45 protein-coding genes (2 of these 45 running past the window's edge) are annotated in these 57,671 nt (G+C 52.8%); 13 read left to right on the forward strand and 32 right to left on the reverse strand.

Annotated elements, in window-relative coordinates:
* Window positions 1-1,354, reverse strand: partial view of a glutamate synthase large subunit gene (gene gltB / locus KJW29_RS16535; protein WP_214630590.1) — the 5' portion only. The gene continues 3,251 nt to the left of window position 1, outside the view; only the first 1,354 of its 4,605 coding nucleotides appear in the window; it begins with the start codon at window positions 1,352-1,354; its stop codon lies beyond the left edge, outside the window.
* Window positions 1,355-1,708: 354 nt separating this feature from the next.
* Between gltB and KJW29_RS16540 the strand changes: the two genes are divergently transcribed.
* Window positions 1,709-3,040 carry an SGNH/GDSL hydrolase family protein gene (locus tag KJW29_RS16540; RefSeq protein ID WP_214630591.1) on the forward strand — a complete coding sequence of 444 codons (1,332 nt, stop codon included), beginning with the start codon at window positions 1,709-1,711 and terminating at the stop codon, window positions 3,038-3,040.
* Between the two features lie 372 nt (window positions 3,041-3,412).
* Here the strand turns inward: KJW29_RS16540 and kapB are convergent, their stop codons facing one another.
* Window positions 3,413-3,808 (reverse strand): kinase-associated lipoprotein B, encoded by a 396-nt coding sequence (kapB, locus tag KJW29_RS16545; protein WP_246608745.1) that lies wholly within the window; start codon window positions 3,806-3,808, stop codon window positions 3,413-3,415.
* Between the two features lie 122 nt (window positions 3,809-3,930).
* Between kapB and KJW29_RS16550 the strand changes: the two genes are divergently transcribed.
* On the forward strand, window positions 3,931-5,046 hold the full coding sequence (locus KJW29_RS16550) for an MGDG synthase family glycosyltransferase (protein WP_214630592.1): 1,116 nt from the start codon (window positions 3,931-3,933) through the stop codon (window positions 5,044-5,046).
* Window positions 5,047-5,117: 71 nt separating this feature from the next.
* On the forward strand, window positions 5,118-6,533 hold the full coding sequence (locus tag KJW29_RS16555) for an NAD-dependent malic enzyme (RefSeq protein WP_246608746.1): 1,416 nt from the start codon (window positions 5,118-5,120) through the stop codon (window positions 6,531-6,533).
* A gap of 169 nt (window positions 6,534-6,702) precedes the next feature.
* Here the strand turns inward: KJW29_RS16555 and ltrA are convergent, their stop codons facing one another.
* The gene (gene ltrA, locus KJW29_RS16560) at window positions 6,703-8,031 is read right to left on the reverse strand and encodes a group II intron reverse transcriptase/maturase (RefSeq protein WP_214625909.1); all 1,329 of its coding nucleotides are present in this window, start codon (window positions 8,029-8,031) and stop codon (window positions 6,703-6,705) included.
* A 1,399-nt stretch (window positions 8,032-9,430) separates the two neighbouring features.
* A complete protein-coding gene (locus tag KJW29_RS16565; RefSeq protein ID WP_108994523.1) occupies window positions 9,431-10,657 on the reverse strand; it encodes an MFS transporter in 1,227 nt (408 codons plus the stop codon).
* 313 nt (window positions 10,658-10,970) lie between these two features.
* On the opposite strand from KJW29_RS16565, the gene KJW29_RS16570 reads away from it, so the two are divergent.
* On the forward strand, window positions 10,971-11,633 hold the full coding sequence (locus KJW29_RS16570) for a YqaA family protein (protein ID WP_214630593.1): 663 nt from the start codon (window positions 10,971-10,973) through the stop codon (window positions 11,631-11,633).
* Between the two features lie 107 nt (window positions 11,634-11,740).
* Here KJW29_RS16570 and KJW29_RS16575 read toward each other — a convergent pair whose 3' ends face one another.
* From KJW29_RS16575 to KJW29_RS16590, 4 genes are all read right to left on the reverse strand, one after another.
* Window positions 11,741-12,820: a C40 family peptidase gene (locus KJW29_RS16575; protein WP_214630594.1), complete on the reverse strand. Its 1,080-nt coding sequence runs from the start codon at window positions 12,818-12,820 to the stop codon at window positions 11,741-11,743.
* A gap of 337 nt (window positions 12,821-13,157) precedes the next feature.
* Complete coding sequence (locus KJW29_RS16580; protein WP_108994520.1) at window positions 13,158-14,039, reverse strand: cation diffusion facilitator family transporter; 882 nt, start codon at window positions 14,037-14,039, stop codon at window positions 13,158-13,160.
* 225 nt (window positions 14,040-14,264) lie between these two features.
* On the reverse strand, window positions 14,265-15,884 hold the full coding sequence (locus tag KJW29_RS16585) for an ABC-F family ATP-binding cassette domain-containing protein (protein ID WP_214630595.1): 1,620 nt from the start codon (window positions 15,882-15,884) through the stop codon (window positions 14,265-14,267).
* 102 nt (window positions 15,885-15,986) lie between these two features.
* The gene (locus tag KJW29_RS16590) at window positions 15,987-17,102 is read right to left on the reverse strand and encodes an MBL fold metallo-hydrolase (protein WP_214630596.1); all 1,116 of its coding nucleotides are present in this window, start codon (window positions 17,100-17,102) and stop codon (window positions 15,987-15,989) included.
* 170 nt (window positions 17,103-17,272) lie between these two features.
* Here KJW29_RS16590 and KJW29_RS16595 point away from each other — a divergent pair, with 170 nt between their 5' ends.
* Window positions 17,273-18,424 (forward strand): conserved virulence factor C family protein, encoded by a 1,152-nt coding sequence (locus tag KJW29_RS16595; protein ID WP_087566123.1) that lies wholly within the window; start codon window positions 17,273-17,275, stop codon window positions 18,422-18,424.
* 71 nt (window positions 18,425-18,495) lie between these two features.
* On the opposite strand, the gene KJW29_RS16600 is transcribed toward KJW29_RS16595, so the two are convergent.
* From KJW29_RS16600 to mutY, 4 genes are all read right to left on the reverse strand, one after another.
* The gene (locus KJW29_RS16600; protein ID WP_214630597.1) at window positions 18,496-18,756 is read right to left on the reverse strand and encodes a DUF6953 family protein; all 261 of its coding nucleotides are present in this window, start codon (window positions 18,754-18,756) and stop codon (window positions 18,496-18,498) included.
* Between the two features lie 15 nt (window positions 18,757-18,771).
* A complete protein-coding gene (locus KJW29_RS16605; RefSeq protein WP_214630598.1) occupies window positions 18,772-19,974 on the reverse strand; it encodes a transglutaminase domain-containing protein in 1,203 nt (400 codons plus the stop codon).
* A gap of 121 nt (window positions 19,975-20,095) precedes the next feature.
* On the reverse strand, window positions 20,096-20,749 hold the full coding sequence (locus KJW29_RS16610; RefSeq protein WP_246608747.1) for a bifunctional 4-hydroxy-2-oxoglutarate aldolase/2-dehydro-3-deoxy-phosphogluconate aldolase: 654 nt from the start codon (window positions 20,747-20,749) through the stop codon (window positions 20,096-20,098).
* Window positions 20,750-20,774: 25 nt separating this feature from the next.
* Window positions 20,775-22,013 carry an A/G-specific adenine glycosylase gene (mutY, locus tag KJW29_RS16615; RefSeq protein WP_214630599.1) on the reverse strand — a complete coding sequence of 413 codons (1,239 nt, stop codon included), beginning with the start codon at window positions 22,011-22,013 and terminating at the stop codon, window positions 20,775-20,777.
* 138 nt (window positions 22,014-22,151) lie between these two features.
* Between mutY and KJW29_RS16620 the strand changes: the two genes are divergently transcribed.
* Window positions 22,152-22,514: a c-type cytochrome gene (locus tag KJW29_RS16620; protein WP_214630600.1), complete on the forward strand. Its 363-nt coding sequence runs from the start codon at window positions 22,152-22,154 to the stop codon at window positions 22,512-22,514.
* Window positions 22,515-22,606: 92 nt separating this feature from the next.
* Here the strand turns inward: KJW29_RS16620 and KJW29_RS16625 are convergent, their stop codons facing one another.
* The 6 genes from KJW29_RS16625 to KJW29_RS16650 form a co-directional block, all read right to left on the reverse strand.
* On the reverse strand, window positions 22,607-22,876 hold the full coding sequence (locus tag KJW29_RS16625; RefSeq protein ID WP_143810216.1) for a hypothetical protein: 270 nt from the start codon (window positions 22,874-22,876) through the stop codon (window positions 22,607-22,609).
* 62 nt (window positions 22,877-22,938) lie between these two features.
* Window positions 22,939-23,337: a holo-ACP synthase gene (acpS, locus tag KJW29_RS16630; RefSeq protein ID WP_087566116.1), complete on the reverse strand. Its 399-nt coding sequence runs from the start codon at window positions 23,335-23,337 to the stop codon at window positions 22,939-22,941.
* A gap of 26 nt (window positions 23,338-23,363) precedes the next feature.
* Entirely contained in the window at window positions 23,364-24,173 is an 810-nt protein-coding gene (gene nadE / locus KJW29_RS16635) for an NAD(+) synthase (RefSeq protein WP_214630601.1), read from the reverse strand.
* A gap of 10 nt (window positions 24,174-24,183) precedes the next feature.
* Window positions 24,184-24,621 carry a BrxA/BrxB family bacilliredoxin gene (locus tag KJW29_RS16640; RefSeq protein WP_087566114.1) on the reverse strand — a complete coding sequence of 146 codons (438 nt, stop codon included), beginning with the start codon at window positions 24,619-24,621 and terminating at the stop codon, window positions 24,184-24,186.
* Between the two features lie 149 nt (window positions 24,622-24,770).
* Window positions 24,771-26,447, reverse strand: a complete 1,677-nt coding sequence (locus KJW29_RS16645) for an ATP-binding protein (RefSeq protein WP_214630602.1) — start codon at window positions 26,445-26,447, stop codon at window positions 24,771-24,773.
* 38 nt (window positions 26,448-26,485) lie between these two features.
* Complete coding sequence (locus KJW29_RS16650) at window positions 26,486-27,412, reverse strand: alpha/beta hydrolase (protein WP_214630603.1); 927 nt, start codon at window positions 27,410-27,412, stop codon at window positions 26,486-26,488.
* Between the two features lie 108 nt (window positions 27,413-27,520).
* Here KJW29_RS16650 and KJW29_RS16655 point away from each other — a divergent pair, with 108 nt between their 5' ends.
* Complete coding sequence (locus tag KJW29_RS16655; RefSeq protein ID WP_214630604.1) at window positions 27,521-28,795, forward strand: BaiN/RdsA family NAD(P)/FAD-dependent oxidoreductase; 1,275 nt, start codon at window positions 27,521-27,523, stop codon at window positions 28,793-28,795.
* 98 nt (window positions 28,796-28,893) lie between these two features.
* Here KJW29_RS16655 and KJW29_RS16660 read toward each other — a convergent pair whose 3' ends face one another.
* From KJW29_RS16660 to xylA, 3 genes are all read right to left on the reverse strand, one after another.
* Window positions 28,894-29,286 carry a hypothetical protein gene (locus KJW29_RS16660; protein ID WP_246608748.1) on the reverse strand — a complete coding sequence of 131 codons (393 nt, stop codon included), beginning with the start codon at window positions 29,284-29,286 and terminating at the stop codon, window positions 28,894-28,896.
* Window positions 29,287-29,463: 177 nt separating this feature from the next.
* The gene (xylB, locus tag KJW29_RS16665; RefSeq protein WP_214630605.1) at window positions 29,464-30,960 is read right to left on the reverse strand and encodes a xylulokinase; all 1,497 of its coding nucleotides are present in this window, start codon (window positions 30,958-30,960) and stop codon (window positions 29,464-29,466) included.
* Window positions 30,961-30,976: 16 nt separating this feature from the next.
* Window positions 30,977-32,290 carry a xylose isomerase gene (gene xylA, locus KJW29_RS16670; protein WP_214630606.1) on the reverse strand — a complete coding sequence of 438 codons (1,314 nt, stop codon included), beginning with the start codon at window positions 32,288-32,290 and terminating at the stop codon, window positions 30,977-30,979.
* A gap of 200 nt (window positions 32,291-32,490) precedes the next feature.
* Here xylA and KJW29_RS16675 point away from each other — a divergent pair, with 200 nt between their 5' ends.
* The 3 genes from KJW29_RS16675 to KJW29_RS16685 all read left to right on the forward strand — a co-directional run bounded on the left by KJW29_RS16675 (window position 32,491) and on the right by KJW29_RS16685 (window position 35,499).
* The gene (locus KJW29_RS16675) at window positions 32,491-33,612 is read left to right on the forward strand and encodes an ROK family transcriptional regulator (RefSeq protein ID WP_246608853.1); all 1,122 of its coding nucleotides are present in this window, start codon (window positions 32,491-32,493) and stop codon (window positions 33,610-33,612) included.
* A gap of 97 nt (window positions 33,613-33,709) precedes the next feature.
* Window positions 33,710-34,390 carry a response regulator transcription factor gene (locus KJW29_RS16680; protein WP_214630608.1) on the forward strand — a complete coding sequence of 227 codons (681 nt, stop codon included), beginning with the start codon at window positions 33,710-33,712 and terminating at the stop codon, window positions 34,388-34,390.
* The gene (locus KJW29_RS16685) at window positions 34,387-35,499 is read left to right on the forward strand and encodes a sensor histidine kinase (protein WP_214630609.1); all 1,113 of its coding nucleotides are present in this window, start codon (window positions 34,387-34,389) and stop codon (window positions 35,497-35,499) included. Before KJW29_RS16680 ends, KJW29_RS16685 begins: the two co-directional genes overlap by 4 nt.
* Here the strand turns inward: KJW29_RS16685 and KJW29_RS16690 are convergent.
* From KJW29_RS16690 to KJW29_RS16710, 5 genes are all read right to left on the reverse strand, one after another.
* The gene (locus KJW29_RS16690) at window positions 35,492-41,134 is read right to left on the reverse strand and encodes an Athe_2463 domain-containing protein (protein WP_425517560.1); all 5,643 of its coding nucleotides are present in this window, start codon (window positions 41,132-41,134) and stop codon (window positions 35,492-35,494) included. The genes KJW29_RS16685 and KJW29_RS16690 overlap by 8 nt on opposite strands.
* 51 nt (window positions 41,135-41,185) lie before the next feature.
* Entirely contained in the window at window positions 41,186-42,469 is a 1,284-nt protein-coding gene (locus KJW29_RS16695) for an S-layer homology domain-containing protein (RefSeq protein ID WP_214630611.1), read from the reverse strand.
* A 15-nt stretch (window positions 42,470-42,484) separates the two neighbouring features.
* The gene (locus tag KJW29_RS16700; protein ID WP_214630612.1) at window positions 42,485-43,453 is read right to left on the reverse strand and encodes an S-layer homology domain-containing protein; all 969 of its coding nucleotides are present in this window, start codon (window positions 43,451-43,453) and stop codon (window positions 42,485-42,487) included.
* Window positions 43,454-43,650: 197 nt separating this feature from the next.
* Window positions 43,651-44,868, reverse strand: coding sequence for an MFS transporter (locus KJW29_RS16705; protein ID WP_214631176.1), 1,218 nt, complete (start codon window positions 44,866-44,868; stop codon window positions 43,651-43,653).
* A 62-nt stretch (window positions 44,869-44,930) separates the two neighbouring features.
* Window positions 44,931-46,022 (reverse strand): lactonase family protein, encoded by a 1,092-nt coding sequence (locus KJW29_RS16710; protein ID WP_214630613.1) that lies wholly within the window; start codon window positions 46,020-46,022, stop codon window positions 44,931-44,933.
* A 176-nt stretch (window positions 46,023-46,198) separates the two neighbouring features.
* Here KJW29_RS16710 and KJW29_RS16715 point away from each other — a divergent pair, with 176 nt between their 5' ends.
* Both KJW29_RS16715 and KJW29_RS16720 read left to right on the forward strand, forming a co-directional pair.
* A complete protein-coding gene (locus tag KJW29_RS16715; RefSeq protein ID WP_087566099.1) occupies window positions 46,199-46,540 on the forward strand; it encodes a hypothetical protein in 342 nt (113 codons plus the stop codon).
* Window positions 46,541-46,699: 159 nt separating this feature from the next.
* A complete protein-coding gene (locus KJW29_RS16720; protein ID WP_214630614.1) occupies window positions 46,700-47,695 on the forward strand; it encodes an aldose 1-epimerase in 996 nt (331 codons plus the stop codon).
* A gap of 303 nt (window positions 47,696-47,998) precedes the next feature.
* Here the strand turns inward: KJW29_RS16720 and KJW29_RS16725 are convergent, their stop codons facing one another.
* The gene (locus KJW29_RS16725; protein WP_214630615.1) at window positions 47,999-50,245 is read right to left on the reverse strand and encodes an FAD-dependent oxidoreductase; all 2,247 of its coding nucleotides are present in this window, start codon (window positions 50,243-50,245) and stop codon (window positions 47,999-48,001) included.
* Between the two features lie 118 nt (window positions 50,246-50,363).
* Between KJW29_RS16725 and KJW29_RS16730 the strand changes: the two genes are divergently transcribed.
* Window positions 50,364-51,179: an AraC family transcriptional regulator gene (locus tag KJW29_RS16730; RefSeq protein WP_214630616.1), complete on the forward strand. Its 816-nt coding sequence runs from the start codon at window positions 50,364-50,366 to the stop codon at window positions 51,177-51,179.
* Window positions 51,180-51,183: 4 nt separating this feature from the next.
* Here KJW29_RS16730 and KJW29_RS16735 read toward each other — a convergent pair whose 3' ends face one another.
* The 5 genes from KJW29_RS16735 to KJW29_RS16755 form a co-directional block, all read right to left on the reverse strand.
* Window positions 51,184-52,077: an ABC transporter ATP-binding protein gene (locus KJW29_RS16735; protein ID WP_214630617.1), complete on the reverse strand. Its 894-nt coding sequence runs from the start codon at window positions 52,075-52,077 to the stop codon at window positions 51,184-51,186.
* Between the two features lie 3 nt (window positions 52,078-52,080).
* Complete coding sequence (locus tag KJW29_RS16740) at window positions 52,081-54,960, reverse strand: ABC transporter permease (protein ID WP_246608749.1); 2,880 nt, start codon at window positions 54,958-54,960, stop codon at window positions 52,081-52,083.
* Between the two features lie 75 nt (window positions 54,961-55,035).
* Window positions 55,036-56,073 (reverse strand): efflux RND transporter periplasmic adaptor subunit, encoded by a 1,038-nt coding sequence (locus KJW29_RS16745; RefSeq protein ID WP_214630618.1) that lies wholly within the window; start codon window positions 56,071-56,073, stop codon window positions 55,036-55,038.
* The gene (locus tag KJW29_RS16750) at window positions 56,057-56,707 is read right to left on the reverse strand and encodes an ABC transporter ATP-binding protein (protein WP_214630619.1); all 651 of its coding nucleotides are present in this window, start codon (window positions 56,705-56,707) and stop codon (window positions 56,057-56,059) included. The genes KJW29_RS16745 and KJW29_RS16750 overlap by 17 nt, the downstream gene beginning before the upstream one ends.
* Before the next feature lie 363 nt (window positions 56,708-57,070).
* On the reverse strand, window positions 57,071-57,671 hold the 3' portion of the coding sequence (locus KJW29_RS16755) for an AEC family transporter (protein WP_214630620.1). The gene runs 353 nt beyond the window's last position; only the last 601 of its 954 coding nucleotides appear in the window; the start codon falls outside the window, past its right edge; it ends in the stop codon at window positions 57,071-57,073.

Consider the following 57,671-nt stretch of genomic DNA (forward strand, 5'->3'; position numbering starts at 1 on the left):
CAAGATGCTCATCCAGCCATTCGCGATAGGGATGCTCCGCCACGATGGATGCCTTGACTTCTTCGTCGGAAATAATGCGGCCTTGCTCCGTGTCGACAAGCAGCATCCGGCCCGGGCGCAAGCGATCCTTGTAAAGGATATCCTCCGCCGGAATTTCGACGACTCCGGCTTCGGAGCCCAAAATGATATGGTCGTCCTTCGTTACGTAATAACGCGCAGGACGAAGACCGTTGCGGTCGAGTACGGCGCCGATTTGCGTGCCATCCGTGAATCCCATCGCCGCCGGCCCGTCCCATGGCTCCATAAGCGTGCTGTGGTATTCGTAGAACGCCTTGCGGTCAGGGTCCATGCTGTCGTTGCCGGACCAAGGCTCCGGCACCATCATCATCGCGACATGCGGCAGCGAGCGGCCGGACAGATGCAGGAATTCCAGCGTATTGTCGAACATGGCCGTGTCGGATCCGTCCGGGTTGATGATTGGTTTGATCTTCTCCAGATCGTCGCCGAATAGCTCGCTCGCGAACAGCGTCTGGCGGGCATGCATCCAGTTGACGTTGCCGCGAAGCGTATTGATCTCGCCGTTATGGATGAGGTAATGGAACGGATGCGCCCGCTCCCAGCTCGGAAATGTATTCGTACTAAAACGGGAATGTACTAAAGCCATGGCGGAAACAACCGATTCGTCATTTAATTCCATGTAGAACGAACGGACCTGCTCCGTTGTCAACATCCCTTTGTATACGATCTTCTTGGAAGAGAGGCTGGAGAAATAGAACATGTTGCCCCCGTCCTTGCCCGCATAACGGATGGCGAGCTCAGCCCGCTTACGGATCACGTAGAGCTTGCGCTCGAAAGCAAGCGTCTCGGAGAGAGAAGCATTTTTGCCGATGAACAGTTGACGGACAAACGGCTTGACGGCCAGCGCGGATTCGCCCAGCTTTTCGTCATTTGTAGGAACCGTGCGCCATCCGATCAACGTCTGGCCTTCCTCGGCGATAATGCCTTCCACTTCTCTCTCGATAGCGGCGCGTTCCCTCTCGTCATGCGGCATAAAGATCATGCCTACGGCATAGTCGCCTTCCGCTGGAAGGGCGACGCCCTGCTTCTCAAGCTCGGCGGAGAAGAATGCATGCGGGATTTGAAGCAGGATGCCCGCTCCGTCCCCCGTGTTCGGTTCGCTTCCCTGACCTCCGCGATGCTCCATGTTCTCGAGCAGATGCAGCGCCTGGCGAATGACCCTATGCGATTTGACCCCTTTGATGCTGGCTACGAAGCCCATTCCGCATGCGTCTTTCTCGAATTGCGGGTCATATAATCCTTGCTTAGGCGGCAATCCCAAAGTACTTTCTTTCATTGTAGTCTGCAACCTCTCTATCAGAAGATTTTTGGATAAGCGTAATAATGGAGAGAGAAAAAACGCGGTTCGATCACTTATTAGCTTCATTTTTGGCTTGGATTATCATAGAATGGTAGGGGACGAGGCTCAGGCCGCCTGCTCCTTTCCATCCGGTTGCCATATACCGTTACTAAGCGATTATTCTATGATTTTAACATCAGGGCAAATGGGAAGCAATTTAATAATTCTATTAGTACAAAGAAGTTGTCAGTTAGTGCAAGTTCAAAAAAAGTCCGGTTTTCAGACCTTTTGAACAAGCTCGGTCAAGACGGCTTTCGTCGAATTCCATTTTATCAAAAGGACGTGGACAGATTGTATAGTAAATTCAGGAACAAGCTCAAAATGACCGCGCTTGGCGCGGCATCGGCAGCATTGCTGGTGCAGGCGGGTTCGGCGTTCGCCGCTCCTGCATCGGCAGGAAGCGCAGCTTCGTACGACATCGTCGTGCTCGGGGATTCCATCGCCGCAGGATACCAGGCGGGCTTCACGGAGCAGTCCGTGCCTTACGGCTTTGCCGAGCATGTTTTCGAACAGGCGCTGTTTCAAGGCTTGCGGGCCGAGTATGTCAATTACGGCGTTTTGGGTCTGAGGACGGAGGGATTGGCCAATTGGCTGGAAGCCGCTATCGCGGGAGAGAAAGTAACGGAATCGGATGTGCAGGCGGGTTTGAGCGACAAGGACCCTAGGGCCAAACAGATGTTAGCCGAAATGACGGACACGCTTGCCGGGGATATTCGGGATGCCGAGACGGTGCTGATCTCGATTGGCGGGAACGATTTTCTTGGTTTTGTTAACGAGCTTGGATTGACGACGAACGTCGACGCGCTTTCGGCAGGAGACAAAACCGCGTTGCAGGACAAGCTGGATGCGCTCATAAATAATTACACGGCACAACTGGATGACATCCTCGGCATGATCGGCGAGCTGCAGCCGAAAGCAGAGGTCGTTATCGCGAACCAATATTTGCCGCTCCCCGTTCTTAAGCTGCCGAATGGAGAAACGACTTACCCCAAGGTGGCAAAGTCCGCAGCTTTGTTCCTGAAGGACGGACAATCCACTCTGAACGCGCGGTTAGGCGAGGTGGTCAAAGCTCACGGGAACAAGGGGCTTTCCATTAAAATAAGCGATGCCGCGGCAGTGATCGAAAAAAGCATTCTTACCCTGACGTCAATTAGCGATGGCGACATCCATCCCAAAGCGGCTGGTTATGCCGCGCTCGGCAAGGCTTATTCCGAACAGCTTTGGGGCGAATACAAGACGGTGCTCCCTCGCGCTGCCGGCGTCCCGATATCGGTCGTCGTAAACGGCGAGGAAATCGTCTCGAAATACGCTCCGGTTATCCAAAAAGGACGGACCTATCTTGCGGTCCGCGACATTACGGACGCCATGGGCGCCGAGCTCAAGTGGGACGCCGCTACAGCGACTGCAACCGTATCGCTGGACGGACGCACAGTCGATATTACGGTCGGCGCCGCGACAATCCGCGTAAACGGGGAAACCGTTCCGCTAAATGCCGAGCCCGCCTATCTGCAGCAATTTCCGGGCGAGAAGAAGACGTATCTCCCGCTCGCCGCGCTGTCCGAAGGACTCGGCTTCCAGGTCGAATACCGCCACGAACAGAAAATCGCATTTATCAACAAATAAAAATAAGCGTTCTGGGCAATAAAAAGTTCGAAAACAATGGTCGGAACTCAGTGATCTTATTTCTGCGATTCGTAGCCTCCTCGGGAGGCTAACGGAACTCAGCGCCGCTATTCAACCAAATTGAATCCCGTTTCATGTGAAATGACGGCAATAGGGTCTCTTAGTTCCGTTACCGTCCAAAAATGGCGATATTTCGGCGAATAGCGTCTCGCAGTTCCGTTAAGCGCTGAATATGAAGCCAACGCATCAGTCCAGCCTGGGAGTGTTGCCTCACCTAAGCAGTTTGGAGCAACCCCGATCCGGTCCAAGCAAGCACCCATCTACTCCACGCAGGATTCGCCTTTGCCGAAGAGGTATTGGCCCCCTGTATCATTAAAGCTTGTAATCCTTTTCGAGCTGCCGGATCGATTCCAGCGCCTTGGCCGTCCAGCGATTAAGACGGTCAAGGCGCTGGATCGACTGCGCTACCGCCGCTTTCAACGATTCGGTATAATCCGGCACATCGCCGGAGAACGGCTCGAGATCGCGAAGCAGCACCTTTGTTTTCTCCGTGTAACTTAGAGCGCGGCGCTCGTGAAACATGGCGACGTCGGGATTATACGGCTGGTGCAGATCTCCCTGATCGGGATGCTCCAATACCGCCAGTACCTTAACCAGCGCTCGCGGACCGTCCAGCTCCAACAGCTCGGCCGCGTAACGCCCGGATCTAACCTCCGCCTTTACGATATCTCCAATCCGATATTCCTTTGCTTCTTTGTTCATCATCATGTTCTCCCCACTCCTTTCACCTTGTATGGTAAAATAACTTGTATTTTTAAACAAGCTTCATATCCATGCTTGTATTAACCTGACACCAGAAGTAATATGGAAATAGAAAAGTGGGTGAGGATATGCGCAAGAAGAGAGTGCTTCTGCTTTCGGAAGGCTTTGGGTCAGGCCATACGCAAGCAGCATACGCGCTCGCTGTTGGGCTAAAACAGCTATGCCCTAGCATCTCCGCCAGGGTAATCGAATTAGGGAAATTTTTAAATCCCGTCATAGGGCCATGGATCGTTTCCGCCTATCGCAAGACGGTAAGCAGCCAGCCCAAGATGGTTGGGCTCATGTATCGCAGCAATTACAAGAAGCCGACGAACCGCTTCGCTCAGCTTGCTCTGCATCGCATGTTTTATACGCAGACCTCGCAAGTCATCGCACAGTTGAAGCCCGACTTGATTATATGCACCCATCCCGTGCCGAACACTGTCGTAGCTAGACTTAAGCGCTTAGGGCTCGACATGCCACTATATACGCTCATTACGGATTACGATGCCCACGGCTCCTGGGTCAACCGGGAAGTGAACCAGTACCTCGTATCCACTTCCCAAGTGAAGCAAAGGTTGATCGAGAAAGGGGTCGAGCCGGAGCGTGTCAACGTAACGGGAATACCGGTGCACCCGAGCTTTTGGAAGCAGCATGACCGAGCGGAGGTCAGACTCGAATTCGACCTGCGCGACATGCCGACCGTACTGATCATGGGCGGAGGCTGGGGTATTCTCTACGAAGACAACGCCCTCTCCTATATGACCAAGTGGCGCGAAACGACACAGCTTATTTTCTGCGTCGGCTCCAACGAGAAGATGAAGGAGAAAATGCTTGCGGACCCTATGTTCCAGCATCCCAACATCCGGATTACGGGCTTCACGCGCGAAGTGAGCAAGCTGATGGACGCAGCCGATCTGCTGGTCACCAAGCCGGGAGGCATGACATGCACCGAAGGAATGAGCAAGGCGCTGCCGATGCTTTTCTACGAGCCGATCCCGGGACAGGAAGAGGAAAACTGCGAATATTTCATTAATAACGGATTCGGCGAAATGCTGGACTCCAACGATACCGTCGACAGATGGTTCAAGCTGATCCACGACCGCGAGCAATCCAGCCGCTTCCGCAAGCTTCTGATCGAGAAGCGCGATGAACATTACGATGCTATAAAATGTCCAAATGCCGTTCTGCAACAGATGCAGTAACGGCATTATTTTTCCATAAGCAAGGGCAGATTAAGATGCAAGAGACCAATTCGACGAGGAGTTGATGGAACATGCATACGCCAATGACAGACGGGAAAACCATTATACTAAGACTGGAAATCGATACGGACGTCGCGCAGTTCGGCAAAGCCGCTACCGCGATCGAGCAAGTCAACGGCGACATCGTCGCAATCGACGTCATACATACCGACAGGAACAAAAGCGTGCGCGACCTCACAGTAAAAATAACGGAGCAAGGCGCATCCGAACGGCTGACGGAGGCTCTTCAGCATGTAAAAGGAGTACGCCTGCTCCATGTCTCCGACCGTACGTTCCTGCTACATCTGGGCGGCAAAATAACGATACAGCCCAAGACGCCGATTCAGAACCGCGACGATCTGTCCCGCGTCTATACGCCGGATGTTGCCCGCGTATGCGAAGCGATCCGGCAGGAGCCTGCCAAGGCGCATACGCTAACGATAAAGCGCAATACGGTAGCCGTCGTCTCCGACGGGAGCGCCGTTCTGGGGCTGGGCAATATCGGTCCCTACGCGGCGATGCCGGTCATGGAAGGCAAGGCGATGCTGTTCAAGCAGTTCGCCGATGTGGACGCCTTTCCCATCTGCCTTGACACGCAGGATACGGAAGCTGTCATCGCCGCGGTCAAGGCGCTTGCCCCGGCTTTTGGCGGCATTAATCTGGAGGATATCTCCGCTCCGCGCTGCTTTGAGATTGAACAGAGGCTGCGCGATGAGCTGGATATTCCGGTCTTTCACGACGATCAGCACGGCACCGCCGTTGTCTTGTACGCGGGACTGCTGAATGCGCTCAAGCTGACAGGCCGCTCGTTGTCCGAGGCGAGGATCGTTGTCTGCGGCATCGGCGCGGCGGGCACCGCCTGCACAAAGATGCTGCTGGCCGGCGGCGCCCGTCATGTCGTCGGGGTTGACCGGGCTGGCATTTTGAATGCGGACGAGCAATATGACAATGCGACATGGCAATGGTATGCGGAGAACACCAATGCCGAACGCTGCAAAGGCGGGCTGGCAGAAGCGCTTTCGGGAGCGGACGTGTTTATCGGCGTCTCCGCAGGCAAGCTTTTGAGCAGGGAGCATATTTTGAGCATGGCGCCGGAGCCTATCGTCTTTGCCATGGCCAATCCGGAGCCCGAGATCAGACCGGAGCTAGTCGAAGATATCGTTGGCGTATTCGCGACGGGTAGATCGGATTATCCAAACCAGATCAACAACGTGCTTTGCTTTCCCGGCATCTTCCGCGGAGCGCTGGACAGCCGCTCGACGGTCATCAACGAAGAGATGAAGCTCGCTGCCGCGGAAGCGATTGCCTCCGTCATCGGCGAAGACGAGCTTAACCGGCTATATATCATTCCGAGCGTATTCAACAACAAGGTCGTCGAAGAGGTTCGGCGCCGGGTAAGCGCAGCGGCCCGGAAGAGCGGCGTCTCGCGACGCAATCTCCGCGACTAGCTCGCCGAGCTCGGCGCGTAGTTGGTCTTCCATTCACCTTTATGGGCGAATGGCAGCTCCTAAAGCATACGGTCTCCCGTCCCGTCTGTAGAGTAAAGGGCTGGGACTACCAGCCCCTCCTCATCAAACCGTACGTGCGGTTTTCCCGCATACGGCTTTCCGACGTTCTTCACCTTGCGCAGTACGTACTCTTCCAGGTTGTGACGGATTGTAACCCTGCTTCCTTTAGCATCTTGAAGAATCCGGATTGACGCAGCCTCCACCTTTTAAACTTCTTCCGGCAGAAGATCATCAGCCTCTTACGGATATACCAGTCGATCTTGGCCAAGAAGCCATTGGCTAGGCCTTTGTCCGCTTTGGCATAATAGTTTCTCCACCCCACTATTTTCGGGTTGAGTACTGCGATGATCTCGCTGGTCATTTGCTTCAGTAGCGTTCGCGACGACGTGCATGCCTTTACTTTCGTCTTCATCTTCTTCATCGCTTTCTGCGACGGGAAGCACCGGAGAATTCGTGCCACTTTTCCCCCTTTGCGCATGACCGGCAGTCGACGAAAATGATGGCCGAGAAAGTCGAAGCCTTGATCGTCCTCCCACACATTCACCAGCTTGCTTTTCTCCGTATTCATGCTCAGCTCCAGTTTTGCGAATACAGCTTTCAATACCTGTATCGCTTCCAGCGCTTCTGCTTTTCGATGACATAGGATGACCAGATCGTCAGCGTAACGGACCAGCGTTCCGAGCTGCGTGTAGTTCCTCTCCCAGATCGTGTCCAGGTAGTTCAAGTAAATGTTAGCCAATAGCGGAGAAATGACGCCTCCTTGCGGGCTTCCGATGTCCGAAGCATAGAACTCGCCTTCTTTCATCACGCCTGCCGTCAGCCATCCGCGGAGAAGTTTCAGTACTTTCCGGTCGTTGACTCGTTGTTCGACGAGTGCCATCAGCTTCTCATGTGAGATGTTGTCAAAGTAGCCCCGAATGTCGACATCCACGACCCAATATACTCTCCCCTCGTTCGCCGTTGTCAGGATCTTTTGCAGCGCATCGTGCGCGCTGCGTTTCGGACGAAACCCATAGGAGAAGTCTTTGAAGTCGGCCTCGAAGATGCCTTCCAGTACGAGCTTTGTCGCCATCTGTACCAGTCGGTCTCTCACCGTCGGAATGCCGAGTGGTCTTGTCTTTCCATCATCTTTTGGAATATCTACTCGGCGTACCGGCGTTGGTCGATAGGTACCGTTTCTCAGTTGACCGCATGTCTCCGCGATAAACCGCTTCTCGCCATAGTCTTCGTTGATCGACTGGATCGTGATTTTGTCGACCCCGGCACTCCCTTTATTGGCCTTTACTCGCATCCACGCATAGGTCATGATGTCCTCGCGACTGATCTTGTCATACAGAGCATGGAACCGCCGTCCTGGCTTTTCCTTAGCTGCAAGGTAGAGGGTTCTTTGAAGTTCTCGAGCTTTTTCTTTGGCGTTGTTAGCCTTTGCGGCATTCACTCACTCTTACCTCCTTGGTTCCCATGAACGAAGTGGGGTATTGTCTTTCGACGCCCTTCCCTCCACAAGGTTATGTTGTCCTTGCTTCCTCGGTACTACGGCCCCCTCCGACTCCCTTCCCACCGCTAGCCACTTCACCTTTCAAGGCTTATAGGTTTGCTCGTTACGGCCCCTTGCTGCCGTGTGGGGGAGGGTCTCCCTAGTTCCGAACATAACTGTCTCCACATGCCGATCCCCATACACCGGAGGGTTCTTCCGTGCTGCTCCAAGTTCTGTGCACGTTCCATGGCCTTCGCCCGTCCGCTCAAGGCTCGGCTCCCTCTTGTCCCTTGCGGGTTCCTTTTGACGATGCGGCAGGATTCACTCGGATGTTACGGCCTGAGGGCTTGCTTCGCATGATTTTTTTTTTTTTCATGCTTTTCGTAGGGCTTCAACCCATGAATTTCTCCATGACCTGCCTACTAGCTACGGGGCAGCTTGGCCTTTACCCCGGCTGAACTTTCATCAGCTAGTTATGCCCAGCTTGGCTAGGCGCACAACGGACAAACAAGTCGCTATTCTTCGATTTCTGAAGGTTTCTACAATCTAACGGACACAGGCGACTTTATTTGCATCCTCCCAACGCCAATTTGACTGATAGCGACCAAATAACGTCTCTCCTGTCTGTTAAAGTTTGTTTGGGACAAAAAACGGACAAATAGCGTCGCTGGTGTCTGTTAGATTTTTCGAAAAACCTAAAGTGTCGCTCATCGTGCCTGTCTGTTCTATCACCTTACTCTCGATTAAGTGGAAAAACGCCCACTATTGCCTCTGTCTACGTCCTTGCTTGCGCTTTAGAGGGAAATCCTACCTCTAATCCAGGTCGAATCGCTGGATTCGGGCAGAATTCACTAAATGAAAGGGAGTTTTTCCCTCTAAATCGAGCGGATAGCCCGTTTTATCCAGTTTAAAGGGAGCTTTTCCCTCTATTTTCCGATACAGGTATATGACTGACCACTCCTCACACTTGCTGCGACAGTGCGGATAACCCGATCGAATTCTCTCGTGGATGAGCAATCGCGCTGTGATAAAACCTCTAACCATGTTTTTCAAGGATGAGCGACCTCCAGCTTTGCAAAGCAAAGCCGCTTCGGAAGCATGAGGCAGGTTTAATCGCCAATAAAAATCGGCAATAAGAAATCCGTTTTCGAGAACCGAAAACTTTTACTTTATTATGTGGTGGAAAAAGGGGCTCCCCCAAAAGCCAATTTGTGATTTTTCGAGCTCCACGTCAAATCGGATTTTTTCAAGAAAAAAACCTCATCCTCCACTGAGTGGAATTCGAGGTCCTTTTCGTATATATCGCAACGTTCCCCTATCATTCTAACACTTTCTGGGACAACCCCTTAATAATCGCTCACTAGCTGCTGCGTATAGGCGACTTGATGCCCTCCGTTCTTCTGCGGCTTAACATGACGGTCAGACCGGCAAACATCATAATCACGCCTGTAGCGACGAAGATCCAGTTCAATCCCAGGAATAACCCCAGCAGACCTCCCAACAGCGGCCCAAGCATGGAACCGAATTGGTTCGCGCTCGCCGTCAGTCCGAAGGAACGACCGCGGAATTGTTCGTCGGTGTTCTGCACCATAAGCGTATTGACGATAGGCACGACGCCCGCCATAAAAAGGCCGAACAGGAATTGCACAGCGGCGAATACCCAAAGCACTTCCACGAAATACTGCATGCAGACGACCGTGCCCGCTGTAAGCAAACAGAACACGAGAATGCGATAATAGCCCTTTCTCTCGCCTAATCTGCCCCATACGGGAGAAGCGATAATACCCGCTACACCGATCAAGGACAAGACCAGACCGGCAGACAACATCGCTCCCTTTTCTCCGCCAAGATCCGCGATATGAAGGGCCAGCTGAGGCTGTATCATATTGATGGACAACTGGAACACGACAAGCACGAGCAGCATGCCCATAAGTCCCTTGTTCCGGAACGCCATCCGATAAGTGTAAGGCTCCAGTTTCTTAACCCCCGAGCCCTCCGAAGGTTTAGCCGCAGGCGAGTTGCCTTCCTTAACCCAAAAGATGACCGCGACGCTCGCCGCCAAAATAATGAGGGATGCCGCGATAAAAGAGTGGCGAATGCCGAACAACTCCGCCAGCGTACCGCCGAACAGCGGCCCTAAAATGCCGCCTGTCATCGTCCCTGCCTGCATCAGGCCAAGGCTTGAGCCAAGTTTCTCCTTTGGCGCGATCGATGCGACAATCGACATGGACGCCGGCACGAAACCGCCCACGAAACCTTGCATCATCCGAACGCCGACCAATTGCCATGGCGTCTCCACAAAGGCGAACAACGCATAAATGGCCGCCAGACTGACGCCCGCCCGAATAACCATTTTGCGCTTGCCGTATTTGTCGGCCATCATGCCCCACAGCGGAGCCATCACGGCGCCCATCAGGAAGGCCGAGGAGTGAACGATTCCCGCCCACAAGTTGACCGAGCTCTTGTCTACTCCGAGATCGAAGAGGAACAACGGCAAAAAAGGGATCGACATCGTATAGCTGGAGCTGCAGAACAACACGCCAAACCACAAAATCCACATTGTACGTTTCCACGGTTCTAAAGTCATAAGCTGTTATTGTTCTCCTCTCTCCACACGTGAAATCAAATAAAACTTGTCCGCAGCCGATTTACAATACTTCAACTATACGCGTGTCGACGCCTTACTTCAAAACCGAATTAAGCAGGAATTGCAAGAAAAACCCGCTTCCATAGCCGAAGAAGGCTGATTATCGAAGTATTCGCATAAAATAAATTGAAACCAACTGCCAGTGTTCCACGTATCACCGAAGTGTTCCTGTGTGTTATACTGAACAGGCAGCCCAAGGTGAAACGACGTCGCCGAAGCGATGCGTTTCAATCCATACAAAGGAGCCTACTTCATGTTTCAAGCCGTCATTGATTTTCTGGAAGACTACGGCCCCTGGGGATTATTCGTTCATTCCTTTCTGGATGCGGTGATCTTTCCGATCCCTGCCTTTTTCCTTCAAGTATCTTTAAGCATTCTTAATCCTTCCAACGCATTGTGGCTCGCTACCTTCGGATACATCGCATGTCTGCTCGGTACGCCGGTAGGTTATCTTATCGGCAAGGTCATGGGCAAATCCGTTCTGTATCGCTTCCTGAAAACGGAGTGGATCGATGCTGCAACTTCCCGATTTCAAAAAAACGGAGAAGCTGCCATCCTTATCGGTTCATTTACCCCTATTCCGTTCAAAGTATTCACGATTCTATCGGGATGCCTGAACTTCCCGTTATGGCGTCTGATCGGATATGCTGCCCTGGGAAGAGCCGTCAAGTTCTATGCCGTTGGCGCGTTGTTCTACTTTTACGGCCGTGCCGCGGAATCAATGGTTAAGGATGTATCGTTGTATATCTTCATCGGCGGCGTTCCGCTGATTGCTCTCTTTTTGTTCATTCGAAGCCGTATCCGCAAGCGGAAGGAAGCAGCAACTGCTGCCGCGGAACCATCCGAGCAAGCAACCGCGAACACCAAGACCGTTGCAAGCACATCCGACAGTACCGATCTGGGAAGCCAATTGTAATGGCAAAAAGCTATCCGAATTCCGCTCTCAATATCGAGCGGAATCGCGGATAGCTTTTTTTTAAGCAAATCTATAATTACTAATTCTGCTTGCGGAAGCTTGTCCCTTTACAGTGCGCTTCCGCCATACAAGAACCGATATTCCCAATGCGTGCCCATGATATCGTTCGTTCTGACGCCGCCGCTTTCTTTGGAATAGGTATGCAGAACTTTACCGTTGCCGAGGTAGATGGCTACGTGCGTGATCCTCTGACTCGACTTGTTTACGCCGCTGTACGACGATTTGCTGCTGCCCTTGTAGGACATGAAGAACATAAGATCTCCGCGCTTCAGCTGGCTGATGCTGGTGACGGCATTGCCTTTGTTTTTCACGTACGTGCCTTGCTGACGCGAATCGGCTGGAAGCGTTACGCCGAGAGCCTGCTTGAAAATATGCTTCGTGAAGTCCGAGCAGTCGAACGTTGCCGTCGTATTGCGATTAGAGCCGAATTCATACGGCGTTCCCAGATATTTCATTCCCGTCGCAATCATCTTCTCGACGGAAGTATTCGTTGCTCCTTCCTGGGAAACCGAATCGCCTCCCGTAGAGCCTCCGCTGCTGCCGGTTTCCTTGTCGGCACCCGAACCCGTGCTTGGCTTGCCATTAACCGTAATATATTGCGACTGCGAGGAGACATATCCTCTCACGCCATTAGAGTCCATAACCTCGTACCAGCCGCTGCTTGGCTGGGAGATCACCTTCACTTCCTCGCCAGTCTTTAGATAACGGACTCGCGTATACGAGGTTCCCGGTCCTTTGCGGAACGATACCGATTTTTGGATAACGCCTGTCAGCGTAGCTAGCGCCGGAGTATCCGTCCCCGTTCCCGATTCTGTACCGCCGCTCGGCGCATTCGAGCCAAGTTCCGTATATTTCGAAGATGATGAAATATAACCCGTCTTGCCATTCGTATCGCTGACTTTGTACCAGCTGCCCGACTTCTCCAGAATGGATACTTGTTCGCCTTTCTTAAGCATCCGAATGACCGAAGCCGTGCTGGATGGGCCGGACCGCATGTTTACTCCCCATATAACTTCTGCAGATTGCGCTGCATGCGCGACCGGTGCCGGCAACGCAGCCACAGACCCGAATAACAACGCGGCGGACAATGTTGCAGTAACGACTTTATATTTGACTGATGTGTTCAAAATTGTTACGCCTCCTCTGGTTTCTTGGATGAACAATGCCTTGTTTGGCGCCCACAATCATTGTAAGTTGGCACTCGCAGGACAAGCATCGTCCCAAGTTCCTAAAAGGCGGGGTCCCGGCATGGGTGCAGCGCATTACCCTTTTTTGCTAAGAAAAAATTAATAAAAGGCATCCCCGCCCATGGGGATGCCTTCCTTGGAAATGGATGTATAACGTCTCGCCCTTACAGCCGCTTCAAGGGCGGCACTGTGAATAACCTCATAAAACATTAGGACCTTCTCATAAGGTTGCTAGGACTTTAGAATCATTTTTCGTCGATTGACCAGAGACATGGTCTTAATTACCAATAGGACTCTCAAGCGGCTCGACATGGACATGCACGCTTAAAATGTTGTGCTTTCGTCCCAATCTGTGCTCGATCTCGTCGCAAATACGGTGGCTTTCGATGAGCGTCAGCTCCGGATCCACCTGTACAATGACGTCGACAAGCACGTTGCTGCCATGAATGCGCGCTTTGATGTCCTTAATGGTCTGGACGCCCTTCGTGCGGGCTATCGTCGTCCGCAAGGTATGCAGCTCCTTCTCGTCGAAGCCGTCCGTCAGCGCATGCGTAGAGCTATAGAAGATGCTCCAGGCCGTCTTGCAAATGATGAGTCCCACGGCAATCGCAGCGACCGGATCCATCCAAGGCATGCCGAACTGCGATGCAATGATGCCTACGGCCGCACCGATACTTACGAGAGCATCGGACAAGTTATCCTTGGCGGCAGCCAGCAGCGCCATATTGTTGATCCGCTTCGCGAGCCTGCTGTTGTACATGTAAACCGCGCCCATGCATACGGCAGAGAACAAGGCTACCCATGCCGTTATCAGATTAGGCGTCTCCTCATGCCCTTCGAACAACGATTGGCCCGCCGTGATAAGCACCTGCAAACCTACGCTTGCCATAATAAACGAGGCGACCAGCGCCGCGATCGTCTCCGCCCGGAAGTGTCCGTATGGATGATCTTTGTCCGGCGGCTTCTGCGAGATCCGCAGGCCGATCAGGACCGCCACCGATGCCACGATGTCCGTCAGGTTGTTAAACCCGTCCGCGACAAGGGCCCCGGATATGTACCAATAACCCGCTCCAAGCTTCAATGCCGTCAGAGCAAGATAAGCGCCGATACTGACCCAGGCACCTTTCTCGCCTTGTTTGATTTCATCATACTGATTCAACTTTCAAGCCCTCCTGCCACTCTGCTATCGCTTGTTACCATTATCTCTCTAATATCTAACGGTTATCATACCCGACGTATATCGTGTGGGTCTAGAGAAACAGTGTTGACCAGATGCGCGCTTTTATGCACGAGGGCAACACACTTGGCTTGGACCACATGGCTTTTGACAAACAACAAGCCGCCCGGAGATCGCTCCGAAGCGGCTTGGTCGAAACCTATTTTTTTAGACCGAATACATACGCTCGCGCAGTTCTTTGATTTCCGCGCTCTCGAGATACTCGTCATACGTCGTCATTCTGTCAATTATGCCGTTAGGCGTAATCTCGATAATGCGGTTGGCTACCGTCTGAACGAACTGATGGTCATGGGACGTGAACAGAATCGTGCAGTCCGTATCGATCAGGCCGTTATTGAGCGCGGTGATGGATTCCAAGTCCAAGTGGTTGGTAGGCTCGTCGAGAATAAAGACGTTGGCGCCTTCCAGCATCATCTTGGACAACATGCAGCGGACCTTCTCTCCTCCGGACAATACGCTGGCTTTCTTCATGGCTTCGTCGCCGGAAAACAGCATGCGGCCCAGGAAGCCGCGGAGGAACGTCTCGTCCGGATCCTTGGAATATTGGCGAAGCCATTCGACCAGGTTCATGTCCACGCCCTCGAAATACTTCGAGTTGTCCTTAGGGAAGTAGGCGCGGGTCGTCGTTACGCCCCACGAGTAAGAGCCTGCATCAGGCTCCAGTTCGCCCGCGATCAATTGGAAGAACGTAGTCTTCGGCGTGCCGTTTGGCCCTACGAATGCGATTTTGTCGCCTTTGTTGATTGCAATCGTCATGTTGTTGATGACCTTTTCGCCTTCGATCGTTTTGGTCAAGCCGTCCACGAGCAGCAGTTGCTTGCCTGCTTCGCGCTCGCCCTTGAACAGGATGAACGGATATTTCCGATTCGACGGACGAATGTCGTCGAGCGTGATCTTGTCGAGCAATTTTTTACGGGAAGTCGCTTGCTTCGACTTGGATTTGTTGGCGCTAAAGCGTTGAATAAACGCTTGCAGCTCCTTGATCTTGTCTTCCTTCTTTTTGTTCTCGGAGCGCTGCAGGGACAGCGCCAATTGGCTGGACTCGTACCAGAAGTCGTAGTTGCCTACGTACATCTGGATTTTGCCGAAGTCGATGTCGGCGATATGCGTACATACCGTGTTCAGGAAGTGACGGTCATGGCTGACCACGATTACGGTGCCTTCGTAGCGCGAAAGGAAATCTTCCAGCCAACGGATGGATTCGATGTCCAGATGGTTGGTAGGCTCATCGAGCAGCAGAATCTGCGGCGATCCGAACAACGCTTGCGCCAGCAAGACGCGGACCTTCTCGTTGCCGTCCAGCTCCGACATCAGCTTGTCGTGCAGCTCGGTCGTAATGCCGAGGCCGTTAAGCATCTCGGCGGCTTCGGATTCCGCTTCCCAGCCGTTCATCTCCGCGAATTCGGCTTCCAGCTCGCCCGCGCGCATGCCGTCTTCGTCCGTAAAGTCCGCTTTGGCATACAGGGCGTCCTTCTCCTTCATGACTTCATAGAGCTTCTTATGGCCCATGACGACCGTCTCAAGCACTTTAAAGCTATCGTATTCGTAATGGTTCTGCTTGAGGACCGCCAGCCGCTCGCCCGGCGTAATATGAACTTCGCCGGAGGACTGTTCCACTTCGCCCGACAGAATCTTCAGGAAAGTCGACTTGCCCGCGCCGTTAGCGCCGATCAAGCCATAGCAGTTGCCCGGCGTAAACTTAATAGTAACGTCTTCAAAAAGCGGTCGCTTCCCGAAACGAAGCGTAATGCCACTTGTACTAATCATTTCTCCAATCCCATCCTTTACACATTATGCTCGCACTATTATAGCATAGTCTGTACTGGAAACGAACGCACAAATGACAGAAACCTCCCCGCCGTTCGAAGTTTACTTCCGCTCGCCGTTCCCGGCAAGCTTCCATGTCTCTCCGTGCGGAAGGACGATGATGCGGTTTTCCTCCAGCTTGCGTCTGCAGCGCTCCGCCTCCAGCCGCTCCAGCGCTTCCAGCGGCGTATCGTCCGCGAGCTTGAACGCTCCGTAATGCATGGGTACGAACCAGCGGGCTCCGGTATCCTCGAAGGCTTGCAGCGCTTCTTCCGGCGTAACATGCTGCGGTCCCATAAACCATTCCGGCTCGTACGCGCCGATTGGCATCAAGGCCACGTCGATGTCAAAGCGGCGGCCGATTTCCTTGAAGCCGGCAAAGTAGCCGCTGTCGCCTGCAAAGTAGATCGTCGGCGCATCGCATACCATCGGTCTGCCGTCGCAAACCGTCATCTCATCCGCCGAATAACCCGCGGCGATCTCACGCCGCATGATCTCCGACTCGCAAGACGACGCACCGCCTGTGCCATGAAGCGCCACTTTCCTGGAAGTTCCATCCGGCCTCAACAAGCCCGGTCCCGAATCCGCCCCGCTTTTCTGAATAATCCAGCCGCCCCAATGCGAGCTGTTCGTATCCCATGGGTTGCGGCGGGTCCAGTGCTGGGACGGAACGAACGTAAAAGTCGTTTCGCCGATTCTCGCCGACTCCCACCAATGCAGCTCCTTTACGCGCGAGAACCCCTTGAACCGTAGCTTGGAGCTGAGTCCGGCAGGAACAATAATTTGTTTGGCCCCGCTCAGTCTGCGAATCGAGCCGATATTAAGATGATCGTAATGAGAATGCGAGATCAGGATAACGTCGATAGGCGGCACCTGATCGATGGGGATGCCCGGCGGGGCAAGACGTTTCTGGAACGCCATTTTCCCAGCCCATACGGGATCCGTCATAATATTAAGACCTTCGATTTGGATAAGGAAGGTGGAATGTCCGATCCAGGTAATCGTGGGCAGCTCCGTATTTCCTTTCAGAAACTCGATATCGGGTTCCACGTTCGGCACTTGATACGAATAATCCTTGTGCTTTATCTTCCTGACTCTTTCCTGTCTCCACCTGTTGAATTGCTTATATGAGTTTTGCTGCACGACTTTATTCTGATTAGAGAAACGCCTGATACGCACACTGCTGCCTCCTCCCTTGCTTCTGTCTTATCAATAAGATACCAAGGGCGGGGCATGGTTTGCAAATAAAGCTTTCTTCATAACAAGCCCAATTTAAGTCGGTATTCCATGCCATTTTTAGAAAATCGATGCCATGCGTGGTATAGTAGGAGGAAAGGAGGTACGCATTTATGAAACTATTGTCGATAGAACCGACGCCAAGCCCAAACTCCATGAAGCTCAATGTAGACGAGTCGCTGGCGCGCGGAAGAAGATTAACATATACCGTCAAGGAGGCGGATGCCGCGCCTCATCCCTATAACGAACTGCTGCGGATTGACGGGGTGCGCAGCGTGTTCCGCACGGCCGACTTTATTGCGCTCGACAGAAAGCCGGGCGCCGACTGGGCCCGAATATTAGGCGAAGCCCGCGAGCTGCTGCAAGGCGACGGCATCCCGGCTGACGGGACCGATACAAGCAAAGGCATGGGCTCCGGGTACGGCGAAGCTCAAGTGCTGGTTCAGATGTACAGAGGCATTCCCATGCAAGTGCGAGTGCGGATGAACGACGGAGAGACGCGTTCGGCGCTTCCCGATAAATTCGGAGAAGCGGTAGGCCGGGCGGCGGGCTCCTCCATGATTCGCGAACGGATGCTGGAGGAATTCGGCGTCAGGTACGGCGAGCCCGAAGAGATAGCCGCGGAGATTGTGCGCGAGCTGGACGCGTCTTATACCGATGACAGGCTGGACGCTCTGGTAGAAGCAGCGCGAACAGCCGGCACGGACGGACAAGAATCGGCGCCCGTCGCTCCCCGTCCTGCTCCGCTCAGCCTGGAGGAAGCGACTGTGGCGTTCGGAGCTCCGGACTGGCAGAGCCGATACGCCGCTCTGGACCGTTATGTCAGCGCTCCGGAAGGACTGCCGCTGCTGGACCGGGCAATTCGCGACGAAAATGCGTCCGTGCGCAGGCTGGCCGTCATCTACCTCGGCGATCTGAAGTCGCCGGAGGCGATGCCGCTCCTGTTCGAAGCGCTACAGGACGCTTCTGCTTCCGTTCGTCGCACCGCAGGCGACACCTTGTCCGATCTCGGAGATCCCGCCGCGATTGGACCCATGATCAAGGCGCTCGGCGACAAAAACAAGCTCGTGCGCTGGCGCGCGGCCCGCTTCTTGTACGAAGCAGGCGACGAGACGGCCGTGGAGGCTCTCAAGGAGGCGGCGAAGGATCCCGAATTCGAGATCCAGCTGCAGGCGCAGATTGCGCTGGAGCGCATCCTGCGCGGCGAAGAGGCTGCCGGTTCCGTATGGCAGCAAATGACGGCAGCGCGAGGCGGTCAGGGTTAAACTCCTGAAGTTTTTAGCAACAAAACCGTCTGCCGGAGTCGGCAGACGGTTTTGTTGCTGTTGCCTGTCAGTTAAGTTCGAATCGCCGACGTCCATCCCCAAAAAAACGCGTCCCGATCCCAAGCCGCTTTGCCGCCATGCAGCTTCTTGAACGCCTTCTTGACTTCCTTGTCGATGGAAGCATGACCATTGTCGTTTACGTAAATATACTGTTCGCCATAACGAGACGTAATGTGCTCAACGGCCGCCGCTTGATACAGGATCCCCGCATTTTTCAGTTCATTGAACATCCATAACGCAATTTCGTCCGCCACCGTATGATTATCGCTCATGTCTATTCCTGCCTCTCAAGGGTATTCCAGTTGAATATTGACAATTAAGGAATCATCGCCGGCGTAAGGCTCGTAGCTCGCCCGATAGCCGACAGCCACCGGGGCATCATCGAAAGCTTCCTTGAGCGCTTCGGGAAAGCCGTCCGCATCCGTATAACGGAATTGCAGGCCGCCTGCTCCGTCGTGGATGGCGCCGGCGATCGTCGTCTTAAGCGCGTCCTTGCCGCGCACCGTATTTTTCTCTTCCAACCAGTGCAGTCCGATAGCAAGCTTAAGCTTCGCCGCTAGACGGGCTTGCTCGCCGTTGCCGCCGTGCTCCATCGCCTGCAAGGCGTCCGCATAAGCGTTTTCAGCCGCCGGATATTCGCGCGTCCACCCATGGTCGAGGAGAAGCTCTTCATCCGTTTTCAAATAATAGCTGTAACGAATCGGAGAACCCGGCTCGGCTCCAACCGGATCGTCCCAAGTCAAGTCGAGGTGGTACCAGATCCCATCCAGCTTGACCATGTTCCAGGCATGTTCTCCCGTATTGACGGTCCCTTCGGCGATCCGCACTTCCAATCCCGCCTTCTCCAGCATCCTGTACCCCAGAAGCGAATAACCTTGACAGACAGTCGTACCAAGCGTAATCGCCTCATATGCGGTGTAATAAGAGAGCGACTGATCGTATTCCACATGCGTAACGATCCAGTCATGGATCACCTTGACCTTCTCGTGATCGTTCATGCCCGGAGTTATCAGCTTCGCCAGCGTAGCTTCAACATGGGCGTCGACCTCGGCCGACTGCTCCTTCGTCTCGCGGAACTTCGCTTCTATGGCAATCGTCGACTTGTTGCCCCAGCTCCTGATCGTGTACAGATAGGACTCCAGAATATAGGCGGAATAATCGTCATGCATAAGCGCTGACCGGATAATGTCCGTCATATTATCCGACAGTTGCTTCCGATTGCCCGTGTAAGTGACGGAGAATTGCTCGGAACGGGCTTGAAATCCCGCGGCCAATTCCAGCTCCAGCTTGTCGTAAGGTCCTTCCCCGGCGACGGACGACTCCGTGACCGTTCCGTCCAGCGTATTCAACTTCACTTGTTGCTTGCTTACGGCCGCGACCGGCTCGTCCGGGTCCGATATGGAGGGAAACAGATCCAGCTTCAGCTCCAGACTATAAGCCGCCAGTATAATTATGGCCAACACCAGAAGTCTCGACGTTACGTTTCGCATACCCGCCTCCTTGCTCTTGCTCTCTTCCTTCCATCATATGGCTTGTATGACCATTTCATACTCGGAAGGGTTCAATTGATCGAGATTCGCAAGCCATGGCTTTGGTAAGTGGCGGAAGTATTCATAAGTCCCGTACAGCCTCGGTGAAATGACGAGCCCGCTCCGTCACGAGATCCAATTTGCCTTCCTTCACCCAATCCAGCGAGATCAGCTTGCCGCCCATCCCGACCGCATCCGCTCCCGCCGCGAAATAATCTCTAATGTTGCTCAAGTCCACGCCGCCCGTTGCCATAATCGGAACGGTGTCTAACGGACCTCTGATCTCCTTTAGATAACCAATGCCCAGCGTGCCCATAGGAAACAGCTTGACTGCGCCAGCTCCGGCCTTCAGCGCCCTTACGATCTCCGTCGGGGTCATAACTCCCGGCCAAACCGCGACTCCGCGTTCTTGACCGTAGGCAATCACCTCTTCGTCAAGGTTTGGCGAGATGAGAAATTGCGCCCCCGCATCGATTGCACGCTTTGCATAGTCGACATCCAGAACGGTTCCCGCTCCGATGGATGCGGCATTTCCATATTTCGTGCGCCAGCGCTCGATTATGGTCGTTGCTCCAGCGGTATTCATCGTAACTTCCATTAGCCGTATTCCGCCCTCTATAAGCGCCTCAGCAGCTCCATCGGCCGTGTCGTCCTCAATTCCGCGCAAAATAGCTACAATCTTGTGCTCCAGCAGCTTCTCCAGCATCTCGTTTATTGATGTTGCATCTCCCATCATTCATTCCCCCATTCGTTGTAATCCTTTAAACTCCCCAATATTGTCCAAGAATGCGAATGAACACATTCGGGAACGGCAGCTTTTCCATATCGGCCTTATCGATCCATCTGTATGTCATGCCATCCTGACCAGCGAACGTTGGCTCCACGCTCTCCGTCATAGTACTCGTCGCTGTGGATGTTGTATAGGCGGATAAGGACTCAGCCGCAATATCTCCGCCGCCTCCGCGGCTATCCACTGAACCAGGGAATCCGATCAGCCCCATATCTGCTCCGAACACCCTTAGCCGCCAATGAATATGACTGAACACATGCTCGGCATCCATTACCCATTCTTGCGGACGAATGAACAATCCGGAAGCTTCTTCCGTCTCCCGTACCAGCGCCTCCGCCATGTAAGACTGCTTCTTCGGTGCATCAGCGGCGAACATCGCCTTAGCCGTGTCTGGCAGCAGCACATGTGGGAGTTCCCACATCTGGGCCAGCAGCCCCGTGCGGGGACGTTGCCTTACGAGCACCTTGCCCTCTTGCTCCACGATCGCAACGACCCGGTATTCGTCGCGTGGAGGCTTTGCTTTCGTCTTGATCGGCAGCACCGTCTCCTTGCCCGCAATCCGGCCCGCGCAATGCTCCATAACCGGGCAGGTCAGACAGCCTGGCGACTTCGGCGTACAGACTAACGCGCCAAGCTCCATTAGCGCCTGGTTGAAATCACCTGCGGCTCCTTCTGGTATGAGAGTGACCGCAAGCTTTTCAATTCCGACTCGCGTAGCCGGCTTGGCGATATCGTCCTCCAGACAGAAGTATCTGGACAAGACGCGCATTACGTTGCCGTCGACCGCCGGATACGGACGGTTGAACGCGATGCTCATGATGGCCCCGCTCGTATACGGGCCAACGCCTCTCAAGCCGGATACGGCTTCATGGCTGTCCGGAATAACGCCGCCGTACTGCTCCATCACCATCTTCGCGCCAGCTTGCAAGTTGCGGGCGCGCGAATAATAACCGAGCCCCTCCCAGCGCTTGAGCACTTCTTCTTCCGGCGCCTCGGCAAGAGCCTGCACGGTTGGGAATTGGGCCATGAATGCCTGATAATAAGGGATGACGGTATCCACCCTTGTCTGCTGAAGCATAATTTCGGACACCCATACCCGGTAGGGATCCTGATTCTGTCTCCAAGGCAAGTCTCGTTTCTGAAGCCTGTACCAGGATAGCAGTTCTGTGCTGAAATATGTTTTTGCATCCGGTAATTCGGTTTGAGTCATAGCTGTGCCGTTCCTTCCTAATGCCCCGTCTGTTATACGCAGGGGTTGTTTCATCCATTGGTCTTTGACTATACTCTATTAGAGGTTGGCCGAAAAGTCCACTTTTCCAATATGCTAGATGTCGAAGGAGGGGCCGAGATGAAATCCGGTCTGGGAAAAAAACAAATAATTGCAGTGTCGTCATGCTTATTGCTGCTTGCTATATTATCCGGTTGCGGCGGCCCGATGCAGGGCTCGAAGACAAGCAAAGCATTAAGCGACGCCCCGCCCGAGACGGCGGCGCTGTTCCAATCTCGCTGTCTGTCTTGTCATGGGAGCGAGCTGCAGGGACGTGTAGGCGAGAAGACGAATTTGCAGCAACTAGGAGCAAGACTCGCCGCTGCTGATATTGCTTCGCGAATCAGGGACGGGAGCGAAGACGGCATGATGCCTGCATTCGGCAAGCAGTTATCCGAGGAAGAGATCGCGGGGCTCGCCGGATGGCTGGCCGGGAAACAGTAACGGGTTGGCAACCGGCCTGTCCAAATCCGTAAGCGTGCAGACTACGTGAGGGTTACATAAATTTCTCAAAACACAAAAAAAGCCGGCCTCCCTTAGTCCAGGAAACCGGCTCTTCGCGCAGCGGTATGCCGACCGCTTCGATTCGAAGCTTTCTCTAAACGCGCGGACGGTGCATATGTCCTTTTGTAGGTCCAGCAAGTATGTCCCATATGCGGATGCAGCGGGAACACATCGCCCGGCAGCAGCAACAATGAACCGCCCCACTCATCATGGTATATGCCTTCGAACTGAACCCTTTGTCCGGATTTATATCTGCGTTTCGGCTCGGGACCATGGTTGCCGATCTTCTGACCGTTAGTCATAAGCATAAGCAACTCCTTCCGCATCATACTTGTAACATTACATTCCAAGTATGGGCGGAAGGTTACCGCTTTATCCTCTCCACGACGACAAATGCCGAAGCAATGGCACGTTCATGAGTAATCGTGACGTGAATCTCGATATATTCGGGATTAAGCCCAAGCCTTGTCCAGGCTTCCTCCGACAATCCGCATATCGGCTTGCCGTCCTCGTTTCGGTAAATATCAATGTCATGGAAGCCAAGGAGTTCGCCGATTCCGCAGCCGAATGCTTTGGAGATGGCTTCCTTCGCCGCGAATCTGCCCGCCGTGAATTGATGCAGCCGGGCCCCTGCGTATGACTTCGCCAGCTCTCGCTCGCCATCCGTCAACACGCGCTTTAGAAATCGTTCGCCACGTTCACCGTCCAGCAGCGATTCGACGCGCAGCACATCCGTCAGGTCGTGTCCGATTCCAATAATCAAGGCAACACCCCCGAATGTATGTGCACTTAAATACCCGGAATTCCGGACCTCTTGTGCTCCGTCTTCAAATATTGCTTTTCCAGCTTCTCCTGGACTTCCTGGGAGATTTGCTTGCCTTCGAGATACGCGCTGTTGTCGTCGTATAAAATACCAAGCTCGCCTTCATCCGTCTGACCGTCCCATAGACCGGCGGTAGGCGCTTTGTCCAGCACGCTTTTCGGTACGCCGATATGAGCGGCGATCTGGCGAACCTGACGCTTGTTAAGCGAGCTAAGCGGAGTAATGTCGACCGCGCCATCGCCCCATTTCGTATAGAAGCCCGTAATGGCTTCGGAAGCGTGATCGGTGCCCACGACCAACAAATTCAGATCGAATGCGAGGGCGTACTGCATGACCATTCGCGTTCTCGCTTTCACGTTGCCTTTGCCGCCCCGGCTAATATGGCGCGGAATGCCTAGCTGCTTGAAGCTGTGCTCGACCTCCAGGGCAATCTCGTCTACGGCTTCTTCGATATTGGTCTCGGCCTTATAACGAAGATCAAATGCAGCCGCTACGGCATAGCTGTCCGAAATGTCGGATTGGTCTCCGTAAGGCTGAAAGACGCCTAACGTCAAATATTCCTTGCCCGACTCTTCGCTCAATTCGTCCGTCGCGATTTTGCACAATCCCGCAGCGACAGCGCTATCGAGGCCGCCGCTAATCGCGATCAGCAGTCCGGACGTGCCGGAATTCATCACGTATTGCTTCAGGAAGTCGACGCGCTTACGCACTTCGGCTGCCGGATCAATAGTCGGCTTAACGCCGAGTCGTTCGATGATTTGTTGTTGTAGGCTCATCATTTAGCTCCTATTTCGTGCAGTATTTGTCGAAGGCATCCGTCAGATCTGCCGCGATATCCGCAGCGGAACGATTCTCAATTTGGTGACGTTCGATAAAGTGCACCAGTTCTCCGTCTTTCATCAAGGCGATGGAAGGCGAGGATGGCGGATACGGCGCAAAATATTCTCGGGCTTTAGCCGTCGCTTCCTTGTCCTGACCGGCGAATACCGTGAACAGATGATCCGGCGTCACTTCGTGATTCAGCGCGTCAGCCACGCCAGGACGGCATTGTCCCGCCGCACAGCCGCATACGGAGTTAATGACGATCAGCGCCGTACCGCTTGCGCCCGGAACGTTCTCTTCGACCTCTTCGGGCGTGCGAAGCTCCTTGATACCCAATTTCGTTAAGTCGTCCCGCATCGGTTGAACCATATCCAGCATGTATCGTTCGAATGACATAGACATAATGAACACTCCTTTATATTGTGGTGATTTTTGCTACTATTATAACGCTCCTTACGAAAATAAAGCAACCGGAGCACTTGCTCCGGTTGCCAGCTTCAAGATGAGCGGCTGAGACTATTCTAAATGGGAGGCCGGTTAGGACCGTTAAGCTACTTAGCATGTCCGCCTGAGCTTTCCCTTATGTCGAAGGAAACGACAAACGTCGTTCCTTCTCCTTCCCGGGTATGTATCTCAATGCGGCCGTTATGCCGTTCCGCAATGCTGAGGCATAAAGGCAAGCCTAAACCGGTTCCGCGCGTCTTGGTCGTATAAAAGGGCTCAAACAGATGGTCAAGCTTGTCCTGGGGAATACCGACCCCTTCGTCAGCAATTTGAATACTGACCTCCTCGGCCGTCCAGGCCGTATGTATGCGCAAAACGCCTTTGTCTCCCATCGCCTCCATCCCGTTGCGTGCAAGATTAAGCAGCAGTTGCTTCATTTCTCGGTCATTAAGCAGCATATCGGGCATATCTTCGCATAAAACAATCTCCAGCGTCTGACCGCGCAGATTGGCATCGGCGCTAATCAGCGGGACTAGATCGTTGATAGTGTGATGCAGATTCGCCCTCTCCATCTTGAGCTCCCGGTTTTGCGCAAGCGATAGAAAGTCGCTGATAATGAGATTGGCGCGATCAAGCTCCTCCATAATAATTCGGAAATATTCGAATTGACTCTGGGGGCTGCGCTCTTGAATCAACTGAACGAAGCCGCGAATAACCGCCATCGGATTGCGGATTTCATGAGTAATGCTGGCTGCCATCTGGCCAACAAGGCTGAGGCGCTCCATCCTGCCCCGTTCGTCGCGCAGTTGTCTAAGCTCCGTAATATCGCTGGCAATTAGCGCTGCTCCCGTAATCCGATTGTCTTCGATCTCCCTTAGCGTAACGGTTGTCAGAATAAGCGTCCAACCCTCGTCGTCGATCGACAAAGTGGGCGTATCCATGCCATCCAGCGCCTTATGCAGCAGATCGGCGCTTTCTTTCATTCGCTGCGGATCGAAGGCTTCCGGGAACGGCGTATTTTTGAGCCTGGCAACGTCTCGGTATCCCTCCTTGAAGCCAAGCAGCTTGATCGATTCCTCATTGGCATGGGTTATAAAGCCGTTTCCGTCCACGATGAGTACAGCCAGAGGCGCGTTATCGATAAATTGCTGCAGCTTCTGCACCTCGTTGCCGTAGTTGACGGACAGCTGACCCACTTCGTCGTAGAGCTGCTGCTTCTCCTTGATGCTCTCGATCATATAGATCGACAGCCAAAAAGCAAGCAGCAGACCTATTATCGACAATGCTACTTCGAAGCCTGCCAACAAGGTCCATTCCATCTGATACGCGTCCGAATAATATTTGGTCAGCACGATACGAACCAGCGCCACGATTAATACCATGACGAGGCCGATTCGTTCCTTGCTAACGCTGGAGGCATTCTCAAATTTCCGTATGATCGTAAGCAGCATGATGGAAAATACAATCAGCGAGACGATAAATCCGACGATTTCGAAATTATTGTCCAGCGTCGGCAGCCTCAGCAGCACGTAGAGGACAAAAAGCGCCCCGAATGCTCTGTAGCCTCCGTACAGAGATCCCACCAGAAACGGAACCGTGCGATAATCGACGTCAAAGTCAAAAACAAGCGAAGTTGTAAGCGCGCACATTACCATGGCTACGCCGCTTGCAATCGCGATGAACGGCTTAAAGCCCTTCCAGCCCCGCTCCTTGTCGTGCCAGAGTAGAAACGCGAAGATAGGAAGGACCGATAAGAAGAATTGCAGCAATAAGTCCTTCAGCAAAGATGACAGGCCTCCTTATCGACGACGTATAATGCTTTCTATAATTTGTCGTTCATCCAGGCCTTAATACAAGCGATGGCTTCTCCGCCTTGAAGATCGTTATGTAGTTCATGAAGTCCATCCTGCCACGGGTTCCAGTCGCAGCCCTCCCTCATTCCATCCGCCAGCTCCTTGCTTGCGGCGTATGAGGTTACCCTGTCTGCCGTTCCGTGCAGAAGCAGAAGGGGGACATGAAGCTCGTTGACGTGCTTGATCGCCCACTCTCCGGCATCCTGAATTTCGGTAAATGCCCTTGGCGTAATAGTGGTATGACTCAGCGGATCCCCCTTCATGGATCGGGATCCGGACGCATCCGTACCGTTCTGCCGGAACAGGTCTTCCTCCTTCAGTCCGGTGGACATCGGCAGGGAGGGCCAGAACGTCGCCAACCTGCGCCCGAGCCATTCTTTTACTGCGGGAGGTTTGAAGGCGAGTCTTAGCCATGGGCTTGTCAGAACAAGCCCTGCAAGGTCAGGCTTGGTCCGGATCGCGCAATTTAACGCGATATTCCCCCCCATGCTGTGGCCGTATAAGAAGAGCGGAATCTCGGCATGACGTTTCGCGCATTGCTCCAGCATCAACGTTAGATCGGCGATCGCCGCCTCCATAGACAGCATATGCCCCCGCTTTCCTTGCGATCTGCCGTGGCCGTAATGATCGTAGGCGATAATGGCATATCCGTCTGCCGCCAGCTCCTTCGCAACATGCGCATACCGTTCGCCATGCTCGCCGTGCCCATGAGCCAAACAGATGACTGCTTTAGGCTTGCCTGCGGCAGGCAGCCATTCGCGCACAAATAAATCGTTTACGCCGGTACCGAGCACTCGCCACTCCGTTCGGCGAACCTTATCCGAAGCTTCGATTCCATCATCCGCTATGCCTTGCTGCACATCATCCCTATCGTTATAGCTGCCACGTTGACTCATCCTGTTACAGCCCCTCGCATTCATGTATAATAATTAAATTATACTGTAAACGGCCGTCGTGAATAGAGCCTTTTTTGGTTATTATGAATAATCGTTAGGAGAATAGATATGAGTTATGATGTAATCATTGCGGGCGCGGGTTCGTCGGGATTAATGGCTGCCGTTTCCGCCGGAGAATCGGGCGCGAAAACCCTGCTTCTGGACAAAGGGGACAGGCTTGGCAGGAAGCTCGGCATTTCCGGCGGGGGGCGATGCAACGTAACGAACGCCAAAGAGCTGGACGAATTAATCAAGCATATCCCCGGGAACGGCAAATATTTGCACAGTGCGCTCGCCGTTTTCAGCAATCGGCATATTATGGACTTTTTCGAGAGACTGGGCATTGCTCTTAAAGAAGAAGACAACGGCCGCATGTTCCCCATTACCGATAAAGCCAAGACGGTTGTCGATGCGTTAGTAAACAAAGTTCGATCGCTGCGCGTAGATATCCGGGTCAATAGTCCGGTAGAACGCGTGTTGTACGAGGGCGGCAGAACAGTCGGGGTGCAATTGAAATCCAAGGAGATTATTAAAGCAAGCAGCGTCATTGTCGCCGTGGGAGGCAAGTCCGTTCCGCACACGGGTTCGACGGGAGATGGATACGCGTGGGCGGAGGAAGCCGGACATACCGTTACGGAGCTGTTCCCAACCGAGGTGCCGCTTACGTCGAGATCCTCTTTCATTCTCGCCAAAGAGCTGCAGGGGCTCTCTCTTCGAAACGTCGCGCTGACGATCTTAAACGCCAAGGAAAAGCCCATTATCAGGCATGAAGGCGATATGATCTTCACTCACTTCGGCCTGTCGGGTCCAATCGCGCTTCGGTGCAGCGGATTCGTCGTCAAGGAGCTGCGAAAAAACGGCGGCGGCGAAGTGAAAGCCACTATCGATCTCATGCCCGAACGGACAGCAGATGAGCTGTTCTCCGAGACGTTGGCCCTGTGCAAGGCCGATAGCCGCAAAACGATTAAAAACGTCCTGAAGGGGTATTACCCGGAGCGGATGCTGCCTATTATGTTCCTCAAGTCCGGGCTGCGGGACGATATCACGTACGATAACATTCCCAAGGGAGCTTGGCTTGCGCTGGCTCGGGTTGCCAAGGCATTTCCGGTACGCATCGACGGGACGTTGTCGATCGAAGAAGCGTTCGTGACGGGCGGAGGCGTGCATCTAAAGGAGATCGATCCAAGGTCGATGCAGTCCAAGCTAATGCCCGGACTGTACTTCTGCGGCGAGGTGCTGGACATCCACGGTTATACGGGCGGCTACAATATAACGGCCGCGTTCACGACCGGGTATAACGCCGGAAGGCACGCGGCCGAGAGGGCCATGGAGCTGGCACGGTAAAGATCGACATGCACGAGCGAGGGCTCTCCTCGACCTTGGAACCAAGGTTAAGGGGAGCCCTCTTCTTTCGACGCTTATGAGCGGGACGGCATGCCGGCCTAGATATGGACGTCGCCCGAGAAATGATTGTACGTGCCGTCGTCAGGCAGAAGCTCTTCGCTGGTCATAACGCCGTCTTCATCCCTGTTGCGCGCCCCTTCCGCGTCTATCCAATCCTCATTGACGACATGGGCGGGAATAGTGATTGCATCCAGCGCATAGGCAGAGCTGGTCACGGCTTCTTCGGCAATATGAGCTTGTTCCACGAGTTGCCCGCCATGCGCCTGCGCAATCTCGAGAGCCGACGTCAAGTCGCCTCCCTCCACATGAATATGCATGCGGCTTTCATGATGCATAACGGGATCGTAGCCAAGCTCCAGCAGCAATTCGCGAGCCATCGCGGCGCTGCTGCCATCGCTGAAGTCGAACATTATCGCCGATAAGTGGGACAACCTGCATCTTCCTTCCGAGTATAGCTGTAATTGGTCATTTCCTGCTTTTAGGATGCCTAATCACGTGTAAATCATGCCTGACTGATGCCCGGAAAACGCGAATAAGCCGTTGGTTCCCTGATCGCAGGAGAATCAAACAGCTTATTGCTTATCGTTCGGTCGGGCTTTCCTCGGCTCTTACGCCCGGTATGCAGCGAGCGTTTCGTTAAGCTCGCGCGTCGCGCCGTAAACTTGCTGATAGGCACGGAACAGACCAACGTATGCATTCGTTGCCTCTTGGTTCGGAACGTATTCCGATGCGTACTTCACGAACGCCGCGGAACATGCCTCCAGGCTGTCAAACCATCCGCATCCATAAGCTGCGAGCATGGCTGCTCCGAGTCCCGGTCCCTGCTCATTTTCCAGAGACACAACCGTCGCGTCAAAAATGTCGGCCTGCATCTGGAGCCAGACGGGATTCTGCGCCCCGCCCCCGATGGAGACGATGCGTTCCACCTTTTTGCCGGCGCCGCGGAACATATCTACGGACTCGTTTAGCGAGAAGGTGATGCCCTCCATAACCGCCCTGGCAAAATGCTTGCGCTCATGCGAGCCGTCGATGCCCACAAAGCTTGCGCGGATCGAAGAGTCCGCATGGGGCGTTCGTTCGCCGACCAGATAAGGCGTGAACAGCAGACCGCCAGCTCCCGGCGGCAGCCCGCCAACCTCGGCCAGCAGCTCGTCATAGGACTCTCCAGGCGCGAACGTCTTCTTGAACCAGCTGAGGCTGTAGCCCGCCGCAAGAGTTACGCCCATGGCATAAAACGAATCCTCCTTCCCGTGGTTGAAGAAGTGGACCTTGCCCCCGAAGTCCTTCGACTTGTCATCCTCGTAAGAGAGAATGACGCCCGACGTACCAATGCTGCACAGCGTCAGACCTTCCGACAGAATGCCGGACCCGATCGCGCCGCAAGCATTGTCCGCCCCGCCCGCGAATACTTTCGTGTCAACGTTTAAGCCGGAACGCTCCGCTGCTTCCGGCAGCAGCGTGCCCGTCAGCTCATGAGATTCCACAAGAGGAGGCGGAAAGCTTGCCGGCAAGCCGAAAGCCTCCAGCACCTCATCGCTCCAGCGTTTCTCCGCTACTTCAAGCAGCAATGTGCCCGCCGCGTCGGAATAATCCATATGGCGACGTCCGGTCAGCCGATATCGCACATAATCCTTCGGCAAGAGGAAGGACTCGGCCGATTGGAACAAAGCTGGCTCGTTCTCCCGAACCCACAATATTTTGGGCAGCGTGAACCCTTCCAATGCGGGATTGCGAGTCAATCGAAGCAGCTTGTCGCCAAGCACCCGCTCGATCTCCCGGCACTGCTCCGTCGTGCGTGTATCGTTCCACAGAATGGCGTTGCGAACAGGCTTGCCTTCGCCATCCAGCAGCACCAATCCATGCATCTGTCCCGAGAAGCTGATGCCTTCGATCGCGCCGGCATCGATGTTTTCATTGGCAGCAAGCTCTCGCAGCGCTTCGTGCGTCGCGTCCACCCAATCCTCGGGCCGCTGCTCGCTCCAGCCGGAGCGCTCATGATAGAGCGGATAACTGCGCGAAGCTTCGGCGACAACCGTCCCTTCCTTGTTCACAAGAAGCGCTTTGACCGCGCTGGTGCCGAGGTCGATTCCGATCACGTAAGTCATATTCAGAGCCTCCCGTTTATACGCTAAAAATAACTTCGCTTAACATAAGACGAATACGCTCTTGACGGCCGGACTCGTTTACGATCGGATTGTTTTGCAGCGCATATTGCTCAAGCGACTTCAACGTGGCGCGGCCGGCTACAATGTCGGCGCCAATGCCTTCTTTGAAGCTGCGGTAACGGTGATCTACGATGCTGTCCAGCGTACGGTTCTCGATCAGCTTGGCAGCTGCTTTCAGTCCCCAAGCGAAGCTGTCCATGCCCGCGATATGCGCAAGGAAAAGATCCTGGTCTTCGAAAGAGCCGCGACGCACTTTGGCGTCAAAGTTCACGCCGCCGCGGCCCAGGCCGCCGGCTTTCAGTACTTCGTACATCGTCAGCGTCGTGGAGTACAGATCCGTAGGGAATTCGTCCGTATCCCAGCCCAGCAGCAGGTCGCCTTGGTTTGCGTCAAGCGATCCCAGCATGCCGTTGATAGCCGCCGTGCGGATCTCATGCTCGAACGTGTGGCCGGCAAGCGTAGCGTGATTCGCTTCCAGGTTCAACTTGAACTTGTCTTGCAGACCGTATTTCTGCAAAAACGAGATTGTCGTTGCCGCGTCGAAGTCGTATTGATGTTTCGTCGGCTCCTTCGGCTTCGGCTCGATCAGGAATTGCGCGTCGAATCCGATTTCGTTCGCATAATCGATCGCCATATGGTAAAGGCGGGCGAGGTTATCGAGCTCGAAGCCCATGTCCGTGTTCAGCAGCGTTTCGTAGCCTTCGCGGCCGCCCCAGAATACGTAGTTCTCCGCACCGAGCTCCTTGCCGACTTCCAGGCCTTTCTTCAATTGCGCGCCTGCATATGCGTATACGTCCGCGTTGCAAGTCGTGCCTGCGCCATGAACAAAGCGAGGATTCGTGAACATGTTAACCGTGTTCCAAAGCAGCTTTTTGCCGGAAGCGTTCATAGCTTCCTTCAGCAACGCCACGATGACATCGAGGTTTTTGTTCGTTTCTTGCAACGTAGCGCCTTCCGGAGCGATGTCGATATCATGGAAGCAGTAGTAAGGAATGTTCAGCTTCTCCATGAATTCGAAGTTCGCTTCTACGCGGGCTTTGGAACGATCCAGACCGTCGAATTGATCCCAGCCGCGCACCATCGTGCCGGAACCGAACGGATCCGTGCCGTTAGCGTTGAACGTGTGCCAGTAAGCAACCGCGTAACGAAGATGTTCTTCCATGGTTTTGCCAAGCACGACCTGGGACGGATCATAATGTTTAAATGCAAGCGGATTGTCGGAGCCTTTCCCTTCGAATGCGATTGCCGGAATGTTTTTGAAGTAACTCATAAGTAATAACTCCTCCTTTGGGATGAATGCGTTTTCCTTCTACATGCAGAATAACACAAACACACTTAGTTTGTCTATTAAACAAACTAAGGTTTATGGTATACTTTCCGTACAAGAATCATCGACTACGGATAATCATAGACAGGAGAACGTTACGCGTGCCAACGAAACCCACGGGCGACCTTGCCCTCATCAAAAAAATGAACACTTCTATCGTGCTCGATGCCGTCCTTAAGCATGCGCCGCTATCGCGTGCAGGCATATCGGAGCGGACTGGCCTAAACAAGGCTACCGTATCCAGCCTCGTACTGGATTTGATCGACGCCCATCTTGTCTACGAGATCGGACCTGGGGAGTCCAGCGGCGGACGCAAACCCGTCATGCTTTTATTTAATGAGAAAGCTGGCTATGCGGTGGGCATTGATCTCGGCGTCAACTATATAAGAGGCATTCTGACCGATCTGGCGGGAGGAGTCATTGCCGACGCTCATATCGAGCTTGGACGAGCCAATCAGGAATTACCGCTGGAGCAGTTGACCGGCTGCATCGACGGCCTTATAAAGCAAGCTCCGGATAGCCCCTATGGCATCGTGGGTATCGGGGTCGGTGTCCCGGGCATCGTGGATGATCAAGGCGTCATCCTGTTCGCTCCGAACATGAGGCTAAAGCAGGTTGCCTTGAAGCAAATGCTTGAGAGTCGCTACAGCCTCTCCGTCACGATCGACAACGAAGCGAACGCAGGCGCGCAAGGCGAGCAAACCTATGGAGCCGGTCGCGGGATTCGCAATCAGATCTACGTGAGCGTCGGAATCGGGATCGGCACCGGCATCATTTTAAACAAAGAATTGTTTAAAGGCGCTTCCGGCTTCTCCGGCGAACTTGGCCATTTGTCCATTCAGTACGACGGCAAGCCTTGCAGTTGCGGCAATCAAGGCTGCTGGGAGCTGTACGCCTCCGAGAACGCTTTGCTCGAGCAGGCTTCATCGCTTGGTTACGCAAGTCTCGGACAACTGCTCAAAGCCGCGGAGCAAGGGGATGAGCGAGTACGGCAATTGTTTAGCGACATCGGGTCCTATATGGGTGTCGGCATCGCCAACATCGTTAACGTGTTTAATCCCGATGTTGTCATCGTCGGCAATCGCATGAGCAGCGCCGCGACATGGATCGGCCCCGCTATGCGCGAAGCCGTCGCCGCCCGTTCGCTTCCCTACCATCGGGCGCAGCTAAGCATATTATTCGCGGAATTGCAGGAGCAGTCCGCCGTAAGAGGCGCTGCTTATTATGCCATCAGCGATTTTTTTGCCAAAGTGCGAAGCGTGTAACCCCTTCGTTTAAATTCCGTTTACATGAGGGATGTATTCTTCTAACATTAAGACCAACTATAACAGGGAAAAAGCTCACTGTTTGGAGGTGCGTTAATTGGGATACATTTTGGTAGCTGACGATGACCCTCATATCCGCGAGCTTGTAAGGCTAATCCTGGAAAAAGAAGGGTATTCGGTCAACGAAACGAGTGATGGAGCAGAGGCTATGGCGCTGATGGAAGCTTCGCCGGCCGATATGGCCATCATCGATCTGATGATGCCGATTATGGACGGATGGGAGTTATGCCGCCGCTTGCGCAAGGATCATGACCTCCCTATCCTGATGCTTACGGCCAAGGGTGAGCTGAACGACAAGCTCCGCGGCTTTCATATCGGAGCGGACGATTATCTCGTGAAACCTTTCGACCCGGCCGAATTAGCCGTGCGGGTAAGAGCTTTGCTTAAGAGATATCGTATTGCCGCCTCTCAGCAGATAGCCGCTGGCGGGATAATGATGGATCGCGGAACCTATCAGTTGAAGGTGAATGGCGCCCCCCATAACATACCGCCCAAGGAATTCGAGCTCTTGTTCATGCTTATGAGCCATACCGGCAGAACGCTGTCGCGGGGTTCTTTGATAGAATCGGTATGGGGCTACGACTTCGATGGCAACGAACGTACGCTTGACGTGCATGTTAACCGCCTGCGCGAACGATTCGCCGACTGGAATGCCTTGATCAAGATCAGTACGATTCGCGGACTCGGCTACCGGCTGGAGACGGAGGCTACGGGATGAGAAGAACGGACAAGGAGAATCGCAGACCGTCGCTTGGCCTCTTCATTTGGAAGGGCGCAATTGCAATCATCTCAGTCATATTGTTCTGCGCCGCCGTCTACACGAGCGCTTACTTCCTGTTCATGTGGTTCTATGATTACCGAGGACTACGCTGGAACGATTATTACGTTCATTTGGCAGTATGGGGGCTCGGCGTTCTCTTGTTCGTCATCACGGCGCTGCTTATTAACTTTATTACACGCCCGAAGCAGATGATTGTCTGGAACGAGATGCTTATCGCTTTTCGCAAAATCGCCAAAGGCGACTTTAGCGTCATCGTCGACCAGGAAGGCAAATTCCGCAATCACTCCCAGCTTGGAGAGTTCGTCGACTCCATTAACGAGATGACGCAGGAGCTGAAGCAGGTGGAGCAGCTCAGGCAGCAGTTTATATCCAACGTGTCGCATGAGATTCAATCGCCGCTCACCTCTATTCGCGGATTTGCAAGCATGCTGCAACAAGACGGGCTGACGCGCGAAGAACAACAACATTATTTGTCCATCATCGAAAAGGAGACGATTCGACTCTCCGGGCTTAGCGACAACTTAATGAAGCTGACTTCGCTCGAGTCGGACCATGTCCAATGGGACATGGCGCCGTTTAGTCTCGACAAGCAGCTAACAGAGATCGTCCTGGCAAGCGAACCTCAATGGTTGGAGAAGGAGCAGGACATCGAACTCGAGCTGGCGGAAGTTATCATGCACGGGAATGCGGAGTTGCTAAGCCAGGTTTGGCTGAACCTGCTGCATAACGCTATCAAATTTACGCCTCCCCATGGACGGATCACCATCCAATCGGTAAAGAACGAAGGTGAGATTACCGTACGGATCAGCGATACGGGAATCGGCATACCGCGCGAGGATCAGGCCCGCATTTTCGAACGATTTTACAAGGGGGACAAGCAACGCACGCGAACCATAGAAGGCAACGGGCTCGGCTTATCGATCGTCAAGCGAATCGTTGAGCTCCATCAAGGGTCGATTCAAGTAGAGAGCGTCCCCGGTGAGGGAACGACTCTCGATGTCACGCTTCCGCTGCAGCCGTTATTGCCTGGTAAGTCCGTTATTTGACCCGATGAACGCCAACCGTATCGGATATATTCCCTTCGAAAATAATGGAGACGTTGGTTGTCTTGGTCGTGCCATTGCTATAAAAGGCGACGAATGTAATCGTTGCGGGACCGTCCGGGAGCTTCTCCATCGCATCGTCCCACATCTCCCCTTTCCAAATGCTGCTCGTAGATCCTACAGCGCTCAGAGTTGTCTTCCGATTGCCGAACGTCGCTTCCACCCTGATCGCTTTCGTTGCGGTCGGGGTTGCTGTCGTACCCGCCTGCAGCATCAGTCTCTCGCCTGCCCAGAACACATTGTAACCTCGAGGCGACTCCGGGTTCCCGCTTTCCTTCAAGTTATAAGCCTGCCTTCGCTCATTCCATGCATCCGTATGTCCTACGTTCCCTGACAGCGTCAGAGGAAGCACTTGAATAGTCTGATTAAGCATAACAGGTGCGGAGCGCCCATCCGTCACGGTCTGCCGCATCTTCCATGCTCCCGTTTCAGTCATCCGCCTAACCGGAGCGGCAGTCGAATAAGGATAGGTCAAATTAAAGCTATAGCTTTGACGAACGCCGGTTGGGCTCGTCAATTCATAGGCCACTGTAATCGGATCACGATCCGGATCGCTCGCCAGGCTGCGGAATGTCACCGTATCTCCCTCGTAGACCGGATTCGGCGACCAACTAAACCCCGGCGTCGGCGGACGGTTATTCATTACAACGACAGTCTTCGCAACCGTCTGCACATTGCCATTCGGCGTTCTGGCGGTCCATTCGAACGTATAGGAGCCGTCAGGTATCGCCGCAATCGTCAATTGATTGCTCCAGCTTTTGCTTCCGATTCCCGACGTGGAGTTTGTCGTCGAGGTTAATGTAATCGTCCGTTGGTATGGCGTGCCTTTGAAAGCTGTAACCGTCGTCGCGTTGCCGTTCACTGCGGAATCCGGATATTTGGTGGTGGAAGCCGCGAGCCTATACGATTCTCCAACGGTTAAGGTAAGCAGATTGCGGCTTAAGCCATTCATCGAATCGATACTGCCGTTAAGATTAATCGGAGTGCTTACGCGGACGTTATACGTATTCTCCGCATAAGAACCTGCCACGGAGCCGTTAGCCCGTATCTTGAAACTGTACAAACCATCCGGCGTCGTATTCGGAATAACGAGCGTCTCATCATTCCAGGCAATATCGTTGCCGCTCCTGCTTCCCGTATAATACGGAATGGACTTATTAATATAACCTCCCATAGAAAGAGAGAGGGCGACGGAATAGGGGAATCTGGTCCATAGTTCGTGAGCTACAAGCTTCTCGCTTGCAGGAACGTTATTCAGCGAAAAATTTTCATCTTGCGTCCGCAGGTTAGACTTCAGCTGAACGGGAACCGTCTCTGGCAGTACATAGGTCCGTACAATCGGATCCGACCATTCTCCTTCGATATCCTGAACTCTATAGTCCAAGATGTAAGTCCCCGAAGACAGCTCGGAAGGAATTCGCGTCCATACTTCGCCGCTTCCTTGCTTCGTGAGCATGATCGATCGCGCTTGAATGCCCCGATCCGTCGCCGCTCGCGTTATATTATGATCCAGATCGTAACTGGCATCGATCCATGTCGTCTTGTACATATTCGATGCGGGCACGTAGTCGAAATCCAGGATGACATCTGGGATGGGCTTGCGATGCACAATCACTTCAACGACGGATTCGTTGGAAAAATAGCCGTATTCGCTGAAATTCGGATCGGTCGTCGGCTTATCCTTTACGCGCCGAATGAACTGATATTTGCCGGGTCTGCTTAACGTAACCTTGGACTGGTACGGAAACCAATTGTTATTGTTTTTGACGGCGATGAGCTGCTTTCCGTTAATGGATTCAAAGCCCGTGCTGTTGTCATAATATTGAGGATCCTGTATGATTTGAAGCTGATCGCTAACCGTCGGTATAGAGTCGGACTCATAGTCGAATGTCGCCGTTCTCGTTTCGATTTCATCTCCGACCAGCTTTAGAACTTTAGGTACGGCAGGATTGCTTTCAGCTATGTAACTGATGACGGAAGCTACAACATCTTCTATCGCCCCCGTATTAGAGATAAAATGGTCATGCGATATCTGCGATCGGAAAACATGCGATCCCACGATGATGAGTTTCGCTTCGTTTTTGTTAATCACATTTTGCAAATCCGAGAGCTGCGATGCCTGATTGTCAGAGATGTAGATCACATATTTGGCTGGCACGGACCTCATAAATGAATTATCGTACCGTTGTCGAATAGCCTTGGATATGCTCCCACTATAGAAGCCAGTATAGCTATCGTACGATACTTCCCTGGGTTCCCACACATCATGTGTCCAATAAACCGTCCCGCTATAGTAGGCTGTCCAACCACGTGAACATGATCCATTTGGAGTGCCCGTTGGTCCGCAGCTTGGACCATTTGGCGACTCGCCGGATCGGCCAATGGTACCTGAGTATTTACCGTCGCTATAATACTGTGAAGATCCGCAATTATTCCATGAGCTCGAATCTTTGTAATTTCCTTTAGAATCATAGTAAGTCGTTACTGAACTCGAACATGTTCCTGTACCGGTTTTGGAGTCCGTCACTTTGACGAATTTACCCTCATCTCGCGTATAAGGACTGTTGGATGTGCTGTATAGCGACAACGTGCCTGAATAACCATTTGATGAATAGTAATAAGTGCTGCTGGGGTAAGAAGTGCCGGTACCATTGCTTGTACTAGCTGATATAGTATCTGTATAGGTCTTCATATCCCAAATGCTTAGATTCGCTAACATGTTCGCTTGGGTGAAGGCATTTGTGAGTGTGACACCGTTTCCTCGAATATAATCTGTGGATGATTGCTTTAAGTTGGAATCCAACATGAAGTAAATATCCATATCGGGCTTTTGCGTTGGAATATCCAAGTATAAGTCGCTTGAAGGAGAATAATTGTCGACAAAGAAATACGATTCTATTGTTTTCGTTTTGTTGTCACCAGGCGTAATAAACTCCATTAGTCGATCTTGGTTTGTACTTTCTTTCGCATAAGCAACGATTTTATACTGACCAAGCTTCTCGAATACGGGAAGTTCCGAAAGATCACCGTTGGACTGGAAGACGATTTCGTCCATGGTACCATCGTTGTTTGAATCGTAGTGGACCTCTAATCGTTTCTCCGAAATAAAGTCGCCATCCGTGCTAACGGCATCATAAAAGAGCTTAAGTTGATCCAGACGGCTAATTTGGGATTCGTAAGCATGAGCTATTACTGCTGGTTCATGGTCGGGAAGTATTTCATAATCGACCACATACGGATCAGAATAACGAGTAATGGATTTTCCATTGCCATACGGAATGACCCTTTTTGCTGCTATGCTGATTTGATAGCTGCCCGTTTCCTTATACATATATTGTTTTTCCGATGTGTTGGATTCACAAAAGCCTACTCGGCATTTTAAATTCAGATCATTTGGTTTGACGAAACTAAACGATGTGATTTCAAGGGGCGCGTTCTGCTCCACCCATTGATCGTTACTTGCTTTTGACTGGTCAAGTGCGATCATTGTTCTGTTTTGCTTATAAAGTCCTTCGAGTTTAATAGCAACGTTTGGTTTCGACTTATGAACAACCACATGTTGAATCTTAAAAGATTCGCTTCCGTCCGGTGCTGTAAAAGTTGTCTTAACCTCGCGTATTCCAAGCTTGTTTTCTCCGAAAATATAATCCCCTCGGTAAAAGGCAGTTGCGTTGATCTCAGAACCATCGATAAACACGCGTTTTGTAAACTCATCATAACCTGCAGGATCTTCGCAGCCTCGATGGGGAATTATATCTGGTTCGCCATCTGTCACAGGAAAGGGAACTACATCATACCAATCAAGCGGCCAGTCCGCTTCTGGCGTAATAAACTGCGGCGGTGCCGGCCAAGCTTCCTGCTCACAACTGTACACATAGGGTACTTGTGTAATGACAACAGTACGAATCCTTTCAGATGATTGATTGACGGCGGCATCCTTATCTACAATCTTTTGTTTGATTTCAAACGTTTTTTTTACAGGCTCCGTTACCATATCTGCGGCGAATTTCGATGCCATAAAGTTGTAGAGCCATTGTTCGACAGCCTTTTGATCCAAATGCCCTGCTTTTGGCGCTTTTACTTCGGGTATTGCAGGATCGTATTTACGAGATACTGTTGTTCCATCATCTTTATTTATAATTTCGAACTCGTAGTAATCTGCATCAGACCCATAAGAAAAATCTTCATAACCTACCATTAGGCTAGTGAATTGGGATTTTCGATCAAATTGAATCTCAGGGATAACGCCAAAATCGCTGAGCATTGGCTGTTTTTCCGTGGGTTCGAATTCAATTTGAAAATTGCAATATTGTCCTGCGGTAGACGGCGTATTATATGTATGGTTCGTGTAGACGATGAAGGCTCCTGCGTGGGATTTGTACAACCAAACGTCATCGCTGGTTTTATCGAGCTTCGAAGTATCTACTTCAATCGTGAAGGTCGCACTTGATTGATTGCTCTTCAACACAACCCCATCGCTGTATTTGTTTGAAGCTTTCTGAATATATGTACTTGCAATTGGATCTTTCATGTCCAGTCGCCAGTAATCAATGTCCTTGCGGGTATAATACTCCGCTTCAGTAGCACGACCTCCAAAATACATGTCATCTTGAAGCGTGCCGGTTACTATCATTTCTACTTTAACGATTTTGCTTTTGCCGATCGGTATGGGATCTTTGCTCACTGGCTGTGCCGTACAAAGTGCTGGTGTTTGCTTTTTTTGTTCAGGTGCAAGTTTGGGCAAAGCATATGTATGATACCACGTGGAGTGCGATTCCCAGCTATAATGATACATATTCCCGAACCCGCCTGCTCTTGCTGAGGGCTCTTGGTCGATGGACATGTAGTTTCGGGGGTCTTGATTATCTAAGTCAGCCGAGCTCAGTACTCTGTATCTATCTGCATATTTTACACCTTGAGAAATTTTAAATCCTAGTGCGTTATTTAAAATGCCTACGAGATAATCAAATTTATCTCCCGTCACATTATTAGCTATATTTCCGTAAATTGCTCCAGGAGATCCCGGCTTATATTTGTAATCATTGGGTAATTGAGTCCAAGGTAGATAAACCCAATGCTTCGAAGCGAGTATATTTCCAGAATCGGAATCTACAATAAAATGAATATTGGAAAATTCGTTGCCATCTCGTGTAAATCCTAAGTATCTATATTCTCCGCGAACGGTATTACCCGTCTTGGGATCAGTTCCCATAAAGTGACCATTCGTGTAATCAATTGTATTTGGACCGGTTTTTTGCCATCCTTTTTTAAATTCCTGAATACTCTTTACGGATTTAACATCACCGTAGACTTCAAGTCTTCTTTGTCCTGCTAATGGTGTCGAGCTGCCTTCAGGCCATGTGTTTTGATAATAATACTTGGAGTTAAATTTAAAACCATTTGTACTACAAGGTGGTACGCCTTCGGGAATATAACCATCAACACTTGGAATCGGGTTATAACCGCATCGGTTGGAATAACCGTTAATAGTCAATGGGGGCGGATTATCCGCGGCAGATGCGGTTTGAAAAGTCCATTCAGTAAAAATGAACAAGGAAAAAAAACAAAGTAAGGCCATTGATGAAAATAAGATTTTTCGGATTCGATTCACATTAATCCCCACCAATCGTCAGTACTTAATTGTGATTTCATAACGTTTTGCAATTTCGCGATATGAGAAATTTTTGCCATTAAAACTAAAGTCCTTTTCTGCAGTCTCAACGATATATGCTTCTATTTTTTTTCGCAGGTCCTTACCTTTCCCGTTTCCAGCTAACAACTCGTAAAGTGCATTCAAGTAATCTTTACTGCTTTCAAATGTTGAAGGTACGGGATAACTGAACCCCAGTTTTCGAGAACCATCTCTATATACGAATGCTGTCAGCTCATCATCCGGGCGTAAATGGTATTGGCCAGTTTCGGTGAAATAAACATTCTTTTCAAAAACATCCTTAGTTGAAAACACTTCAACAGTGTCTCCGCCGAAAAGATTGAAATGGCCTTCGGTAACGTGTTTTTTTGCTAACTCAACCATCTCGGTATACATATCAAGTGCATACTTGCTGTCATACAAATATATCCTGCCGCTGTTAGTTGAGTAGATTAATCCATTTAAGCTTGGTTGAAAGGGTTTCCTTAAGGTCTTATCTCTTAGCCTTAACACCATTGTTAAAGCCTCGGCTCTTGTAACATATCTTTGAGGATAAAAGTATCCATTTGGATATCCATTCATTAAACCAGAAATTAATATGGTAGCTTTGTACCCTTCTGTATATTGAGAGAAATTGTTCATATCTTTTAACTCATTCTTGCTAAGAACGTAGTTTTGATATTTCGAGTCATAACTACCTTCTGCCTTTACAAACCATGCACCTATAAGATAAGAAGAAGCATCGCGTTTAAGTTGTTTTTGAAACAGACTATAGTTTTTTGGGAACAGTTGATCGATTTCATACAAGACTTTGGCATCAAACAAGAAATTCACATAAGGAGTAGCCCAATATCCAGAGGATGCATTTTGAAAATTGAATTTGGTTGCAGACAAAGCATTTTTTATTCTATGAGAAAATCCGGGTCTATCTTTGTCTAATAGAGCTAACCAGCTCGGGTCGAATTCAGTCTTACCGTTCTTGGTAACGCTGTAAGCCCGCAAAATCATAGCAATAAACTGGTCAGCCTTTACAATATCGTTCGGCCGGAACGTCCCGTCCTCGAATCCCTCAACAAAGCCAGCTTGATAAGCTTGCAATATAGCATCCTTCGCCCAATGCCCAGCTATATCCGAAAAAGGAAGTGCATCAACCCCGGTTGTTTCCTCGGCTGCGCCATCCTGCTCTGCGTTAGCAGCTCCTGTTCCCCCAAACGTCAGTGAAAATACCAAACTAATCGTTAACATCCATTTCGTACGCTGCATTCCTTGCTTCCCCTCTCAACTGGTCAAATAAGATTCTAATCGCGATAACACCTTTACCGCTTCCGCGCGGGTTACTGCTCTTGCAGGCTGGAATGTTCCATCGGGATATCCGCCAAATATCGCAAAATGACTCGCCAGCGTTATCGCATCCTGCGACTCACGCGATAATGATGACGTGTCTTTGTAGGTATACTCTTTGGGACGTTTATCATCTATAAGCCTCATAACGTCCGCTATCATCAACGCTACATCTTGCCTTGACATCGGCTCCTTTATGCTGCCAGGCATACGTACGCCAAGATCATCAATCGCCGCTACATAAGGCTTGGACCATACAACACCATGAGCTGCAGAAAAATCATACTCCTGTTGCCCTAATAGGCTTGCTCTCTCTTCGTTTGTCATTCTCCAACGAAATTCTCGTCTCCATTGCCGCTTCCCATTCGGTTGTTCATCGGTAAGCGTCATGACGAGCAATTTCGCCAACTCTTCGCCCGTCACGGCTGATTCAGGTCGAAACGTACCGTCTCCATAACCACTTACAATTCCCCTGCGTACATAATCGGATACTTCCTCACGGCCCCAATGTCCCACCATATCCCGAAATAAAGGAATATCCACGGACAAATTGTAATAGCCGCTTTGCGGGGCTGTAATCGTAAAGGTATATAGGCCCGACGCCGCCTTTTCCATTCCCCAGATAACGCGCCAGCTTTCCTGGCTGTCTGATGTCGTCCTCTTCCCCTTCAGATTGCCCACGCGATGACCGTCCGGCAGTTGAACCGTCACCACAAATTCGCCTTGACTGCCTTCGATCATGAATTCGACATAGTCGACTTTATTGGTCATTTCGTATTCCTTCACGATTTGGACAGTCTGGGCAACTTCGGCAGAAGCCTTCCTGATACCGTTACTCATGCCTACACAGGCCCCGAGCAGCAGCGCCGTCAACCCAAAATATACAATACGTCTATGTTTTAACATGTTTTTACACTCCTTGCCAATTGTTTTTTTCTTGCTTCACGACAAAAAAGCACGCCTCTCCCTGAGTTTTCAAGGAGAAAGCGTGCTTCGCTTCCTGTAAAAGTTCTCTCTATTTCGACGAATATCTACTTCGATGGTACGTCATTGGCGCAGCTTTTGTCAATCATTTCCTCGAAGTAAATTTGCGATTGCCGCGTTTATACTTCTCTGCGGTCCTTAGGCAGCATAATGGCCAGCAGTCCGACGACAGGCAGGAAGCTTGCGAGCGTCATCACAAACGCCATTCCTTGAGCATCGGCCACATTGCCGAGCACAACCGAGCCCAACGCCCCCATACCGAAGGCAAGTCCGGTAATCATACCGGATGCCATGCCGACTCTGCCCGGCATAAGCTCCTGAGCATATACGACGCTGACGGAGAAGCCGGATTGCAGAATGAAACCCATAATTGCCATGACCGGATAAACCCAGAACAAAGTTAAATGAGGCAGCAGCAACGCAAACGGAGCGGCTCCGAGAATAGAGATGAGCATCATCTTTTTGCGGCCGATCCGATCCGCCATCAATCCGCCCGTAAACGTGCCAAGCACGCCGAAGATCATGAACAGGAACAACGGAATTTGTGCAGCCTGAATCGTCAGGCCGTATTCGTCCCTTGCATAAAATTGATAAAAATTGCCGATTGCGGCCGCATACCAGGATCTTGCGAATACGACAAGCAGGAGAATGGATAAAGCTATAACGATGACTTTGCTTCCCGTTCCCGCTCCTGTTGTACCAGCGGATGCTGCTTTTTTCTTCGGCACCCTCCCGCCATGCTCCGCCAGCCGTGCTGTATACCACGGCACAACCTTAAAGCATATAGCAATGGCTACCGCCGCAAGAAGCATGCCCCAAGCCGCACCACGCTGGCCAAGCGGTACAAAGATCGCCGCCGTCATGATGGGACCTAGCGATTGTCCGAAGTTGCCGCCGACCTGGAAAATCGACTGCGAGAAGCCCCGGCGATTGCCTGCCGCAAGATGCACGACGCGCGAGCCCTCGGGATGGAAGACGGCGGAACCGATGCCGACAAAGACGACAGAGAGCAACAGCAACGCATAATTCGGCGCGATTGCTAGCCCCGCCATGCCTGCCATGCTGCATAACATCCCTGCAGGCAGCATCCATGGCGTCGGGCGTTTATCCGAGAAGATGCCAACGACCGGCTGCATGATGGAGGAGGTCATATTTAACGTGAAGGCAATCCAGCCGATCTGGCCGTAAGAGAGCTTCAGCGTATCCTCGAAGATAGGGAACAGCGCAACGACGACCGTCTGCATCGCATCGTTAAGCAGATGGATGGAGCTGATCGCGAACAACATGGTGTAGATGGTCGCCTTCTTTACCGCGCTTGCGGTTCCGTCGGCTCCCATAGATCTTGATGACAAGGAACAGGACCTGCCTTTCTTGATAGATGGTTGTTGTGTTGTGTTGATTAAGCGAAGCGAATGCACACGGGAGATGGAAGCTCCAACTGCTGCCCCGCTGGGGCAAGCTTTCCGCTCACCGGATCCCTACGGAATACGACGATGGTTCCGCTCCTCTGATTGGCGACCAGCACATAGGCTCCATCCGGCGTAATGCCGAAATTTCGCGGCTGCTCTCCTCCACCGCCGATATGCTGTATATTTGTCAGCTCTCCGCTCGTCTCATCCACGCGAAAAACGGCAATACTTTGATGGCCGCGGTTGGAGCTGTATAGAAACTTGCCATCCGGCGACAAATGAAGATCCGCCGAATCGTTATAACCGTCGTAATCAGCTGGAATAGAAGAATAGGTCGCCCCTTGCGCCAGCGTTCCGTTTTCTTTGTCGAAATGCATCAAGGTTACGCTCGATGCCAGCTCGTTCGTCACATAACCGACGGGAAGGTTGGAATGGAAGACGATGTGGCGAGGTCCGTAGCCGCCTGTCAGCTTGCACTCATGGCGCTTGCTCAGCGTCCCGTCCGATTCTCGATAGGCATAAGTTATAATGGCATCCATGCCAAGATCAACAGCGCACACATAGTTCGTCCCAGGCATAGGAGCGATACAATGCGCATGCGACTTCTCCTGGCGATCCGCGACGGGTCCCGGCTCGCAAACGTGCTGCATCAGCGAGCTAAGCTTGCCGATGTCGCCTGCATCATTCAACTGCAACGCCGCAATATTGCCGCCGGTATAATTGGCCGCGAAAACCGCCGTTCCGCCCGCATCGACGCTTACATAACAAGGATGCTCGCCGCCCGTGGACGCGCTGCTAGTTACGCTGCCCAGCAAACCAGTAGAGGGATCAATCGCAATTGCCGCCACGACGCCTCCTCCGACTCCGCCTGCCTCTGCAACCTCCTGAACGGCGTACAGCTTCGTCCCATTGGGATGAAGCGCGAGGAAGGAAGCATTGTCGAAGCCGTCCATCTTCTGAAGAATCGTCAGCCTTCCGTTCGACGGATCCAATCGGCATACATGAATAGTAGGCTCATGTCTCTCTCCGTAGGAACCTACGTACAGTATTCCGTTATCCCGTACGTATCCTTTAGAACTCATTTCGTCATCCCTTCCCCAGTTACATCGATTCATTAACAACTAAAGTGAACATAGCACAAATGTTACTTCCAGAACAAACACTTTTTTTGTCAATACCTCTTCACTTTTATTGGGAGATATGTTATGATGTAAGCGCTAACATTTCATGAGTTCAATTCTTATAAGGGGGATTTGGGATGATGAGTGTGGCGCTTAGCGAGAGGAACGTATACGAGAATTTTGATCAAGAGTCGGATGTCCTGTACTTTAAGTTGGGCAGTCAAGGTCTCGTAAGCTTCCATGGCAGAAACTACAATAAAAAGAAGAGTATGTCTGTAGAAGAAGTTCGCAGCTTAATGAAAGAAAAGAACTATTTTCAGATCAGTTCGGATTGTTTCATTAATCTGAGCAAGATTAGATCCGTAGCGGACGGAACGGTATTTTTCGGATCGCAGCATACCGACTGCAAAAAGCTTCATGTAAACCGTCGCAAGCAATATGCAATCGAGCAGGTTTACCGGCAGTTCTCGCATAATTAATCCACAATTTCATGCAGCACCGGCTTGGACAATCAACCGCTCCCTTCCAACTTGGAAGTGGGCGGTTGTTTGCTTCGTCCGGCGCTGGTATGCTAGAGAAGTGAACTTATATAATTACCCCCAAAACCGCGTAATTGAATTCAAGGAGGATAATAGGCAATGACGAAGCAAGGACAAACATACGAAGGACAATTCCATGATGAAAGCGCCATCTGGCTGAAGTGGGGTTCCTACGAGGCGGCGGTGCTGCCGAAGGTAGGCGCTAATTTGATCGCTTTCCGCGACACGGCCAAAGGATATAACTTACTTAGAGAACCTTCGCTTGAAGAAATGAATGAATTCCGTGCCCGCCCTATCGTGCATGGCATCCCGGTTTTATTCCCTCCGAACCGTTATGAGGATGGTACTTTCACATGGAACGGCCGCACCTATTCGTTCCCGGTGAACGAAGAGAACACGGGCAATCATCTGCACGGCTTCCTGCATGATGCCGCTTGGAATGTCGATGACTTCGGCGTAAACGGTACCGAAAGTTATGTACAGTGCAGCATTACGGTTGACGAATCGCACACCATTTATCAATTCCTGCCGCATCGCTTCACCCTTCGCCTGCGTTATTCGCTGAGCAACAACGGCTTGCTTCAGCATGTTATGGTGATCAACAACGGCGAAGAAGCGATGCCTTCGATGATTGCATTCCATACGACACTTAACGCGCCGTTCGTGCCAGGCAGCACGTCTGATGACTATACCTTTACGATGACGACAGGCAAACGTTGGGAGCTAAATGAGCGTATGCTGCCTACCGGCGGTCATCAAGAGCTTCTCGAGGAAGAAGTCGCGATGCAGACAACCGGCATCTCTCCGTTCTGGCAGCCGATGGACAACCATTACACAAGCGCCACACGCGACGGACGCAACAAAATGGAGCTTACGGACAATCGCGCCGGCGTTACGCTGGTATATGACGTCGGCTCGGCCTACAAGCAATGGATGATCTGGAACAACAAAGCGACGCCTGGCTTCTTCTGCCCAGAGCCGCAGCTTAACCTCGTGAATGCGCCCAACGTTAATCTGCCGGCGGAAGAGATCGGTCTCGTAACGCTTGCGCCAGGCGCCATCTGGGAATCCACGAGCCGTCTTTACTTGCGCTAAGCAGCCAAGTCCGGAGGCGCTCTGCCGCGCTGCCGTCCTGGAGCTTTATGGAACGTTAACGCGAGCTGCAATGCCAATAAGGACCGACCCTCAGCTGAGGGTTCGGTCCTTATTTACGTGTTATTGCTTCAGAAAGTAGCTCAGCGGCGACCTGTAACCCGATTTTTTCGGGCTGCAGCTCCGAAAGTCGCTCCGCGGTCCCCTGTAACCCGACTTTTTCGGGCTACAGCTCCAAAAGTCGCTACGCATCGACCTGTAACCCGATTTTTTCGGGCTACAGCTCCAAAAGTAGCTCCGCGACCGTCATCCTTCGTATACGCGGATTTCGACGATCTGGGCATACGGACAGCCGTTGATCGACTCCGCCACGACCCTCAGCTTATCCGTTGCAACCGTCTCAGGCAAGACGTGGACGCGCTTGCGGCGGCGGTTGTCGGTCTCCCTATGCAGCACTTGCCAGTCACCGTCAACCCAAGCTTCGATGCGATAGTCCTTGACGAGCTCCGGCATGGTCTCGAACGGCGTCGTATGGTGATGCAGATTGATCAGATCCTCGTTCACATCGTCGTTAAAGGTGAGATGCACCTCGACAGCGCCGACCGGCTCCGACCAGCTCAGCTCCAGCCATGGCTGACGGCCGTCCGTGATGACGTCCGACGACCAAAGATGCGGTCCGCCGTACGGTCTGACGTAGCCGTCCGTCGCCTTCTCAGCCCCGTAAGCAGTGGTTTCGGCGTGCGCCCTTATGCAAAACGGCTGTCTGACGATACCGCCCATCCGCCATTCGACGATCGGCTGCAGCTTCTCGTCCGTATCGAAATCTTTCATCGCTTGCTGCCTATATTCGAAGCCCAGCACTCCGAATAAAGGCTCCTCGGATAATCGCAGACTTACGAATTCGTTCTCGCGGACAATGACAAACGCATTTTCCGGCTGCGACGGTCGCCATGACAGCGGGATGTCCACCCACCGAGCCTCTCCTGCTTCTAGCGCAACTTCTATAACATCGATCCGCTCGGCGGGAATGTAATTCTCGAGACGCCCCGTTCCCCACAGCTCCACCGTCAAGCTTGTGTTCGCGGATGCGTCCAGTAGCAGCGAGAACCCTTCCAGCGCCGGCTCGACCGGGAACAACATGCCGACCTGAGACTGGAGCGGATACGCCGTCGACGGACGCTCCACAGCGATTCGCCGCAAAGTGTCGGAAGCTCGCACGGCGGCATTGCGGGCACGATCAAGGGAATCCTCGTTGCGAAGACCAATGATGGAGGCATCCTGCTTCAATAATTGCTGCTGCACCGCGCTCCAGGCAAGCTCTCGCGGCGCTACGCCTTGACTTGCGGCCAGCGCCGCGCCCGTACCCGCCGCTTCGCCGATGACGGCGCAGGTCGCCATGACCCGCGTCGTGCCGAACGCGATATGGGACGCGCTGATGTTCCGGCCCGCCATCATCATGTTCGTCACGTTGCGCGAGTAGAGCGAGCGGAACGGAATATGGTAGATGCCGTCCATATGGAAGTGTTTCGACCCTTTGCTCTCCGCGTACATGCCTTGGGGCGGATGCAAGTCGATCGACCAGCCGCCGAACGCCACTCTGTCCTCGAACGGAAGCTGCGCGACCACGTCGTTCTGGTTCAAAATGTAATCGCCCTCGAAACGTCGGTACTCCCGTTTGCCCGGCAATGCCCCGACCCATTCCAGCGTAAGCGTCTCGGCTTCGAACTTGCCCGAATTTTTAATGTAATCCCAGATGCCGTAAATAACCGCCCACAGCTCGTCCCGGATCTCTTCGTTGTCGTGGACCGTGTCCTTCTCTCCGCCCCACTCGATCCACCAGTAATGGCATCCGGAATCGCCGCTGCGAATGACGCGCTTTAGCGGAATGGAAGTTTGCGTAATGTCCTTGGCAAAAGACGGGGCCAAATACCGAACCGGTCGTCCCGTATCCTTCGTGTAAAAAAGTATCGTGCTGCCCAGCGTTATATTGTCCCCTTGCTCCGGCGCCCATGCTTCGCCGAATTCCGCATGCGCCTCTCGTCCGATACGGAACGCCGCGCCTGCCAGGAAGCCAAGCAAGCCGTCGCCCGTACAATCCAGGAATATAGAGCTTATGAACGTGATGCGACGTTCGGATCCCGCCATCCAGCCGGTAACGGACTTAATGATCCGATTTTCCCCGCCGCCCGCAATCGTCTCGGCGTCAACCTCATGAACATCCGTGTTCAAATACAAGTCAAGCGTTGGTTCCGCTTTCACCTTCTCCAGCAGCAGCGCGTCCCAAAGATAAGGATTGCCTTCCGGATTACGATACTGATTCTCCACGAACAGTTCGCCCATAATCCCGCTCTCGCGGGCATAACGGTTGACGCCATGTCCCGTGGCGCCGCATACCCATACGCGCACCTCGCTGCTGGAATTGCCACCAAGCACCGGTCTATTTTGTACGAGCGCTACTCGCTGCCCCAGCCTGGCTGCCGCGATCGCCGCGCATATTCCGGCAAGCCCCCCGCCGACTACCGTTATGTCATACGTTTTCGTTTCTGTTCTCATCTCTTGCACCCTCCATTTCTGCGTATCCTTAATTTCATGTTATACTAACATCGACACGTATAAAATAGATTTTATTTCATAATGAATATCCAAAATTTCAAGATAGGAGGATCATGCCTTGACATCCTCATTCCGCATGCCGGCGCTAAGCGGGCATACCTTCTGGAAATCCAAAAGCCAATTTCTTCTGGACGTCGATACGTACGAGGACTGGGCGCTGTTTCTTGTCGAACATGGCTCCTTCCGTTATCTTGTAGGCGAATCAAGCGGCGTAGCTTCCGGAGGAGACTGGATTCTGTGTGCTCCGAACACGCCTTTTCAACGCGAAGCGCTGACAAAGCTCGACTTTCACTTTATTACATTCGCGTTAGAGCCTTCGTACGATGTGCAATCTGAGCCTCCTTTGCCGTCGGGCCGTTATCGTCCGGAAGAAACGCCGCGCCTCAGAGATACGCTGAACCAGCTTCGAGCCGGCATCCATGCCATCCATCCCGCCTATGCCCAGACGCTAAGGCAACATTGGATAAATGAGCTCTGGCTGCATCTGTACGCCTCCGTCCACGAAACGTCGACCGGGCTTATGCGGCAAACCGCCGACCCGCTCATGAGCCGGGCGTCGGAGCGAATCCGGGAGCAGGCGAACAGCCCTTTTGCATTAAAGGAGCTGGCCGCCGAGCTCGGATTGACGCCCGTTCAATTCACGCGCCGCTTTCGCGCTGCATACGGTCTCAACCCGCTTCAATTCGCAACCGATATCCGGATGCGAATCGCGAAGAAGCTGCTCGCCGAGACGAATCTGACGCTCGACGCCATCGCCGAGCGTTGCGGCTACGAAAACGGCTTCTACTTGAGCCGGATATTCCGGAAACAAACGCAGACAACCCCTTCCGAATACCGGAAGGAGTCGCTGAAGGCCAGGCCGATTTTGTTGTAGGATTTTAGTTCTCCTCTTCTTCGCCTTCGGGAGGCAAAAGCATGATGCGCCCTTCGCTTAATTCTACGCGAACCTTGTTGGTGTTTTTTACGCCGATGGATTCCAGGTAACCTGCCGGCACCTGAAGCCTGCCGGCTTTGTCCAGTATCGCATATTCCACATGCGACTCCTCTTCGGCCGCTTGCTCCAGCTCCAGCGCCGCCAGTTCTTCGACGTAGGAGCGCTTGCGCAGCATCTCCGAAGAAATCTTGCCATCGCGTATCGCCGCGACGCGGTCCACTTTCTTCGCCAGATCCGGATCATGCGTGACGATCACGATCGTTATGCCGATCGAACGATTCAGCTCGCGGAACAGGTCGAGAATCTGATTCGACATCTTGGAGTCGACGGAGCCGGTCGGCTCGTCGGCCAGAAGCAGCTTGGGATGATTCGCCAGAGCGATGGCAATAGCGACTCGCTGCTGCTCCCCTCCGGAGAGCTGATACAGCTTGTTGCTCTCGCGATGGCTCAGTCCTACGGCCTCGAGCAGTTCCTTCGCTCTCCACCGTCTGCGCCGTCCCGTTAACAGGATAGGGAGCTCTACATTTTCGAGCGCGGTGAGATACGGTATGAGGTTGCGGGCATTATTTTGCCAGACGAAGCCGACGCTCTCCCGCTTGTAGCGCACAAGATCGCGTTCGGTGAACTTGAGCATATCCTTGCCGTCGACGGTCAGCTTGCCCGCCGTCGGCCGATCGAGTCCGCCCAGCATATTAAGCAGCGTCGACTTGCCGCTTCCGCTGTTGCCGATGATGGCCATCAGCTCCCCCGATTCGATGTGGAGATCGAGACCTTGCAGAGCGAACACCTCGAGATCGGCTGTTTTGTATATTTTTACAAGTCCTTCGCAATGGATCATCGACTAGTCCTCCCCTAGCTTAAGCGCTTGATGCACGCGCAAGAGCGACAGCATATACGCGAGAATGCCCAGCCCGATCAGCAGCATGAGTCCTACGAGAATATAGATGCGGATATAGTCCGCAGTTTCGAACTTGACCATGAACGGCGGTACCAGACTGCTGGGATTGAAAGCGATCTGGAAGTTAGGCACATACAGCTTGCTCGTCAGATTGCCCACGAGAACGCCGAGAAGCACGGCCATACCCGATGTGAGCAGCTGCTCTACAGCCAACATGGCAATCAGATTCCGGACCGACAAACCGATAGCTCGCAAAATGCCGTTTTGCAACGTTCGGCCCCGCAGCGACAATACCCAATAGAGCAGAAAACCGACGAAACTGACCAGAATCGCCAGGACGAAACCAAGCGTAAGCACGCCGTTTAGCGCGAGCAGGAATGGATCGTTTTTGGCCTGGACCAAATCTTCTCGCGTATTGACAATACGGGAGACCGACAGTCCGCCCTCCTCGATTCCCTCATAAACCTCCGACGTCGATACATCTTCGCCAAGCTTGAGCCACACATCGTATGGCTCCAACGCCAGCTGCACCTGGATGCGCGGCAAATGTCCAACGATCAGCATAGGAGCGTTGTCGGCTGCCTTGTCGCTGACGTTGACGGAACCTAGCGGCGGGTTGGGATTAAAAGTCGGGAAATAATCAATGACGCCGTATACCTTAAAGGGCTGCTGGGAAACCTCCTGCCAGCCAATCCAGATCGTGTCGCCGGGCTGGATGTCTTTCTGCTCGGCAAGCGTTCGGGAGATCAGGACGGAGCTCGTATCCGGCGCGATCAGATTCAAATAATCATTTAGCGTATAATCCAGCAAGCCGTCGCGGAACCAGGTCGTCATTCCGAATTCGTCGGTATCGATGCCGATCAGCGTTGCCGTGCCGGACACCTCGTTGGCGTAAAAGCCCGCATTCTTCTTCGTAAATACCTTGGCCGCATGCTCCACGCCGGGGAGCTCGCGGAACGGCTCGAACGCCGGCTCCAAGTAATGGATCTGGGCCGGCGGCGTTGCGGGGACGCCGCCCGGAGGCCCGCCCGGGCCTTCCGGCGGCGGCGCATCGTTTACCCAATTGACGCTCAGCACCATGTCGGCGCCGTTGCCGTAACGTATCCGGTCTTCCGTATTGGAGTTGATCGTCCGGGCCGCCGAAGCGCTGAATACCCCAGTTGCAATCGTCATAATCAGGAAAATCATAAGGAATTGATACTGGCTGCTGGAGCGTCCGACCTGGATGAGCGTCGCATATAACGACGGCGGCCACCACTTCTTGCCGATCCAGTAGATCCCCTTAAGAATCCATGGATACAGCCTTAGCAGAAGCAATCCAGCCCCCATAATGAACAGCGCCGGCACGATAAATTGCAGCGGGTCGATCGCGAGATCCTTCGCGCTCAACCCCAGCGCCTGCAGATCCGCCTGCCGCTTGCGGAAAGTGTACAAGCCATAGATCGCCAGTCCCAACGTAATGACGTCCAGAAACATTTTGTGCCATAGCGGGCTGCCCGTCAGCCTTGCGGATTGCTGCTTATGATTGACGATGCTGACTCGCGTCGCGAGCACGATCGGAATGATGACGATGACGAGACAGGCGGCGGCTGCGATCGCGGCAAACCGGTATGCCTCTTCCGTAATCCGAACGGGCAGACCAACCCTTTGCACAAAGGCCAGAAAACCGTTCGAAGCGCCCAACATTTCCGTTAACACCGCGCCTAGCAGCGGTCCAAGACCGAATGCCACGCCGCATAACAGAAGTCCCTCGGTCAAATAAGCACCGATCACTTGCCATCTCGAGGCGCCGCGGCTGCGGAGTACGGCAATCTCGTTTTTCTGCCTTCCGGCGATCAGATTGGAAACCATGAACATATAAAAAGCCAGCATGAGCAGAATCGGCACGTTCAGCGCCCACATCAGCGTACGCAGCTGCTCCGCTCTCTCTAGATAAACGCTGATCGTATTCAGCGCACGCGTCTCCGAGCCCATCTGGTACAACGCGAAGCTCTTCATGATCTCGGCTTTCATGGTTTCGTGCGCCGTTACAAACGGCTCAACCGTCTGCAGCTCCATCTTCGTATAGTCCATGACGACATACCATCCAGCCGCGCTTAAAGGCAATTGTCCCTCGCGCAGCAGCAGGCGCTCCCCCGTCTCGAACGGCATGAGAAAGGCGCTGTTCATGTCGCTCAGATTACCATAGCGGAAGTAAGGATCGTCATCCTCCGTCTTCCGTATAACGCCAACCGGCTTCAGCTGTACGTTGGCCGCCGCTTTCTTGTCCTCGATGACGAATACTTTGTCCAGCACTGTCTTGTAGTGGCTAAGTCCGTTTTCTGTCAGAAGCACCTCGTAGACACCGTCGACCGGCGCCTTCGAGGGCAGTCTCCCGTCCTTAAGCGTCACATGTTCCTCCAGCCCTTCGTATGACTTGATGGTCACCCATTGCTGGTTGTCATCGGAGAGGGGATTGGGATCATCCGCTCGTTTCATGCGGAGCGACATGGATTGGAAACTTCCCACAAGCTCCCGTACGGGCAGCCCGAACGAGCTTGCGCCAGTCGTGCGCACGTAATCGTCGATTCTATCGTACTTATTGTTAATCTGCTCCGGCGTCTCCTTCGTAACCATTACATTGGAGTAGTGCGTCCCCGGGTACTGTCCCGAGTTGGTCTGCAATTGTTCCAGATCCTTGACCAACATGCGGGACAGTACAGCCTCGGAGTAGATCGGCATGCTGCTGACGAGCGCCACGGAGATCAGGATGCCCATGAACAGGCTGCCGAGCAGCCACTTGTTCTGCACCATCTTGCGTATAATCATGACGAATAATGCCATAGACAAGTCACCAAGGCGTCCGGCAATACGAATTCGCCGATATTCGCGGCGATCCGTATGCTGCCGCAGCTCGCGCTACGGTAGCACGATCAGCATGCCTTCCTCCAGCCCTTTCGTAATTTCGATATCCGTCGATCCTTTGATTCCCGTCTCTACGTCAACCTCGCGGATCTTGTCGCCTTCCTCCAGAATCCGCACGAACGTTCGCCCCAGATAGCTGCGAAGACCGCTGCGCGGAATAATGATAACGTCGCTGCGTTCCTGCAGCAGCACCTTTACATCCGCGCGCGTGCCGATTTCCGCATCATCCGGCAGCTTCTCGAGTTCGACGAAAACCATTTTGGCGTTACGATCCTTGGTAATCGGGTCGTCCGAATACGGAGCCGACGACGGCGTCTGAGTCACTTTGCCCTCCAGCAGAACATTGCCCCCAAACGTCAGCTCCGCCTTGGAACCAACGCTGACGAGGCTGACGTCCGGCGAACCGTCCGTCTGGAAGGCGATGCGCAGCTTGCCGGGATCCGCTACGACGACCAGCGTCTCGAATTCGCGGACGGCATCCCCCTCCTTAAGCTCGGCTACATATGTCACTTGACCATCCATCTCGGCTGTCAGCAGCTTGCCAGTAAGTGCTTCCGCCAGCCTCTCGTGTCTCAACTTGTCGATATCGTACTGAAGCTGGGCTACTCGAATCTCGTCCTTGTCACCTGCATCCTTGGCCGACTTCAGCGCTTGACCCGAGCGGACCAGATTCAGCTCCATCTGCTTTAGCTCAATGTCCATATTGCCGGTATCCAGCCGTATGAGCGGGTCGCCATTCTTGACGATGTCACCCGACTTGACAAGCACTTCCTTGACTACGCCGCCTCCAGCCTTGAATTGTACCGTATCGGTGAAAAAGGACTCCAGCGTGCCGTTCCCGCGAATCTCCTGCGTAATTCTACCCTTTACAACCTCGACGGTACGGTAGTTTTCCTGCGGCGGCTTGACGAGTGGAGGCTTGAGCGGCGCTTCTTCGGCAGGCAGTAGCGAACAGCCTGCAAGCGACAATGCCGCAGCCATCGCAGCCGTCAGGACGACGATTTTGCTTTTACGTTTAGCTCGAAACGACAATGACACCATCCTCCAATTCGTATACGCGGTCTACGATCTCCATAATGGCGGGGTCATGCGTCGTCATGATGATCGTCATTCCCGCCGTTTCAACCAAATCGCGAAAAATTTTCATAATTTGCAGCCCCGTCCGGCTGTCCAGCTCCGCCGTCGGTTCATCCGCCAACAAAAGCCTCGGCTTGTGGGCAATCGCCCTCGCGATCGCCGTTCGCTGCTGCTCGCCCCCCGACAGCTCGAATGGACGATGGGACATGCGGCTTTTGAGCCCAACCTGCTCCAAAGCTCCCTCTGCCGCCGACTGTCGCTCCTGAGCCGGATACCCGGACACTCGCAGCACGAACTCAACATTTTCATAAGCAGACATTAATGGAATAAGGGCGAACGACTGAAAAATAAGCCCCATCCGCGTTCTACGGATGCCGTCCCGCTCCTTGTCCGACATCCCCGTCAGGTCATGGCCCTCGAACAACACTTGACCGCTATCGGGCCGGTCTAGCGCGCTAAGCAGATTAATGAGCGTCGTCTTGCCGGAGCCGGAGCGCCCCTTGAAGGCGATCAGCGCCCCCGAAGGGATGGCGATGTCGACTCCCTTCAACACTTGCACGGTCGCTGATCCGCGCCCGAACGACTTCATGATACCGCTTCCAATCACAATATCGGATACCGCGGGTACGCTCTCTATCGCTGCCCCCTCCAATCCTATGTTGCATTATCATCTTTTTCCATTTTATATCCGTACTGGGACTTACACAATATCAAAAACTTCAGAAATGGTGTGAAATTTATCGATCTTAAGCAATGATTACTAGAACTTCACAGCGATTATCGATGGCAAAGACTTGATCGGCGGCAGCGACTTAAAGCTCGGAAAACGTGCTACTGGTGGGAAATAGATCGGTACCAGCGACTTGGAGCACAAAAATGTAGTGTCCGAAGCTATTTTCTCAATAGAAAAAGCATCTCCGGCCAGACAGAACCGGAAATGCCCTCTACTTATCTATGGAATTTGGATGTTTAAGAAGAAGATGACGACCGTAATCGTGAGAATGCTGAGCAACGTCGATAAAAATACCGCTTGCGAGGCAAACTCCTTCTCGTTGTCGAATTCCACCGCGAGCAGCACGCTGCTTAGAGACGTTGGAACCGCCGACGAAACGATAAGCGCGGCAACCGTAAGTTTGTCGAGCGGCATGATTCCAACGGTGTTCCATAGCGTTATGATGCCCCAGGCAAGCAGCGGACCCGCCACCAGCCGTAACACGACAGCTATGGAGACGTCGACGGCAAGCGTCCGCTTGATGCGCCACTCCATGCTTCCCAGCTGAACGCCGAGCGTAATGAGCGCCGTTCCGAAAAACGCGTCCGCCAAGTAGGTGACCGGCATTTGCAGAGCATCCGGAATCGGAACGTTTAGCCATCTGAGCGCCAACGCACCCGGAATTACATAGATGACCGGCATGGACAGAATGGTTCGCCACACTTGCTTCATATCCGCCTTATGCGCGTTCACATTGTAGATGCCCCATGTATTCGGTATGAGCGACTGGACGACCATGACGATTATTTGAACCGCCAGCGTATGACTTAACCCGCCGAAC

Source organism: Paenibacillus agaridevorans (assembly GCF_018604145.1).
GTDB lineage: Bacteria > Bacillota > Bacilli > Paenibacillales > Paenibacillaceae > Pristimantibacillus > Pristimantibacillus agaridevorans.

Coding starts and splice junctions, on each gene's coding strand:
- kapB (WP_246608745.1), bottom strand. CDS start 3,808: ATGATGATGAACAAAGAAGCAAAGGAATATCGGATTGGAGATATCGTA.
- KJW29_RS16550 (WP_214630592.1), top strand. CDS start 3,931: ATGCGCAAGAAGAGAGTGCTTCTGCTTTCGGAAGGCTTTGGGTCAGGC.
- KJW29_RS16555 (WP_246608746.1), top strand. CDS start 5,118: ATGCATACGCCAATGACAGACGGGAAAACCATTATACTAAGACTGGAA.
- KJW29_RS16565 (WP_108994523.1), bottom strand. CDS start 10,657: ATGACTTTAGAACCGTGGAAACGTACAATGTGGATTTTGTGGTTTGGC.
- KJW29_RS16570 (WP_214630593.1), top strand. CDS start 10,971: ATGTTTCAAGCCGTCATTGATTTTCTGGAAGACTACGGCCCCTGGGGA.
- KJW29_RS16585 (WP_214630595.1), bottom strand. CDS start 15,884: ATGATTAGTACAAGTGGCATTACGCTTCGTTTCGGGAAGCGACCGCTT.
- KJW29_RS16595 (WP_087566123.1), top strand. CDS start 17,273: ATGAAACTATTGTCGATAGAACCGACGCCAAGCCCAAACTCCATGAAG.
- KJW29_RS16600 (WP_214630597.1), bottom strand. CDS start 18,756: ATGAGCGATAATCATACGGTGGCGGACGAAATTGCGTTATGGATGTTC.
- KJW29_RS16605 (WP_214630598.1), bottom strand. CDS start 19,974: ATGCGAAACGTAACGTCGAGACTTCTGGTGTTGGCCATAATTATACTG.
- KJW29_RS16610 (WP_246608747.1), bottom strand. CDS start 20,749: ATGATGGGAGATGCAACATCAATAAACGAGATGCTGGAGAAGCTGCTG.
- mutY (WP_214630599.1), bottom strand. CDS start 22,013: ATGACTCAAACCGAATTACCGGATGCAAAAACATATTTCAGCACAGAA.
- KJW29_RS16620 (WP_214630600.1), top strand. CDS start 22,152: ATGAAATCCGGTCTGGGAAAAAAACAAATAATTGCAGTGTCGTCATGC.
- KJW29_RS16625 (WP_143810216.1), bottom strand. CDS start 22,876: ATGACTAACGGTCAGAAGATCGGCAACCATGGTCCCGAGCCGAAACGC.
- nadE (WP_214630601.1), bottom strand. CDS start 24,173: ATGAGCCTACAACAACAAATCATCGAACGACTCGGCGTTAAGCCGACT.
- KJW29_RS16640 (WP_087566114.1), bottom strand. CDS start 24,621: ATGTCTATGTCATTCGAACGATACATGCTGGATATGGTTCAACCGATG.
- KJW29_RS16650 (WP_214630603.1), bottom strand. CDS start 27,412: ATGAGTCAACGTGGCAGCTATAACGATAGGGATGATGTGCAGCAAGGC.
- KJW29_RS16655 (WP_214630604.1), top strand. CDS start 27,521: ATGAGTTATGATGTAATCATTGCGGGCGCGGGTTCGTCGGGATTAATG.
- xylB (WP_214630605.1), bottom strand. CDS start 30,960: ATGACTTACGTGATCGGAATCGACCTCGGCACCAGCGCGGTCAAAGCG.
- xylA (WP_214630606.1), bottom strand. CDS start 32,290: ATGAGTTACTTCAAAAACATTCCGGCAATCGCATTCGAAGGGAAAGGC.
- KJW29_RS16675 (WP_246608853.1), top strand. CDS start 32,491: ATGAACACTTCTATCGTGCTCGATGCCGTCCTTAAGCATGCGCCGCTA.
- KJW29_RS16685 (WP_214630609.1), top strand. CDS start 34,387: ATGAGAAGAACGGACAAGGAGAATCGCAGACCGTCGCTTGGCCTCTTC.
- KJW29_RS16690 (WP_425517560.1), bottom strand. CDS start 41,134: ATGGCCTTACTTTGTTTTTTTTCCTTGTTCATTTTTACTGAATGGACT.
- KJW29_RS16695 (WP_214630611.1), bottom strand. CDS start 42,469: ATGCAGCGTACGAAATGGATGTTAACGATTAGTTTGGTATTTTCACTG.
- KJW29_RS16700 (WP_214630612.1), bottom strand. CDS start 43,453: ATGTTAAAACATAGACGTATTGTATATTTTGGGTTGACGGCGCTGCTG.
- KJW29_RS16705 (WP_214631176.1), bottom strand. CDS start 44,868: ATGGGAGCCGACGGAACCGCAAGCGCGGTAAAGAAGGCGACCATCTAC.
- KJW29_RS16710 (WP_214630613.1), bottom strand. CDS start 46,022: ATGAGTTCTAAAGGATACGTACGGGATAACGGAATACTGTACGTAGGT.
- KJW29_RS16715 (WP_087566099.1), top strand. CDS start 46,199: ATGATGAGTGTGGCGCTTAGCGAGAGGAACGTATACGAGAATTTTGAT.
- KJW29_RS16720 (WP_214630614.1), top strand. CDS start 46,700: ATGACGAAGCAAGGACAAACATACGAAGGACAATTCCATGATGAAAGC.
- KJW29_RS16725 (WP_214630615.1), bottom strand. CDS start 50,245: ATGAGAACAGAAACGAAAACGTATGACATAACGGTAGTCGGCGGGGGG.
- KJW29_RS16735 (WP_214630617.1), bottom strand. CDS start 52,077: ATGATCCATTGCGAAGGACTTGTAAAAATATACAAAACAGCCGATCTC.
- KJW29_RS16740 (WP_246608749.1), bottom strand. CDS start 54,960: ATGGCATTATTCGTCATGATTATACGCAAGATGGTGCAGAACAAGTGG.
- KJW29_RS16750 (WP_214630619.1), bottom strand. CDS start 56,707: ATGAAGTCGTTCGGGCGCGGATCAGCGACCGTGCAAGTGTTGAAGGGA.